The following is a 53,693-nucleotide window of genomic DNA, read 5'->3' as shown; positions in this document are numbered from 1 at the left end:
TAGAATAGATTAAGGAGGGAATATGTTGAAATTGCTTTTGCGTGATGAATACCTAGAGTCACTTGCTGATTATGGATTGACAGAAGAAGTAGATGAGGCATTAACAGATATTATGAATGATCACGATTTTGAAGGTTGGTAATAGTTAGGTTTGTTAGTTGAGGTAAAAATCAAATGTAAACGGGGGACCCATATTGAATAAGTCAGAGGAAATGAATTTAAACAATGCAGAGAAAATGAATTTTAACTATGACCCATTGCAATTAGTTAGATTAGCCCTAAGTCAATATGTGAGCGATTTGAAAGAAAAAGAAATAACTAAAGCAACACAACTTGCTCGAAATGCATATTTAAGAGAAATGACAGATGATGAGTTAGAAGAATTGTTGCATCGGTTAGTAGAGGAACAAAATCTTGAAGCAATTACTCTAAAGGAATGGAAAAAAGATTGCAAATTTCTTTTATCATATATTTACGAAACTGAACGGTACAAAGAACTTGAATTTAAATACAAGAAACAAGGATATGGAACCACCGGACTTGGTGTAGTGGATACTTCAGATAATACGTTCTATGATTGTGAATTTGCCGGACACTGGGAAACTATAATTAAAGTCATCTCGAACAAGTACCCTCAATACATAGAGGCGGTCCAGAAAATGCAGCTTTATAGTGATATAAACGAATATAAAGGAATCACCAGGAATGAAGTAGATCAATTCATCTTAAAAAGATTCGAACTGGTAGGTGGAAGTAAACAACTTGAAGAATATACTAGTTCAAAAAAATCCTAACTTACTTTGGATTTATGCTTGGTTTTTTTCTCAAATCAAAACTAATATTATTAGAATCTTTCTTATATTCTTTAAATCAATGGACTAACTGTTTGATGAAGAAAAGACGTAAACTTCGCAACAAAAGGTGATGTGAAAATGAGTCATTCGAGTGGAACTGTTACATTTAAAAGCGATGATAAAAAATACTGGTTTGAGTATAACGGAACATCAGATGTTTGTATTCCGATGATATACGAAACGCAAGAAGAAATGGAGGAAAATTGGCGCAGTGGCAAGTGGAGAACCTGTTATTGCAGTAACGAGAGCGAGGAAGTGGTCATTGAGGATTCTCATTATGGCGAAGGATTTTCTTGGAAAGGTAAGGCTTGTAGGAAGTGTATGTGCATTACTGAAGGATTGAACTATAATGATGTTGAAGAACACTAATAATCTTTGTTTTATAAATATATAATAACGGCCGTTTTCTCAAACAGTTGTAGACAAAGCTATATGTTAACTTCGAAATAGAAAATAAAAAACTCATCTTGGTTGGTGAGTTTTTTTGTGCTTTTGTGTAAACATTATACAAAACAACTTTTTTCTTTTTTTCATCAATTTTAAAAAATGCGACTTAAAATTTTAGTAGAGAAGTGCTAGAAAAGTATACATTTAGTTGATGAAAAGGAGATTGATATTATGAAACTATTTTTTAATCAAGTTAATGATGATTTAAGTTTATTTAACCAGAACTTTGTTAGCAGAGGAGATACTGTTTTTGCAAACTCTGGTGCTAAGAAGTTTGGTTTCACGGTAGGGAAAGGATATAAGATTGTAGATGTTAATCCATTCGGTTTTTTAAAAGTGAGAAACGATTTAGGAAATGTCGAAGATTACAAGATGGATTTTTTTCAAGCTAATCCGATTAGTTTTAACTAAGAAAGAATAATATGAGTGAGTCATTACTCAGAAATACAGAAATAAGACTGCAATAACGGGAATTTAGGAGTATCAGATTTAATCGGATTTGAAAGAGACTAACTAATACATATAGATTTTGAAGAACTCAACTATTGAGTTCTTTTTTCATTTTAGATTCAAATACTATATATAATGTATATAGAAAAACGAAGGGAGTTTTTAATGAGCTGCAATGAAACCAAAAAGGTATTGAGAGTCGAGATTCCTTGGTTAAGAGGAAAAGGATATAATGAAGCATATAAATATTTCCGTTCAATTTTGGGACCAGCTGACGAAGTAGATCAGGATAAAAATGAAACCTACTATTTTTATTATGAGCCCAATTCTCATTATTATGTACCCGTCAAAGAATACTCGGAAGGAAATACAAACAACTATCGGTGGGGAATAGATATTATTCTATATGAGAAAAACGACTATGGTGAGGTAATAGGAAAAAAAGATTACTCTCCTCAAGAAATACAAATCTCCGCAGCGGAAATGGCGGAGAAGTTCGGAGTTAGCCCCTGTGATTGCAAAATTTACGAATATAGTTGGTATAACGCCACAGATGAACCTATTATTTTCGATTAGAAAAACAGAAGACTTACTTGTCAGGAGTGAACTTTATGATTATCGGAGGAAGCAAGGAACTGATGAAGATTAGTATGAATTCAGGTCAAATTGACCTCGAAAAAATGCAGTCTCACGAAGTCTTTGGAATGTACCTTATTGGGGAAATTAGCGGAAGTGTATTGAAAGATATTCTTAAAATAGATCAAGAAACTTTAGCTAGAATGGTTAAAGAAACTTGTGATGTGGTTTATCAATACTCTAAAAAAGATGAAAGTGAAGTAGAGATAGATTTGTAATATTCCACTACTTCATAATAATAAAGACTGTTGATCAAAAAAGGAAGGAAGATTAGAATGCTAAAAAGGGAAATTGGAGACTATATAACAATACTAAGCCCTATACCTATAGGAGGTCACAAAGGGTACAGTGTTGATAGAGTTATGGAACAATATCAAGGTGAAAAAACAAAAATCATAAGCATAGTTAACGAAAACGTTGCGCCGGCTTATCGCTTAGAAATAGATAACGGAAGATTTTTTTGGATTGACAGTATGTTCGAGGATGATAAATAATTTTTGATTTTTTTTGTTGATAATAGAGTTAGGTGAAATTTAAAGATGAATCGTAACATAATATGCGCGATAGGAATGAATAGAATGGAAATGTGGTTCGGAAGATTCTTGGTAAAAAAAGAAAAGAAAAATTTTGTGGCTATTTATGATAATACAGATTACGAAAAAAAATTCATCACTCATAGAAACAATTGGAGGCAAGCTACTAACTTAGCTGAATTATTAAGCAAATATTACATTAAAGGGCAAGAAGACGCTAGAGATGATTTTTGCTGCTAGGGGCACGCGTATCGAAATGAAGAAAAAATAATAAATAATATCAAGATTTTGAGAAAGGGAGAAAATAATGAAAGAAGATCAAGAATTAATGAAAAATTTAAAAGAAGAAAACGAAAAATTAAAAAGTGGTTTTAAATGGTTATTGGATTGTTACAAGGCCACATTAAGCGGCAAGCCAGTTAAAAACTTGGATGAAGTAATATTGCGCGCGGAAATTCTAACAAAAGAAAATTAATACATATCAAAAAGCCCCATTCTGTGAAGATAGGGCTTTTTACTTTACTTTAATGAAATGTATTTATGCAATATTGCGTTATAATGATTGAAAAGGAGGGGTTTTCATTGGGGAAATATATTGCGCGAATCAATGAAAAGTATACCGCTCATTCTTTTGAAGCTGACGGAACATTCGATTTGAAAATTTTCGAAGAAGAAAAGGAAGTATACTATCATAATCTGTTGCTATATAGTCTTCAAGATGCATCGAAGGTTATTAGAAGAAGGCTTAACATAAGAGGAAAAAGAATAAAGTGGGAAAGCAAATAGAAGCAAAAAGAGCTGACGGTCAATTGTTAATTAACACCCTTTTAAATAGTTTGGATTATATACCCAAAATAATGTATAATATGGAAGATTGATTAAGATCGTATACAGAACAGGGAAATGAGGTTGAATATTATGAAAACATTAATAGAAACAGATGAAGTTAAAGTAGCTAAAAAAATCGAGGAAGTAGTTGATATTTCTAAAGGAAAATTACCTTCTGAATACTTTTATTCCAGTCTTCCTCTTTGTGTGATCGACTCAGTTTTTTCAATTGGCGTCAAATATGAAAGTGTAAGAAACACAGTGAAACGATATAGCTCTTATTTTGGTATTAACCCTTTAAGAGAAAGCGAAGAACATCCCAGTATTAAAGTTCAAATATCAATTGATGAATTTGTTCGTTCGTTTGAAGAATTAGGTGATGAATTTTATACAACAGAGATTTTCAAAAACAAACAGAGAACTTCACCAACAAATGGGATCTTAAAATCACAAGCTGTTTATCAGTTTTGTAAAGTGTTACAGAGATACAAAGTTAATTATTTCCAAGGCCTCAAAAAAGTTATCGGAAATGAAGAGTTTGAAAAAGATATAAGAGATATTCGCGGTCAAAAGAGCGGGATCTCCCTGGTGTATTTTTATATGCTGGCCGGCGATAAAGAACTGATTAAACCTGATAGAATGATCATCGGCTTTCTTGAGGAATGTCTTCAACGAAAAATCTCGTTAGAAGAGGCTCAAGATTTACTTGAAAAAACATCTGCCGTTTTATTCGAAAATTATAAAAACATCAATCCTAGATTATTGGATTATTTAATTTGGAACTATTATAGAAGTTTATAAAAGACAGCTGAAGCTGTCTTTTATTTATGGAAAAATGAATTGGTTTTCTATATATTTTTTTCTGTGAACAGGGCTTTAGCTTGTTATTCAAGGGGGCAGCAACTTTACGTTTGTATTCCTCTTCTTACTTACATTCCAATCATATCTATAGCACAGAAAAAAATCTTTTTCGCAAAAATAACTTTATAGGATTTATTATATGAACAGTAAGGATGCTTTTAACAATTGTCGGCGAGAATTCCCCTTCTATAATCTCTGATTTAGGAGGGGATGAATCGCTTTTTTTATTTTCTTCAAGCTGTCTTGTTGCAATGTTTTAGTAACCTTCTATAAAATGAGAACAGAACATTTGTTTTGAGGAGGTGACGAATATGGTTCAAGTTAAGAAAAATAAAGCTTATAAATTTAGATTGGTTCCAACGGCAGAACAAGCTTCAATGTTCGCTAAAACCTTCGGTTGTGTTCGATTTGTCTATAACAAAATGTTAGCCGAACGAAAAGATACATATAAAACTTATAAAAACGATAAAGAAACGCTTAAAAAAATAAAAGAACCTACACCGGCGAAGTATAAACCCGACTTCCCTTTCCTAAAAGAAGTGGATAGTCTCACTTTAGCAAACGCGCAAATGAACTTAAAAAAAGCTTATCAAGCTTTTTTTAAAGGTAATGCTAAGTTTCCTAAGTTCAAATCTAAAAAACATAAGCAAACATTTACAACTAACGTTGTGAACGGAAATATTTTCTTAGAAAACGGCCATATCAAGTTACCTAAAATCAAAACAATGATTAAATTAAGACAGCACAGACAAATTCCGAAAGATCATACCATTAAGTCTGTGACTGTTTCAAAAACAGCCACAGGTAAATTTTATATTTCTATTTTGACGGAATACATTACAGAGACACCGGAGGTGTCTCTTGAAAATGTTCTTGGCTTAGATTTCTCAATGACAAATTTGTTCGTAACAAGCGAAGGTGAAAAAGCCAATTATCCTCGTTTCTACAGAGCGTCGTTAGAAAAACTAAAAAAAGAACAACGTAAATTATCTCGTCGTAAAAAAGGCAGCTCCCGTTGGGACAAACAACGCCTTAAAGTAAGCAAACTTCAAGAAAAGATTGCAAATCAAAGACGAGATTATTTACACAAAAAATCTAGAGAGTTGGCTAATACATTCGATTGCATTGTGATCGAAGATCTCAATATGCAATCAATGTCTAAAGCCCTTAACTTCGGCAAAAGTGTTGCCGACAACGGATGGGGTATGTTTACTACATTCTTAGCATACAAACTCGAGGACCAAGGAAAACAGCTTATCAAAATCGATAAATGGTTTCCATCATCTAAAAAATGTTCTAAATGCGGCGAGGTTAAAGAAAACCTTCCCCTTTCTGAACGTTTATTTGAATGCGGCTGCGGTAACATTATGGATCGAGATCATAATGCAGCAATCAATATACAAGAAGAAGGAAAAAGACTCCTACAAAACATTGTAGCAGCCTAATTATATATATATCATAAGCCGTCGGAACCCAGGCTATAGCTCGGTCCATTTCGAACCGTTAGGTTCGATTACCCGAGAAGATGCCCCATCTATAATGGGTGCATACCCATTTAGGTGGGGAGGTTCACAACTCATTGTTATATTTAAAGTGAACAAAAAATAGTTGGAGAAGGGGGAAAATGTATGAGAGTTAAAATCAAATCAAAAAAGTATGGGATCCCTGAATTTCAGTTTGGGAAAAAATATTATGTTGCCTACGCAGGGGTGACATATGGTGAGGAATTTACCTTCACTAGAAAAAACGTGTTTGAGTTCTCATCGTATGACTATTTGACGGATAACAAAAAGAAAAGAACCTTTTCCCATCGAACATCTAAGAAGAAGTTTAAAGAGTTGATTAAAATAAATTGCTTTCATTTTATTAGCGAGACAGATGATTAATACATACACAAGGCAGCCATTTAAAAGCTGCTTTTTTTTGCTTTTTTTCCGTTTGAAGTTAAAGTGAGTCTAAAATGGTTGAAGAAAGCAAAAAGGAGGAGAAGGTGTATGAATGAATTGATGAAGCCTTTAGATACCCAGGAAGAAGTTGAGGCATTTGAAAAATGGTTAAAAGAACTAAGCTTGACTAAACTCAATAGCTTAGTGGGTTTTTTCTGGCTGGAAGGTAAGACCAATAAAAAAAATTATCTGGCTTTATCTTTCAAGGGAAACCTAGTAAAAAGTGAAATAAAAAGACGAACTAAGTAGTATTGAGTTATTTTTATAAATCTTACTTAGTAACAAAATGAAAGAAGTGGGTTTTGGATGAATGAAATGGTACCAATGGAATTCACAAGGGACACAATTTTTGTGTTATTTCACTCTGTCTTGGTTAGGGATAAATTTATCTTGAATAGACAAAATGTTCATTTCACGCAAATATTAAATGAATTATGGAAAGAAATTTCCGACAAACATAAAATCGAATATCTTTTCCATCAAAAAATCAGAAACAGATTAGACTATTGGTCCGTTTCTTACGAAGATGATCTAATACGATTAGAAATTCCAAAAAATTTAGAGCAATAATAAACTTGAGAGGGAACTAATATATGAGTTTTGGGATTATTCTAAGCTTTTTGAGTTATATTGTTTTTGCTGTGAGTTGGGTAACCACAATTGTCGCTAATTACTTATATGTAAAAAGAAAAAAAGATTCTAGGTTAACATTTGCCAAAGTAATATATTTGTACTGTTGCTCTGTTGCAAGTTCATTCAGTGCCTTTTTTGTGTTAATATTACAATTCTTGATTGGCTAATTTGCGCAGGGTGTTGATAAAATGGATTTAGAAGAAATCGTGTGAATTGCTGAGGCATACTTTATGAAAGTGGATGAAATAAAATTCTGATTACTAAGTGAAAGTTGATTGATCATACATAATACATACTGAAAAAGGTGATTAACCAGTGAAAACTGAAAAAGAAATTAGGAATGAAATTGAAACTCTAGAAGGCGATAAAACTCGAATTCTTGAGGCATTTAGGAATAAAAATATTCCTCAAGACGTTTTCAAATCAATGACAGAGGAAAAGCAATCAATGATTGCGGCGTTGTATTGGGTATTAGGTGAAAATGATAGATGGGATTAATATTACAACATAACTAGCTAAATACAAGAGTTAAGACAGTATCATAAGTGCTGTCTTTTTAATTTTTTTCAAGCAAAAATAAATGTTCATATATAATAGTAAATAGATGCTACATAAAAGCAGCAAAGGACTGAATAATGATGATAAAATATGAAACTCTTTTAAGTTTAAAAGAAGATCACAACGATCTCGGATTAAAAAGTACTATCTACTTCATTTCCGATCTACCAAGAAATATTGCAACTAAAAAAACAAACTTAATCATTTCTACACCAACATTCAAAGGGTTAGGAGTCGGTTCCGGAATTTGTACTTTTGTGCTTACAAAAGAGCAAGTTGATGAGTTATTCGAAGTGTTGGATAAAACATTTGATGAATATGCAGAAGAACTTCAAAGAGGGTTTTATGAAGAAATGAACTAATATTACAGACAAGATGCAGCTGTTATAAACGGCTGCTATTTTTTTATATCTTTTTTTGTGTTATTATCATTGAGTGTAAAATGGGCAACCGCCAGCTACTCTTTGTTGTAGCGGCTTATAGGAAACTACAAGTCAGTTGTTTAGCCTCAGTGAGAACTACGTTCATCTAGAATATATAGGCACCCAGGAATGCTCCACAAGTTCCTTGCACTGCGGGCAATGGTTAAACATCTCTGATTGGCAGGAGAAGTGCTGTTGCTGAAAACCTATTTGAACATTGGCGATGTGGACCTACCACCTTTATGGTGAGTTAAGTTATCCGAGAGGATTGATTTATTTGGTTTATGTGGTCTCTAAGAATGGGAACCCATTGAATCCTACGAATCCTGCAAAAGCTAGGAAATTATTAAAAAGTGGAAAGGCCAAAGCTATTACAACGAAGCCTTTTACCATACAGTTGCAATATGAAACCCCTGAATATACTCAGCCTTTTACTTTAGGGATTGATTCAGATTATTCGATTGTTGGATTTTCGGTAATATCAAAAGATAAAGAAATTATCTGTGGAGAAGTAAAACTTCTTCAAGGAATCAAAAATCGGTTAGAAGAACGACGCTTATATCGTAGAATGAGACGTAACCATCTTCGTTATAGAAAACCCAGGTTTGAAAATAGAAAGAGAAGAGAAGGATGGTTAGGGCCTTCGCTTCAACACAAATTAGATAGTCATATTCGATTTATTGAAAAAATGAAACGTATCTTACCAATAAAAAATGTGATTGTTGAAATTACAAACTTTAACGTGCAAAAGATTAAAAACTCAACTTTTCAAGAAATTGAGAATCAATTGATAGAACAGTATGGATTTTCAAGCATTACATACGGGTTTAAAACAAAAGCAAAGAGAAACAAATTAGGATTGGATAAAACACCACACAATGATGCTTTTATCGTAGCTGGAGGGTTAAACCAGGAACGTTGCACCCCATTAACCTTTACTCAAGTTCGGCGCAATAATCGTTCTTTAGAAAGGTTTAGGGATGCTAAGTACATTGACATAAGAACGGGGAAGCAAGCTCCGGCAACAGAATTAAGCAATGGTCGTAAAACAAGAAACAAAAACAAAAACACCGAGAATCTTCGATGTTATCGTGGCAAGAAAGTGCTTAAAGGGATGAGAATCATTCGTCATCAACGTTATTTCTATCAACCGAATGATTTGGTCAAGTTCAACGGACACATATGCAAAGTAATCGGAACAATTAACAAAGGAAAGAGTGTTCGTCTGGATATAGGGAAGAACCCTAATCCTGCAAAATTAAATCCTTATCGATTTGCTAAGGGGATTGTGGCAGTTTGAAAAACAGGTTAGATCAATTTTGTCATTTACAGAAACAACTGATAAAAAGAACTCCAAAATTAAATAGAGTTCTTTGCTTTTATTGTATTAACCGCATTTATTACAGAAGCTGCCGTAATGCGGGTTATCATCATAAATAGGCCAAATTTTTCCTCCGCAAACACATTCTTTAGGAAAATGAGCTAATGGGTCTAGAGTTTGTTCAGGAACATATATATCTAATTCTCTATCTGCGTCAAACATATGATTCGCGCTCCTTTTTTTGATTTTCGATATAATACCATTTATTTTTTCTATTAGTGGAAAAAATAAAAAGTTTTACGAAAACAGTTTTATGACAATTGGATATTCGTTCGATAAAGTAATATAATAACTGTGCTTATTCATCTCCTCAGAAAAAGGTGCAAAACAAAAACCTCTTGCGGACTGCTCATCTGCTTAAAGAGGTTTTTTATATTGATTGATTTTGGTGAAGGAAAGTAGAAAAAGACAAATACACTTTCCTTTTTTGTTTTTTTACATTCTGTTTGAATTTAGAATTATGATGTATTTAATAGAAAAAAAGGAGTTGTAAAAAAGAAAAATGGATTCACAAGCGATCAAATTAGAAAACGTGTTGGCCGGTATGACATTTACAATTTATTTTGAGAATGAATTAGAAGAAGAAATTTCTTTACTTGTGGAAAATGCTAAAGACATTGAAAAAAATATGAAACTGTATTTCGAAAAGGCCTGGGAGGAATTGTTCTATAAAGAATGGGATGGAGAACCTATTGAAGGAGTTACATTCGAAGGGATATCATTCTACAACTCTGATAATAGCATTGCTCAGGTATATATGGGTATTGAAGGGCAACACAAAAAGTCTAATGTGATAATTGACACAGCTGCACTTAGTGTTGAAAATGATGAAAAATTAAGAAAAATAAGTGAGATTATTCGTAAATAAATAATTGATAATAAACAAAGAAACCGCTCTGAAACAATTCAGAAGCGGTTTTATATTTGATTTGTTCAGTAGTTTAATTGAGCTGAATTATCTCGTACAGAGCTTATCTTTGCACTCTTCCTTGGGTTCGGCATCTACTGTGTAGGAAAGAATTTCTTTATTGTCCGGATCATATAAGCCTTCAAATTCCTGCTTGCCATCAGTATGGCCTTTAACAGTAACTCCGCCCAGGGGGTCAATAAAATAATCATCAGAAAATCCAATACTGTCAACAACAAAGTTAGTCTTCAGAAAATGCTCCATATGATTTCGGGCTTCTTTGAATAAGGCTAGTTCTTTTTCTTTTTGATCGTGTTCATACTTCATAAACAACCCTCCAACTGCTATAATTATTAAAAAAAGGATAATTATGTACTTGTTGACGTTCTTTTTCTTGCTCAATCAAAACCAGCCCTTTCTTATCCATTTTTTAAAAATAAAAAGGTGATGTGTATGAGTGATAAGATAAAAGTTCCTAAAGTACCAGATAAAACCTATTATACACTTAGTCGGGAATCTTACAACAGAGAGCGGTTAGATAGACTTTTGAAATCCGGTAAACCTATTAAAACGGATCAAAATTCTAGTTGGTTTGTTGAAGAGGTTAAAAGAGACTTTGATACCGGACTAGATGCTGTGGTAGTTTCTCAGGGAATCAAAAATTCAAAAGGGGAGTGGGTAAAAACTAAATCTCCCAAAAACGTTATTATTGCATTTGCCGGGACAGATCCCGTAAATCAACTAAGGCAAGATGTTATTAAAGCTGATGCTGGTAATGTAGTGCTTGGCCTTAATCCCAAGACAGGAATAAATTATATCGTTGAAAAAAACACCAAAGACCCCTCTAAAACTCTCACCAAATACGTTGGAACTCCATCTCAAGAAGCAATGCTTGCTACAGGAAAATATAAATTGATAACCAAGACATCACAGTTTGACCAAGCTGATCAACTTGTGAACAAAATCAAAAAGAAATATCAAGGAACCTCTACAGTTATTTCTGCAACAGGTCACTCGCTTGGAGGTGCTGAAGCGGAATACAGTGCTGTCAATAATGATATATATGCAGTTGCCTTTAATAATCCCTCCATAGTTAAACTTCACAGTAAAGAAAAACAAAAAGAAATCAACAACGGAGTATATGAGCCATATATCCGCTCCTTTATTAATCCAGATGATATGGTAGGGGCCGGCTGGTGGTACGAGTACGAAAGACATAACGGAACGACGATTTTCACAAAAGATCCTTCCATAGCGCGTGCAATGCGGGAGGAAAGAATGAGTGGGAGACCCAGTTCTGTGATTGGGAAAAACACAGCTTATTTTCTGCTCACAACTGTTTTTAGGAATCCTGATACCCATATGATAAGCAAAAAGAACTTTGCCTTTGATAATGACGGGAACATTGCCAGCATAAATGGAGATGATCTGATTTATGTTAAAAATTTGGATGCAATATTGCCGGCAGCAGTTGTGGGTGGGAGCGAAGCAATAAAAGTAACCCCTAGCAGCGCAAGAAAATTGTCTGAAAAGGTTCAACATATGGTAGAAGACCTTCAAAAAATAAAGAAAGAAGCTGAAAATGCATATCAGGAACACGATGAAAAAATATCTGAATTAAAAGGGGATTTATATGGGCAAGTTGGACACGGATTTTATGACTTGCTTAACGAACAGGATGTTAACAATGCATTAGAAGAGATTGCATTATCTTTGGATAAAGGGCCAATTTTCTATGATGTTCAAACAGAACAGACCTACATAGATGCATTGAATAATGCTATTCGAGATCTAGACGATATTGGTTCATTTTTGAATGAAATCGCCAATAAATTCGAAGAAAAGGACAATCTGCTAGCAAACTGGTTAAGAAGATAGGGGAGCTTACTAATGACCTTGGATAAACTTCTTGAACAAAAAGATGATCCGATGAGAAAAAGATTGCAGCAACAAATGCTTAAGGTTGGGGTAAGGGAAAGCGTTAATTCTAAATTGGAATTAATAAAAAACGACCTTAAGACTAAACTGAAAGTAGATGCATTGCAGGGCGAACTAAATGAGGTATACTCATCTCTTTTATACGATTTTTCAGGTAAGAGCCAAAAGGCCATTGCCACTAGAATCAGTGAATCCGTGAAAGTAATTAATGATACTGAAAATCGCGGAGAAGATTTTATAAACAGTTTTAAAACTAGATAAAAAGATTTTGAAGAAATAAAAAAGCAATGGGAATCCCATATGCTTTTTTATTTTTTGCTTAATGTGATTTATAGCTATGTGTTGCTTAGTATAATCAATATTGCTGATAGAATTCTTTTTCGAGTTCGAATCTAGTTCTGTTTAGCTTCTCCGCCAAGTAATCGATAAATGCATTTTGCCTTTCTAATATTTTCTCTTGATACAATTCATAATCGTAATCTGCTTCTGATAATTCTATGGCTAAATCTTTAGGGAGATTCATTGAACCAATAAAACTTTTTAATAACTCTTTTTGATTGCTGTTCATATAGGCCTCCAATGTTTCTGAAGAATCTTAATTTCTTATTAAGCTGAATTTGAACATTACCTTTTTCTTTTGTTTGAGTTTTGTTCGTGTTTTTTTCTCACTTATCGTTTTGTATGTTTTATGATGAATAAAATAAAACATTGGAGAGTGATCAGGTGACTAAAAATCAAGAACTATTGAAGGTGATCGAAGAAAACCCAGGAAGAGAATTAGTACTTATGTATCCCAGCGAGGGATCTGAATACTCTTATACAATGGGGAAGGCTTCTAAAATTATAATTGATGAATATGTAATTGATGATGCCGATGGTCGTGTGTGGTACCGTACTCAAGATGAAGATGAATTAAAAGAAAAACTATGGAATGAAATTGCTGGTATGACACTTGGCTTTGGAGTAAAGCTAACCGATGACCAAGAGAAACATATAAATGAAAAAGTGGATGCAGAAGTAGCCAAAATGAATTGGAAGCCGGCTGTGGTTGTCTATATATCATCTTCGTATTGAGGTTACATAGAAATCAAATGATCAATACAACAAATGACATAATTGTTAACAGTATAAAGGTGAAAAATTAAAGATAGAGGTAAGGTGTATTTCAATTGGATGAAAAATTAATGGAATTAATAACTTTTGCGAGCCAACAAATAGAAGGTTTAAAGTGGACACAAAGAAAACAACCAGAACTAAAAGAAATTATCAAACTTAGAACTGAAGAAACAAAGCAAACAATAGATGATCTCATAAAATATATTAAGGAAAGTTTTTAGTGGTAGGAGTGTTATATGATAACGAGATATGATCACAAGGCATCTGAAGGTCTAATTAAGTGCCTATATATCGATTTCAAGAGGTTTAGGGTGTTAATAGCGCTAAGCGAAACAGTTTGGTATACCAAAGGAAAAAAACAGCTTATCCCTATATCATTTGATGGAAATCAATTGTTTGTTTATAAATTGGCATTAGGCATAAGAAAAAAATAAAGCAGTAAACAATATGAAAATAAAAATAAAAATAAACTAAATAAGGAGCTTTAAAAATGGATTCTAAAATTAACTAACTATTAAAGGAACTTGAAATAGAAGTGAAAAAATCAATCGCAGTAAAAGCAGTAGATGCTGGGAATCTAAAAAACATTAGCCGAATTCAAACCGAAATTAATCGATTAAAGCAAGAAAACAATAACTAATAAGTTTTAATAAGTATATTGTTTGTGCGCAATCTATTACCACGAGAACGCATTATATCAACATTAATAAAAGGAAATCAAGATAGCTGATCTTTTTATTTTATTAGAAAGAAATTTGATCAGGAGATGGTTTTTTGGATAAAGAACAAATATATAACGAATTTGCATTGCTTCCAAAGGATGATGGAACCTTCCAAAGATATAAGCAAATCTTTCTAAAACACCCTCAATCGAATCGAGATAAGCTAATTCGTGCTTGCAAAGAATTTACTGAGTACGTCAATTTTTGTATGGAGACATACATTGGATTTCGTTCTAAGTTGGATGGGCGATACAAACAGTTTCCTAAAGAAGAACTTAATATGAATGATTTCATTATTAAGTTGTATGAAACCAAGCAGGCTGTAAAACTAGATACCGATTTGAGTACAATCAATTACCCGAACATTGCTGGTTTATTGAAGATGGTCGCTTTAGGAGAAGATTATGAAGTGGTGTTTAATAGGCTATTAGATGGGAAGACCTTCTTAAAATAGATCCATTCCAGTGAGTTTTGTTTTTTCTCCCGTTTTTGATTTTTTCGTATTAAAATTTAAAAAATGGGAAGGAAGATTTAAATGACAGAGATGTTTCATTGTACGCCTATTTCGAATATGGAATCAATTCTAAAAGACGGTTTAATACCACAGATAGGACCAAGATCTAAAAAACTTGAAGAAGAAGCGGGTGTTTTCTTGTTTGCATCCTATGAAGCCTGTGAAGATGCGTTAATGGGTTGGCTAGGGAGTGAATTTGAGGAACTAGGTGCTGAACCGGTTGTATTAAAAGTGGTAGTTCCGGATGATTTCTTGCTAGAAGAAACGGTAGAATGGGAACGTGTTTCACGAGTAAAAATTGAACCACAATACATTGAATTTTTTCAATTTGAAGGAAACTTTTAAGAACAAAATTTGTGTTCGCAACTAACATAATAGCAGTGTTAACATTTGAAAAATGAATAAGAAACTCTGAAAATCAAAATAATCCAATCGAGTGGCTTGAGCCGCTCTCTTTTTGGTTTTTGTGTGATCTTTATCGCGAATTTTCAGCAATACTTATTTAGCAGATCTAAAAATATAATATTCGATGAAGGGGAGAGGTTATGGTGAAAATCAAAAACACTCAAATCAAGACAGTCTATAGACGATGGGAAAGTATTTATAACAATCCAGAAATAGAAATGTCTAAACGTATGAAGGCATATTCTATTATGCAAAATATAGGGGCCCTAGCAGAAGTGTACGAAAAGGGAACAGAGTTGGATAATGACGACATTGATGATTTATTCTTAGCCTGGGGAGAAGGAATGTGGCCATTGTTACCCGAGCAAAGAGGCTCGTTGCTAAAAAAGTTAAAGGAACAAAAATGTCTTAATGTTGAGGGAAAAAATGATAAAGGAGTAAAGGAAAATAATTGACCAGAACAAATTTAAAACTGGTGATAATGGAGTGATTAACATTAGTAAAAAGTTACCTTTATTGGTTCCGATGGCTCGAATTAGAGAAAAATTTAGCATTTGATAAACGTGTGGAACAAATGCTTATTTCAGCTTGTCAAAAATCCAAAAACACTACTGTTGAGATGCTTAAAAGTTCATAAAAAAGAGACGGAAAAATCCATCTCCACAAATCTAAAATAGTAATTTTATGTCTTTGATTTTTTGGAATGTCTCTTCAAGAGATTTTTTTTCTGTTGCGAAAGGGAACCAGATGCAAACTTCGTGTCTTGCCATAAATCCTGTTTCCTTACCTAACATCACATTAAAGTCTACTAATTTGTTAATTTCATTCACAACATTTTCTAAATGCTTCCATATTTTCTGAGCAGAAGAATTTTTCCACTCATCTGAGTAATAATGTTTATCATCGTTCCAGTTGTCCCCATCAGGATGCGGAAACTCTTGTAAGGCTAAAATACCAACTTCTCCATTTATTTCAACAAGATACTGAAGCCACTCATTATCAACACAATTATTTTCATACCATTCGTAAATGTTATCTGCAATTTCTTTGTGTCCTATTTCTTCGCCTAAAGTATTTGTTAAATAAATTTCATTTTGTTCATTTAAATTGATAATGCTCATTTCTTTCATCCCTCTCATTGTTAGTTTCTCTTATATTTTAACTGACTTTTAATTTATCTGTGGAAAAATAAAAAACTTTGCGAAAACAACCTAAATAAAAGACCTTTCTAAAAGGTCTTTTTTGTTTTTTCTCTATTTCATTTATTTATGGCTTAATATGTTGGTAAGAACCACAAATAACTAAATCTAAAGGAGACATAAAAATGAAAACTGATAAGCAAAAAATAAAAGACATTAAAAACGCAATTGAAGATGAGATTACTTCTACTAATGTTTTTATTTCCAAGTTGAATGAAATCTGTTCATCACCTAAAAAAATAAAGCTCACAAACGAAGCTCGTGAAGGTCTAATACAGACAACAAATAATTTAAACATAGAGTTAGAAGCACTTCATAATATTAAAAATAAAATCGAAGATATAACAGAATCATTGCATTGAATAAAGATGGAGGAAGAATAATGAAAAAATATAGAGTGGATACATCAAATTGAAGTACAGAAGAATACGCAGATATAGAAAAAGCTCTCGGAAAATATGAATTAATTAAGGATAAATCAATGGGTGAAGGTGTCGATATGGATAGTTATGTTGAGTTGGTGTCCAGTGACAATGATTTTGACGATTACGAGATTTTTAAACGAGCAACAATAGTTTTAGATGAAGAGAAAATTGCACAAAGTAGTCCCGGAGATAAAGGATACGATTTTGACTTTTGGGCAAAATGGAAAGAAACAATTGAAATTAACTAAAAAAATAAATGAGGGATAATAGTGAATTGTTTTTTGACTGGAATGAAAAAATGTTTAGAAGAAGGAATGGAACTTTTGCGAGATGACTCCAAGGGAATTACTTCTTTCGATGATCTTGAGATCCAGGTTTGGAAGCAAACTTGGCCGGATACCACATTAGGATTTGGTGGAATAGGTGGACAAGAAATATCTTCAGTTTATACAGTTGTTGTAATGAATGCTATCTTCACTGAATGTGTTGTTTTCCACGGTATGAGATTGGCTTACAAAACAGACTTAACCAAAGAAATTTCAGAAAGAATTTCTAAAAACAATTTATTGGGGAAATTTGATTTTCATAGAAAAACAAAATAATAAAATTCCAAAGACCGATTTAATACGGTCTTTTTTTTATTTCTGATGTTATTTTAAATGTTTTTTTGATTTTTTTATTTTTCGAAGATTTTATGCGGAGTTTAATGTTATAATCTGAAAAGATAATTGAATTTAAAAAAATATTAACAGGTAAAGCTTATTGATAACAAAATAAAGGTGGTTTTTTTAATGGAAAAACAGATAGCAAAAAAAAATGTAAATAAAAAAGAAAATCACACAATATTAAATGGGCGTTTTGCTGCCTTGGATTTCATCAGTGATTTTATAATCAAGAATCCTAACGCCTCAATGGGTGATATTACAGACCATATTGCAACAGAAATTGTTGAATCGTTAGAGAAGACTTCTGAACTAAGAAAAGAGATTCAAACGGAATATGGAACTGAAAATAAGACTGTGGTTCACTAAGGAAAGAAGGGTATAAAATGAACAATACAAAACAAGCAAAGGTCAATAAATATGGACAATTAATGGGTTATTTTTCTGAACTGGGTTCTATTCACCAATTCTTGAAAGATGAAGAAGGTGGCTTCTCAAAAGACGAATTAATGGTGTTAATCAAACTTAGAATGCAACGTGTTCACGATCAAATGACAGAAATAGAAAACAAACATAGAAGTTGGGAATTAAAGCTTAGCTAACAGAACACGGAGGAATTACATAAGTGAAAATAGGTTTGTTTTTTCTTGTATACATAGGATTATTATTGTTGATAACTTTATTGTGGAGAACATATGAACTTAAAACATTTGGAGAAATACAACCAGATTGGTTTGATACTATAATTGCGGAAGTATTAGCTTGCTCATTAAGTATTAATTTCATTTTATTGTTTAAGAAAATCAGAAAGTGCTGAAGGGATAAAATTGGAATGGAAAAATATCAAGTCATAAAAATAATTAAAGAAGGCGGAAATATCATAGCCAGAGAAGGAGAGATACTTTATGTTTATATGGATTACAGGCGTATCGGGGGACAAAAAGTCTTAATGAAAGAAGACGAGTATATCTGTGATGTAGGAAGCGAACTTGAAAAGGAAAATTGTAAAAAACTTTAAAAAAATGAATAAAAAAGGCAGGGTATTTTATGGAGAATATTGAATTAAACACTATTGCCTTCAATCAATACTATTTGCTTCATCAGTAATAGATAATTTTCAAGTTTATATCTTGTGAATAAAAAAAGTGCTTACAATAAAAAGGAGAATTTGAAAATGACTTCTAGACACGATGAAGCAATGGAACTAGCACAAACTGTAGTAAAATTAATTTATTATATTGATGAGGAAAGTATAGATGGGGCAGAAACTTTGGATTGTACAATCCTGAAATTAAAAGATATTATTAAAACTATGGAAAAATAATAAGTGAAGGGGAATTTCAGATGTACCTTAATTTACTTCCTGGTGATTTAATTGTGAATGAGTGGGATGAAAAGCCGATTGAAACGTTAGCATCTAAACATTACCTCTTAGAAAAATCGGGATATGTTTTTGAATCAAAGGATGAAGATAGGCTAAATGTTTACTTTAATTATCAAAATAAGAAAAATAAAGACATAATAAGAATTACATTTTGTAGAAGAGAAGCAGTTAATCCATATATGAACGAAAAAAATTTAACTCGGCTAACCTAACAGCTGAGTTTTTTGTTTTTTTGTCAAACTATTAATAAAATCATTTATTATATTGTTATAATATGTGATATAGAGATGAGATTAATCATTTCTTATCGATAAAGGAGATAGAAACATATGCATTTGAATATGATACCAGGAGATCTTGTAATCTGTGAATGGGAAAATAATAAACCATATGAGAGGCTATTGAAAATGCAGATGAGTCTAGAAAATATGGGTTACAGATTAGAATCAAAAAAAGAGGATTCTTTGAATATATATTTTGCATATACAAATGAAATTAAAGGAGATAGAAAAAAAATCACTTTTTGTAAAATGTGACTTGATACACGTTAAACTCAGCTGAATGCAGCTGAGTTTTTTTTCATCTGTTTGTATTATATGGATTATTATTTTTGAGGTTCTAATGGGGTTAGGAAGGGCAAGTAAGAACCGAAGATGTTTTTTAAAAACACAAAAATCCCAGAGGTTACAGCCCCTAGGATTTTAAGTGCTTTGATGTGACCAGACTGTTGCAAAATCTGATCATTGTTAATTCTATCCTCATTACGTATTATTGCAAGTTGTATGTGTGTGACATATTTATCGCACTTGATGGTTAGCCGGTTTTTCAACAGCGGAATTAATAAATTCTGGGTTTTTTATCAAAATCGAAGATTATTAATCAGCTTGCTAAACCTTACTCCCGTAAGGAAAATAAAATGATTTTCACAGTGAGGACAAAGGTTAAGAAGGGAAGAAAAATAAGGATTTTGTTAATTATAGATCTAAATGCAGAAAATTTTCTTTAGAGAAGCAATCTAAAACATACAAGACATACGAGACAGTGGTGATTATCGCCACTGTTTTCTTATTTTATAAAAGGATATTACATAAATAATTACTACAGTTGTAAAAAAGGGGTGGAAAATATGAATACAAAAGCGATCGAAAAACTAATTAGAGATTATTTCAGTGGGAATTTTTATAAAATAAAACATATACTAGGTGTGGTCGAAGAAATGAAAGAGTACATTGAAAAACGAAATTTACAAAAAAGTACTAAAGAAAACCTTTTGCAACTGGCATACTTACACGATATAGGTCATTCAAATAAAGTTATAAAAACAGGATTTTATCCACTTGATGGAGCTTTATTTTGCGAAAAGATAGGGTGTGTTAAGGAAGTTGTGGATGCTGTAATGTTCCAATCTGGAGCATTTAAAAATGTTAAAAGAAACTTTCCTGATTTGTTAGAACAATACCATAATCGAAATTATTACCGTAGTGAAACTTCTAATAAATATATTGAACTCATTACATACTGTGAATTGCATCGATCTTTTTTAGGGCAAAAGATTAGCATAGAAGAAAAAATTGAAGAAACAGATCGAGAATATGGAAAACATCATTACATCGCAAGTGAATTAAGAAATAACAAACCATCGATGATGAAATTAATAAATAGAGTCGAAAGTTACGATGAATTCTAATGTTTTTTCTCAAAAAAAACTTAATACAGTATAATAAAGGAAAACAAAAGGATGTGGTGATATGTTAAACGATAAGTTCAGAGTGCAGTTAAAGTCTAGAGAAGACGGAAGTGAACTAATTATTTATCCTTCTTTAACCGATCAACGCGATGGACTAATTGCTCTTCCTATAGAATTGGATAAATGGGAGGTTAAAAAAGTAGATCAAACAACAGGGTTGTTCGATATGAATAAGAAAGAAATTTTCTTTGGACATCAAGTAATAGACAAAAAGGGGAATGAATTTGAAGTTACGATTAACGATTTCACTCAAGCAGCTGTAATAGATGGAGAAACAGGGCAAGAGGAACTGTATAAGTGTTGTAGCCGAGTCGCAGTAATAGAGTGAACCTCCTCACCTAAATGCGTGTGCACCCATTATAGATGGGGCATCTTCTAACGATTTCACTCAAGCAGCTGTAATAGATGGAGAAACAGGGCAAGTGGAACTGTATAAGTATTGTCCAGACGATAGTAAGTATCAGGAAAATGAATGGAAAAGGAGGAGTTATAATGAGCGATCTTTATTATAAAATTCTAGGTGGCTGCACTCGTGAAGACGGTAATGAGTACGTCACAGTCGTAACAATGCAGTGGTTTGACGAGGGTGACTATGATCAGGAAAGGTTTTTTCGGGATGAAGATGGAGACACTTTAGTATTTTATGAAGAAAATGAAGCCATTCAATGGTTATTCGACAATATTAAAGAAGAGTGCATTGATCCAGAGTATCGAAACCTGAGATTTAATCAGTCTAAATATATGAAATAAGGAGCCGAGTCACAGTAATAGAGTGAACCTCCTCACCTAAAATGAGCTCATTATGATGGGCATCTTCTCGGGTGATCGAACCTAACGGATCGAAATGGACCGAGCTATAACCTGGGTTCCGAGGGCTTATGGTTTATATAAAATTAATTAGGCTGCTACAATGTTTTGTAGGAGTCTTTTTCCTTCTTCTCTGATGTTGATGGCTGTGTGTTATAGTCGCGGTCAATAACAGAACCACATACGCATTCAAATAAACGTTCAGAAAGGGGAAGGCTTTATTTAACCTCGCCGCATTTTGAACATTTTTTTGATGACGGAAACCATTTATCAATTTTGATAAGACGTTTTCCTTGATCCTCGAGCTTGTATGCTAAGAATGTGGTAAACATAACCCAACATAATGCAATCGAATATTTTGTTAGCGGGAATTCTTGTGAATAATTTCCGAAAAAATCCAAATCAGAAAATTAAAGAGGTGTAAAGAATGAATAAAGTTTATTATAGTGGAGAAGAGCCAATGATTGGTGATGTTATAGGTAGTGCATATGAAGATCAAGATACAATTTCGAAAGTTATGGAAATTAACTCGGATGGTACCATTAATATTAATTTTGGAAATATGGGGTATATGGATGGGAATAATCCAGATGATTTCATATTACTTAACAGAAAACCGTTGGAATACCATTTATATCTTTGCAAAGGTAATATAACAGGAGGCGAATTCTCTGATGTAGTGGCTGCTACTGACGAAAAAGATGCTGAAAAGAAATTTAAGAAACAGCTCATCGGTGATAATCGTTGTCGCTATCTAAGCGATATTCGTGTAGAGAAGGTTAACATCAATGGATTTAAGATAAAGGTAGAGAAAGAGCTTTAATAGTTTTATAAATGCTTATCGCGAAGCAGTGGAATGGACTCAAGTACATTTAACAATGTGTGGAACGATAGATGTATACCAAGAGGCAGCTGATAGTTTCAGTTGCTTTTTTTATTTGCGCTCCTCCCTAATCGACTGTAAAAGCTTCAAACTGAATGTTAATATAAGGATGATCAGAAAAAGGAGAGTGATTATTATTCCAATTTTCAATTTGGAAACACAGTTAGAAGATGCTTTGCAGTATATGTGTTCTGATTTAGAAGATAGCAAACTATTGAAAGAATTAGACCCAAGTTCTGAGGATTACTATCATCACAGCCAAATTAAATACATACCCGAGATATTAATGCGTAATTATGAAAAAAGTCTTGTTGCGGATTGGATGAAATATGTTTTAGGTGTTGAAGATGAAAATAAATATGGAAAGGTAGAGATAAGTAAAAAGTTTAAGAACATAGATGAGTTAAGTTTTTCGTTCTTCCAATTCATTTCAACAATTATTCATTTTGCTTTAGAGGAAATGGGATTGGATAAAGATTGGCTCTTTGAAAATGTGAAAGGGGTGAATTATTTTTTTGTTGGCCGAAAACATAAACCGGTGTTATTTTTCTTGTTAGATAAAGAAGTTGAGGAAAAATATGATGTATTGGAACATTTCGTCTTCTGTTTCCGTAAATATATTGAAATTGAAATTAAATTTTTTACCGAGGAAGACCGGGTTTTTGAGTCTTTGTTCTATCAAGATATAAGTTTATCTCGAGCAAGGATAGATAAAATTTTAAAAAAACAAAAGAATGCAAAATAAAAAAGAGCTAATTTTTAGCTCTTTTTTGTTGTTGAAGTTTATGAAGAAGGTTACTAATGGATTCGCGTCTTAGTTTTCCTGTTCTTAAATAGGTCGTTTTTAAAACTTCTTTCATTAACCCTTTATCAATTAAATTCTCGTTGTGCATTTTAGGGCCTATTCTACGTGGTTCGACATAAAATGGGTTTATAAAATAATTTTTTTGACATTCAAACACTATTCCTATATCAAGTAGTCTATTGTAGTGTTTTTTGAATAAGTTAGAATTACTGTAGTCGCAAATTTGGAAGAGTTGTTTATTATCAGATAAAACAATTTTGTTGTTTGCATTTAACTTTAAATATAAAAGAAATAAAATTCGAGTTTCTTTCGTGTTAAGATGGTTGAACCAATGATCTGGATTGTACTGCCTTCGATCCAAACACTCCACCCCCATACATTTTTTGTATTATAATTTAAATATTAACACAAAATCCTTGATATGGCTTTTGTCAATAGAAATAAAGGTTGAAAAAATCACTGGTGAAAAAGTAATAAAAAACAGGCTCCTTTTTATAGGGCCTGTTTTTTTTAATGGTTGTTCGACTCAACACTATTTAAATAATCATCTAAGTTATTTTTATTAACGATTCGAAGAATATCTTTGTGTTGTTTTGGTTTTTCCATCGCTTTGATCATTTTGCTTCCAACGGAAGGATAATAGTGAAACCAGTCAAAATAATTATTCATATCAGTTGTAATAGGAGTATGCCCTTGAAAACTATAAACTTCTCCAAATACTTCAATCAACTCTTTTATATATTTTTCGTAAGCTGATCTGTGTTCCTTATTATCAAGGATTAAGTCTAATCTTTTTGCTGGGATTGGATCAGTAAAAACGACAAATTTTGTATCAGGATATGCATTTTTTATCTGAAGAAGTTTCTTTTTAAAATCTTTGTCATAATTGTACTTTTTTGTGCTTGATGATTCAAAAGATTGCTTAAAACGATCCCACAATACATCTAATCTGTCATTAGGATATGTGGTCTGTGCGATGTTATCTCGAGTATAACTCCGTGGACCACTATAATAGTTTGCTTTTGACGCTTTATAGTTATCGATAGAAGATTGTAGCGTACTGAATGAGAAAAGGGAAGTGATCTTATAAAATGGATCCTCTGATTTGTTTATATAAACAGAAGGGACTTGGTTAGGCATTTTAGTTGAAGAATCATAAGAATTCACATACAGTTCCATATAAATCGTTTTAAAATCTCTACCATTTTTCTTTGTTGCATATTTAATATAAGGAAGATATTCATCTATATGAAGTGCGCTTAATGAATAGTTAAAAACTTTTTCTTTTTGGAATTCTTTTTCGCTCATATAGGTAACTCTGCTTGTTCCGATCATTAAACTATCATATTTAAAATCTTTTCTGCTGTTAATATAGTTTGTTTTTTGCTGCCTCTCGTCAAAGCCTATTTGATAGTCATTGTATTTGTTTTTATGTGAAAAATTCCAAAGGGGATCAATATAGTAATTGAACCCCATTAGAGCAGAAACCGGTAATACAATAACAACCAAGGAAGTGAGAAGAAGGCGCTTCATCCATTGTTTTGAATTCAAGGTCATCATCACACCTTATTAAAAATTGAAGTATAGAAAGACGCTGTTCTTTTGCATATAAAAGATGCTGACAAGCACAATAAGCATAAAAACCTGGCAGTAAACCACGGATGCCCAATTAAATTTAAACTTTTCTAAGAGATCAATTGAACTCTTTGAAATCAAAGAAACTAGGATTAATAGGGATAAAGATAAGATAATAAGTTTGGAATTATCGAATGAAACAGTTCCAATTTTGTAAGAAGCAGAAGTGGCAAAGCTCCTAATTGGATGTGAAAAAATGTTTGATAAATCAGTCCAGTCAAAGTGGAACATTTTTGAGATAATCGCATTGGCTTGCGTTACGTTATCCGCTCTAAAGTAAACCCACGCAAGATTGATGAACTGAAAGGTTATAAACCAGGAAAGCCAATAAGGAAGGTTAATCTTCGTTTTCCCCCATAACCTTACGACAACAGAAGCTAAACCGTGTAAAACTCCCCAAATAATAAATGTCCATCCTGCTCCGTGCCAAAATCCGCTAATAAAGAACACGATAAGGATGTTGATATACGTTCTTACAGAACCTTTACGACTACCACCTAAAGGGAAATAGACATACTGTGTTAGAAATCGATTTAGCGTCATATGCCATTTTTTCCAGAACTCTTGAATATTTCTTACTTTATACGGAGAATGGAAGTTGGCCGGCAATTTAATGTTGAAGAGAAGTGCTAAACCAATGGCCATATCACAGTATCCGCTGAAATCGAAATATAATTGGATAGTGTAGGAGAGAGAAGTTAACCAGGATTCTGAGAATGTGAGGGATTGATACTTAGAAAAACCGTCGTTTGCCCAAATAGCAACTGTATCGGCAATGGCAACTTTCTTTACTAGGCCGATTAAAAAGATGAAGATTCCTTTTGAAATGTTATCAAGATTAATCCGCTTGTTTTCTTTTGTTTCGAACTGGGGGATCACTTCTTTGTGATGGACAATAGGTCCTGCGATAAGCTGCGGAAAGAACGTAGCAAATAACGCAAAAGTTGTAAATGTGTAATCCTTTGTTTCTCCTTTGTACGTATCCACTAGGTAAGCGATTTTTTGGAAAGTAATAAAACTCAAACCGAGGGGGAGAACGAGGTGGAGCAAGTTGAAATCAGTTCCTAAAACAAAGTTTGTGTTGGAAATGAAAAAATCTGCATACTTGTAATAACCTAATAGAGAAACGTTAAATAATATTCCTATGGTCAAGAGTATTCTTTTCTTCTTAATATCCTCTGATCTGTTCATTAACGAACCAATCAAGAAATTTAACGAAATCGATATAGCTATAAGGATTAAATACTTTGGATTAAAATAACCGTAAAAGAAAAGTGAGCCGGCTACTAACCAAAGTATTGATAATCGATTAAAGTTAAAGTGATTTAAGAGGTAATACCCAATAAACACTACAGGCAGGAATAAGAAGATAAAAACAAATGAATTAAATAGCATCCTATCACTCTCGCTGTATTAAATTTTCATATAGGTATTCTATTTTATGTTTTTTAAAAAAACTATATCAGATCAGGGGATTTGGGCAGAAGAAATGTGGTAGGTTAATAATTTGATGTTTAACTGTCTAACCTGGATGTGTTATGGGAAGGCGATAGTGACTTGGTATCTATCTTTTCTGGTTAAAGGTTAGAAATACCGTCAACTTATAAAGTGTAATTTCGAGCTTTTTGTATGTTGCTAAGATTTAATCGAAACATAAAAAAGGACCAAAAATTAGGTCCTAGACTAGTGTTGTAAAATTGTTATCTTAACGCGATTATTTGTTTTATTTGGAAACGATCGCTTTAATTTGAAAGTTGTGGTCACATTCTTAACATTTGTATCTATCCCATCCACCGTAATTATCTTCATATGATAATTTTTTATTTTCGCCACATTGGTCACAATACAAATCTTTGTTATATTGTTCTTCTGTCATAAATTACGTCTCCTTCTTGTTACGATTTTTTTGATTATACAACACAAATTTGATTTTTGTTGAAAAAAGCAATTGTAAAAGGTGAAAACCAAAATTGTACATTGTTAGAGGAGGAAGGCACTTCGCCTTCTTTTTTGTGTTCAAACGAAAAAGTAAGAAAAAGCGAGAAATCAGAAGTTTTTCCTATAATCGTCATAGAAACATCATAGGGAAAATGGCTGCATAGCGGATTTAACAAAGACAAATACCTATAATAAACTGCTAATAACAAGTGAAAGGGGAGAAGGATATGAAAAACGAAAAAGCTTTTACAGAGTGGGATCACGAATTGGTTCCGTCATCATATGGAGAATTAACAGGGAAGAAACGGTATTATCGAGTTTCTTATGGAGCAGCATACTGGCATTCAACGGATCCTAACCAAATACATAAAGCTTGCACTGTATTTGTTCAGTTTGGAAACAATCTGGATTTTAAGATAGCGAAATCGAGAAATGAAATTAAAGATAAATATCCCTGTCATATCTTAGATTGCGATTTGAAAGAAGTGCTGAGAGCTATTGAAAAGCTTAAAGTAAGAAACGCTTAATAAATAGGATTGTTAATTTTATCCACTCGAATTAATGACGTTTTTCTTGATGCACTCCTAAAAATACACTAGTATCGAAGTAATTTTTTGGAGGTGAATTTATTATGTTGATAAACAATCATTTATCTAACGTAATCACTAATGATATAAGAATTAGTGAAAATAGCTATAACAAAATAGCCAATACTCTTTCCACTGGATTAAGGATTAATTCAGCTTCAGATGATAGTAGTGGTCTCAGTATCGCAGAAAGGATGACTGCGATCGGAAGAGGGAAGAGCGCCTCAATTAGAAATATCCAGGATGGTTTGTCCTTTTTGCAAATAACAGATGGTGCAATTTCATCGATGGTTGATATGTATCAAAGGATAAGAGAACTTGCAGTTCAAGCGGATAATGGTACATATTCAGCAAAGGATCGGGCAAGTATGCAAAAAGAGGTGAAATCATTATTAAATCAGATTGATAACTTAGCGGATAACACAACATTTAACGGGATTAAGATATTTGAAAGTGATGACAATGATTTGGTTTTACACGTAGATGAAACGAGTAAAGGGACAATGGACATCAGAATGTATGATCTTACAACTGCTGGTGTTGGGATTGACTGGATCAGCGTGGAAACAGGGGCTCAATATGCTATAGACGCTGTTGATTCAGTTATAAGCCAAATTAGTGATATGCGTGCAGATTATGGAGCTTATATGAACAGACTTCAATTCAAACTTGATAATCTAAGTGATTCTTCTATCCAAAATAGTTCGTCGAAAAGCAGGATAGAAGATATTGATATGTCCGCAGCTATGAGTGATTTGACGAAATCTGAATTAAAGTTTAATACTGCGAATACAATTCTGACAAAGAATTTTCAGTATCGAAAAGCAGCAATGCAAATACTAATGCAATAATTGCGTTGTTTTTTATAGATGATAAAAAAGAGAAGTGAATTATATCACTTCTCTTTTGCATTTAATATAATTCGATGGATTTCAGAAAAAGCTTTTTCGTGTCCAGAATCGTTAGGATAATAAAAACGGTTGTTTTTAATTTGGTCGGGTAAATATTGTTGATTAACCCAAGCTCCTACTTTTTGAACTGGATAATCGTGAGGATATTTGTATCCTTTTATTCCAAGAGATTTTGCACCAGCGTAGTGAGCATCTTTAAGGTGATTAGGAGGCTCGTAGGAGTGACCCGATCTAATTAATGATAGGGCTGAATCAAGTGCTTTATAAGCACTGTTTGATTTGGGAGATAAACACATTTCAATAACAATTTTACTTAGTGGTATGCGACATTCAGGTAGACCAAGCTTTTCACTAATTGTTATAGCTGTTAAGGCGTGTGTAGAGACATTTACATTGGCCATACCGATATCCTCATCCGCGATCACTAATAACCTTCTATGAATGCTATTTAGATCTCCTGACTCCAATAACATTCCTAAATAATAAAGGGCTGCATCCGGGTCACTGCCTCTAATTGATTTTTGTAAAGCTGACATCAAATTATATCTAGAGTTTTCACCGTTATAATTAAGATGTTTGCGTTCTGAAAAGCTCTCAATAAGTTCTGTATTAATGGATACTTTATTATCTTTTATATTTGAAATCACTAAAGTCTCTAATAAATTTAGAGCAGAACGCATATCACCATTTGTGGTTTCCGTTAGAAAAGTTAATGAATCGTCTGTATAGTTAATATCATATTGGCCCAATCCATTTTCTTTATCTACTATAGACCGCTTAATACCTTCCAAAATTTCCTTATGTGACAAAGGTTTCAATTCAAATATGCTTGAGCGGCTAATGATGGCAGCTGGTAAAGAGTGAAAAACGCTCTCTGTTGTTGATCCGATAACAATAAGATCTCCAGACTCCATAAAAGGTAGTAAATACTCGATAACATTTTTAGAAAACCTGTGAATTTCATCAATATATAACAGTATAGAAGTGTCCATCTCTTTTGTTTCTTTAGCGATGGACTCTAAATCTTTTTTCCCGGATGTGACTGCGTTAATGCTTCTAAACGGAATTTCAGTGCTTCCGGCGATTGATTGCGCAATAGTTGTTTTGCCTATACCAGGTGGGCCAAATAAAATCATAGAAGCCAGTTGTTTATTCTCGACCATTCGTCTGATCGGTTTGTTTTTTCCTAATAAATGAATCTGGCCGATTACGTCATCTATATTAGAGGGGCGCATTCGGTAAGCTAAAGGGCGCATTTTATTCAAAAAGGTCACTTCCTAAAATAGATCTAAAGATGAAAGCATAACTTTAGAGTTACATCTTCGAAGAATTAATATATATCACAAACTCATTGAGTTTATAGAAAGTAGAAGCTTATATATATGCTTCTACTTTTTTGTCAATCCCTAGAACAACAAAAGAGATCATCCCTTAAAAGTTCGGTAGAATTGCTCGCCCTTATTTTTTAAGTGGTCCTCGATTAGTAAATCGAGTTCTTTTTTTAGAGAACCTAACTTTTCAGGATTGGTAACAAAGTCCACAGAATCTCCATCGATTTCTAATGTACTTGTCCCTGGTAACACTTTTTTGACATTGGCAAAAGAATGTCGATAATCATCAGATAACTGGCGAATATAATTCGGATCTATACCTTTTTCAATGATTCTTCCTCGTTTTTTAATTCGAGACATAATTGTATCTAGCGAGGCATTTGAATATATTACGATATCAGGGTTTGGTAGTCCTTCGAGTAAAGTATGGAATAAGGTGTTGTATTTTGAGAAATCTTTCTCTTTTAACGTTCTTTTCGCAAACAATAAGTTTTTGAAAATATGGTAATCAGAGATAACCATATTACCTTCTGATAATATTGCTTCCACTCTTTCTAATTGCTTATAACGATTGCAAAGGAAAAATACTTCAGTTTGAAATCCCCAGTGATCCGGATCGTTGTAAAACTTCTCTAAGAAAGGATTTTCTTCAACTATTTCTTTTAGTAGGTGAGCTCCGTTATAAGTTTCTGACAAAGCTGTTGAAATTGTTGTCTTTCCTATACCGATTGGTCCTTCGACGGCGATAAATAATGGCTTTTTCATAACGATGAATCCCCCTAAGAAATTTTAATTTTGTAAATTATAAGTTGTAAATTAGACAAAAGGAAAGAGGAGGAGAGGGGAGAAAGATGTTGAAAGAGGTGAAAAGAAAAATGGATTATACAATCGAAAGTCAACTAATAAGAACTTTAATTGCTACTGCGATAGTGGCGTGCTTATATTTATTATTGAACAGAGGGCTAAAAAAGGTTTGTGACAGAATAGATGATCATTATTATGTAACTACGCTAAGAAAAGTAGGCCAAAATTTTATTCAATACAGTTTCTTTTTAATTTACTTGGTTTATATCATTAGTGTGTTTGTAAACGTTGCACAGATTGTTTTTGTTGTTGCAGCATTTATTTTAACGCTTATGTTTATTTTAAAATCAAAAATTGTTTCGATTGTGACGGGGCTATATCGAATTTTATCGGGGATTATATCAGTCAATGATGATGTCATTATTAATGGGACTGTGAAGGGGACGGTGCGAGAAATATCCCTAAATACCATCAAGATTTTTGGAGATGAAAATTCAGTCACGGTATTAGACCACACAGAAATTAAAACAATAGAAAAATTATTCAAAGGGCTAAAAGAAGTTAAAGCAACTGCAATAATAAGTTTCCGAGAAGACCCGGAAAAAGTAGAAGACATACTAATAAAACTGACAACTAAGATAAATGAAAAGTTTTCATCTTACTTAATAAAAGTTGATGAAGAGAAAATGTTGGAGAAGTTCACCTATGAAGGAATAACAAAACTTAATTCAGGATATCAAGGAATTGAATATACAATTAGAGGGACAGTTTACTCTGATGATTATGATGATATCAAACGGAAAATTGATAGGGAATTGGCGATATGTATATATAAAAATAGACTAAAAGTGTTTGAGCAAAATGTGTTCTTTAAGACTAGAGCAGAAAAATAACGGTTAAAACCGTTATTTTTTTAATACTGCTCCGAGTAAATAATTCACTTTGAAAATTTCTATACCAATATCTAATAAAATAAAGAGATGATCTCGTATCTTGCTTGATATTGCTTTACATAAGAAAACAATTCATTCATAAATTGAAGACAGTTATCAACATTCATAATCTCTAAAGATAACGAAAAAGTCATTTTAAAAAAATAATCTTTTTCCACGATCAGAATGCAAAGTCCTGGGTATCTATCTGCGCTAAACAATTCATTTAATTGTGAATAAATTTTAGTAGGAATCATAAATTTAGGTATATCCCATTGGATTGAAAATTGAGTGTTTTTTTCTAAACTTAATACTTTGCCTATTCTTATATGGTTATTATTTTTATTGAGGTCTTTGACGAACGTTTCTAACTCAAAAATTATGTTCATTTATATTGTCCTTTCAGGGTCAATATTTGGAGGAAAACATACTTATAAGTAAGTATTTATTCAAAAGAGAAATTAATGTTGAGGTAATCTCATCCAAACAACTTTCCTTTAGGAGAGCTGGTATAAACCAAAAACCATCGTCTAAGACAACTAGCTTTGTGCCTGATTTAGAATTGAAATAATCATCTATTTTTATGATCTTTGAATATCTATCGAAATAAATATTCACTTTATTTTTAAAGTGAGAAGAAAAGTGAGAACGCAAATAATGAATAATATGCTCCTGTAATTCAATTCCTTTCAACTTAATATCTAATCGGCCGCAAGGAAAGTTATATTTAGACGTGATAAATTCAAGGTTAAATGAAGTGAGAGTGTTTGGTGTTTTTATATTTATGGAAGGGCAAGAGTTCTGATTAATATTATAAGGATGTAAGATCCAACTCTCGATAAAGTAATCTTCGTTGGCGGAAAAGGAAAGTTTAACAAAAAAGTCATTTTCAACAGCATTTAATTCAAAAGGGAATTTATTTTTTTGAAACTGAAGATAGGAAGTTTCTTCGGAACAGGAGTGTCTATATCTAATCAAATTGTTATATGGAAACATTCCTAAATCTTCGAATAGTAAATTCAATTTTAAGCCTCCAAACCATTTTTCGAAACATTTTATTCCCTAATCGTCTGAAAAACAAGAAAAGAAAAAGGAAGCTTTTTCGAAACAATTAATTTTAGTAGTAGATAAATATATCCGAGGAGGAATGAAAGTTGTTTAAGAAGAGATATCTGCTACTAGGTGCAGCAGTTCCTTTTGTTATGTTGAATGGGTGTGCTATTGGGGAAAATGCTGAAGACAAAAGTGTACCAATTGAAAAAGTTGATATGTCTAGATATGAGAAAAAAGCGGAAGAAGGGCTATATAAAGGGAATCTAAACGAAAAATTTGTAGACATTAACGTTAACGGAAAGCTAAAAACATATTATGTACAAAAGGATATGCTGAGCTACCTTAAAAATCTAAGAGATGGTGATAACGTTAAATTCATTGCAGGTATCAATGAAAAAACGGGACAAAATGAACTTTACTCTATTTCTCAAATCAATGGGAAAGACATATCCATTAGTAAACCAGTGAAAAACAAATTAGAAACGAATTCAAAAAAACATATAGATAATAAAAAAGAAAATAAAGAAAAAACTAATATGGAAGTGGTATATCCAAAAACCACTAAGATAATGAACGCGGTTAAGGAAAATTTCTTTTCAGGAAAGTTTAATGTTTTGGAAACATACAATTGGGATGGAGAAATATTATCAAATGGCGACATAGAAATCCGATTCGCTCAAATAAAAGATACACCTGAAGATGATGTACAAAAAGAAAGATGGCGTGCAGCTGATACTTTAAAAGAAACTGGTGATTTGAAAGAGCAAGATGAAACTAATAGAAAAGGCGTTAAATTTATTTTCTATGCAAGAAGTGATAGTGAGTATAAAGAGATAATGGTGATTAAAAATAAATACGGTTATTTCAGGGTTGAAACCGATACTCCAAAAAAAGAGAAAGACAATGTTATTGCAGAATTAACGGCGATGCTTAATTCAATTAAATAATACAAAGAAGAGGAGGGGAAATGAAAAAAATATCTTGGATCTTGATAATACTAGTTATATTAATAATATCCGCGATTGCATACACAATAAGTAATACCCACGAAATGACTCCTGGTGACAAGATAAAATTTGTTTATACACAAAAAAACGAAAAATAAAAAAGCCTTTTAGGGCTTTTTGTTTGTGAAATGGTTGAATTAACTCTTCCTGAAATTAAGCAACATTTTGAGTTAAAAGCAATGGGAAGCGTGTTCCGAAGGTTCGTATTGCTGTCGTTTCTCCTGTGTCAGTATTTTTAACTACAATCGAAAAGCTATGATTTTTGATGAGCGAATAAAATTCGTCAGAAAACCACTTTGCTCGGATAATATGTAAATAGGTTTCATTAGGTAGTTCGTATACTGGCAGAGAAAGAACTTCTTCGTATTCAACTTCTTCGTTATCCCAATTAATCGTAAAAGTTTGCACTATCATAGTCGGATACCTCCTTTGAAACTAAATAAGTTCTTTCAAGAACATTTTAGAATAAAAATGATCGAAATTAAAAAAAAACATAAAAAAGGTAATCCTTTTTAAAAAGGATTACCTTTGATTTTTATTTCTCGTTTGCATATTTACTGTCTATATAATCACAAAAATGAACTAACCATTCGTTAGAAGTGGTAGGAACTTTGGTGCTGTTCCAATCGATCCTTCCGTGATGACTTTGAATGCAACCTATTACATCCAACCAAAAAGTATGATGTATTTCTTTATAAATTCCTGAAAGCCAGTATTTATAAACAAACATAACCCCTAAAGTGATATGACCAATAGAAGAACCAAGCGGATCCATAGAGACGCCAAATTGTTTTGTGGCCATAGGGATTTCAGATGTTGGGAACCAGAGTTTATATTTTAATTCGCTATCGCCGTGATGAGTATATTCCAATAATTTTCCTATGTCGTGAAATAGAATCGAAAAAATGACTACATCACGATCATATGGATCTTTACAACGAAGTAAAGAATCGATAAGTTTCGTAAGATGATCTTCTTTTTCATAGAATGCGGTAAAAGCTTGAATTTCTTCTTTGCGTTGTTTTTTCTTTTCGTTCCATAAGGCCTTGTTCGTTAAGTTATAAACATAAAAAAGTAAATTTTCTCGTTTATCGTAATCATCTATATTTAAGTATGTATGTGCGATTCGCATTAATTCTACTTTATGCTGTAAAAGGCCTCCGAGTTGAAAATGGTGATGTCCTTTGGCAGCTGGTCGAATTGAAAAGAATTCCCAAACATCTTTTAAAATATCTAATGCAAGTTTTTTGACCTCTTCAGATAAAGTTGAGATGTAATATAATAATTCATTTCTTAGATCAGTTCGTGACTCAGTTATAAGTGGTAATAAATCTTCAGGTTTTGCGTCGTGTATAGGAACATAACGATCAATTACAATAGAAAATTTACCACTTCCTTTTGGCCATTCGTTCCATTTGCCAGATACTTTGTAGATTTTATGTTCTTCGAAATCTGAAATAACCTCATTAAAATTAACTTTATTAGAAGACCACATTTTAGCTTGGATGGTTCCGGAGCTATCTGTAACTTCGCACTTCAAATAGTTATTTATAACTTCTGCGTTATCAATTCCAAAAATCAAATCATTGAATTGATCATTATCACTAATTGTTGTTGGATCATATGATATGCCGCTGTTTTTCCAATCTTCTATAGGAAAATCTGATAAAGGAAGGTTAGTGGTTTCAAAAACTGGTTTTTCAAATGATTTTTCATTAAATAAATGTTGTTTATAAATACTCATTTATTACATCCTTTCTCCTTATTGATTTTAATTTTATCATAACAACTGTTTATTTATATTTTTTTATTAAAAAATTAATATTTCCAATAAAATATAAAAAACAAAATTGATAAGGATGAATAAAAATGATAAAGACTCAGCAGAAAGAGCAAGATATATTGTTTGAGTCAGTACTCGAACAATACAAAGATATGATTTGGGATATAAGCAGAAAATACAGATATAAAACAAAAACGCTAAATATTGATGAATTATTTCAGTTTGGAATGTTCGGTCTGTGGAAAGCTATTATTAATTTTGATCCAACAAAAAAGTACAAGTTCTCCACATATGCTTCTCATAACATTTCTGGTCATATTTTAAATGGCATAAATAAAGAAAAACAAAATGATCTCCCGAGGAATAAACAATCAATAAAAGAGAGGGTATTGTATTTTATTGATCTAAAAGAAATTGAAGGGTGGACGTGGAAAGAAACGCAGAGACAGAGCGGATTTACTGAAAAAGAATGGAGAGATTTCACTACTTGGAATCAAGAAAAGGTTTATCTTCATAGTAAGCAAAGGATTTCAGATAATGATGATGTTGAACTTATTCATCTAATACCTGGAGATCTAGGAATAGAAGAAAAAGTTATTGAGAAAGAAACTGTTAATGAAATTTATTCAGCTCTCGATGAACAAGAAAAGATAATCTTCAAAATTAGATATATAGAAGGCTATAACAAATCTGAAAGTGCAAAAATTCTAAATATCCCAAAGACTACATTCAGTAGGAAAGAAGAGAAAATCTTAAATAAAATTGTAAATCAAAAAGACCTCACATATATGTAAGGTCTTCTTTTTTACAATTCTTTTGTCGAAAAAACATTAGAATCTATGGAAAAATTATATCTCTTTTTATTTTTGTGATTTTCATAAGCTAAATCAATCAATTTAGTGATTAAATCAGTGTAGGGGATGCCGATTTCATTGAATAACATTGGATACATACTGTGTTTTGTGAATCCAGGTAGTGTGTTTATTTCATTGCACATAACTTTTTGATTATTTTCATCATAGAAAAAGTCGATTCGAGATAATCCCTTTACATTAATAACTTTTGCCACCTTAGAGGCCAGTTCTTTAACCCTAACCACAACATCTTCAGATAGTTCTGCTGGTATCATTAACTTGTTTTGATTGGTAGAGTGATACTTTGCATCATAGTCATAAAAATCCGCACTAGTAGCAATCTCACCGACTACAGATAAAGTGTAAGGACCGTTGCCAAGAACGCCGATTTCGATTTCTCTAGCCTTGATAAACTCTTCGATAACTATTTTATTGTCGTGATTAAAAGCGACTGATACTGCATTATAAAGTTCTCTACGATTATTTGCTTTGCTAATTCCAACACTCGAGCCTAAGTTTGCAGGTTTAACAAAACAAGGATAACCGAAATTTTGTTCGATTTCGTTCAGAATGCCTTCTTTTGAATTGTAATATTCTGTTTCGTAATAACAAGAGTATTTCCCTTGAGGAATGTTGTTAGCAGCGAACAAGTCTTTCATAACGCCTTTGTCCATACCTACAGCTGAGGATAGTACATCACAACCAACATAAGGTATATTAGCAATTTCAAGTAACGCTTGAAAATGGCCATCTTCTCCGAATGGTCCGTGTGTAATTGGGAAGACAACATCTACTTTGGATTTCAATTCAAAAGGATTGAATGTTGTAGAATGGATAACAATAATTTGAGTATCTACCTTGGGAGGAGCATATAAAGTGCTTTGCTCGTACCAATTATTATTCTTATCAATATAAAACGGTTTGGCCTCAAAAAGATCGTAATTTATATTAGTCAAAATACTAAATGCACTTTTAATGGAAACCTCGTGTTCCCCAGATGCCCCGCCAAAAATAACTGCTAGTTTACGTTTCAAAAAAGACACTCCTTATTTATTCATTTGTTGAAAATTTAAATGATGTTACCTGGTTTCTATATGCATCCCTTAGTTGGAAGTCCAACTCGCGAGGATAAATATACTGGATATGGCCGCATTCATCGCATATTAACACAGGAACGCCCTTAATCTCAATTTCTTTCCCAAACATTGAATGGGTTACATCTTTATTTTGAAGATGTAAATTGCCAACACTGTTACATCCTTTGCAAACGCTCATTACATATTCGCTCCTAACTACAAAACTCTTTTTTATAAAATACAGTTTTTAATTCTTTTCTAATCAAAGGAGAGTATGAATTCAAAAACATATTAATATTTTTTTGTTCTAGCCATTTATAATTTCGTTTAGTAGAGTTAATAAACCAATAAATGAGCAATGAATCAATTAAATCATCTTCGTTTTCATATATTTCCAAAGACATACCTTTGTTCTTTTTAATAAAAGAACTTGTTTGAATGTTAATTGTTTTCTTTAGACTGATTTTTATGTTTTTTGGTATATTCTTATCCAATATCAAATAATTCACCTATTTTATGATTAAAAAGGAGTGATAAACACTCCTTCGAATCCGCTACTCTCGTGGCGTGCTATAAAGCTTCCGACATAAGCCGGCAATGACCCTTCGCCCAAGGGTTATGTTTTATGTAGATTAGCTAAGTATAAGTGTTTTGCTCTTTGTTCGATATTAAGAGATGCATTAAAGTCCCGATCAATTTTGCTTCCGCATTTTGTGCAGCAATATGTTCTAATATGGACTGGCATCATTTTTCTATTTCCACAAGCAGAACACAACTGACTGGAAGGATAAAATCTCTCAACCTGAATGAGATGTTTTCCTTTTTCTTCACACTTATACTGTAACATCTCGATAAATTCTCCCCAGCTTACATCAGATAAACTGTTCCGGAGATGTTTCTTTTGTTGAAGCTCTTTTATATTTATACTTTCAATACCTATTACGTCATAGTGACTAGTAAGGTAGCTGGTTAGTTTATGTAAAAAATCTATTCTTTGATTATGGAGCTTCGTATACAATTTATTAATCTTTTCTTTCTGTTCGAACCAATTTTTAGAATTCCTTTGTTTTATGGACAATTTTCTTTGCTCTTCGGATATTTTTTCTTTTAATTCGTCATAAAACCTTGGATTTTCTATAACTTTTCCATTGGATAAGAAAGCAAAGCTTTTCAATCCAACATCAATACCTAGCGGTTTTAAGTTTTCTTTTATTTTTAGTGGTGGTTCTTTTGATATTAAAAAATTAATGTACCAATTTTTCTTTTTAAAATACAGTTCTATTTTGAATATTTTGCTTGGCATTTCTCTTCGGTGAGATAATTTTATATTTTGGCAGAAGGGGAGTGAAACTGTATTCGTTTTTATGTCGTATGCGAATTGCTTAAAACTAATGGGGTAGGAACATTCAAAATGTGAAGATTTTTTTTGCAAGTTGGTTAAGACTTGGGGGAAAATGATTTCAGTAAACATTGGGGTAAATGAGTATTTTTCGAATAATATTGATGTTTGATTACGAAGTTGAGCCAAAGATAATGTAGGATTCTCTGAAAGGATAGGAGAGAGGTGTTTAAAGGTGAAATATACATATTTATTTAAATGGTTGAACGTTACTTGCTGTTTTTTTGTTAATTTTAATAAAAATTTATAACTTCTAAAAAGCATTTGAACACACCTTATTCTGTTATGTGAAAAATAGCCTACCGATAAAGGTAGACTATTATTTATTATTCAAAGTATTCTTGAATTCCTTCTGCAATAGCTTTTGCAAATTTATCTTGGTATTGAGAACTTCCGAGTTTGGAAGCATCGCTTTTATTTGTGACAAATCCAGTTTCAACTAATGTTGAAGGTACTGTGCTTCCTCTTAGGACAGCAAAGTTAGCGTATGAAACTTGACGAACCTTCATACCTACATCTTCTCTGAATTCATTTGCAATGTTACTAGCAAGTTGTTTGTCTCCACGACTGCTATTGTAATAATATGCTTCTGATCCGCTTGCTGAAGATGAACCGGAGTTAGCGTGAATACTAATAAACGCGTCAGCACCCATTCTTGTTGCCAGTGCAGGGCGGCAAGATAAATCTTGTCTATATCCAGCTGTAGAACAAGCTGTATCACTTGTACGAGTCATAATAACGTGAGCACCTAAAGATTGCAGTTTGTCTCTTGTCTTTAATGCGATTTGTAAGTTAACGTCTTCTTCGTCAACAATACCTTGAGCTCCGGCATATGGACCACCGTGACCAGGATCAAGTGCAATCAATTTTCCTTTTAAACTTCCGCTGGATTTTGCAGGAGTTGAACTGGAAGATGGTTTAACAAAAGACAGATAATTTACGTTCGCATATCCTGTATGACCACCATATTGCACTTTTCCCCATCCGTTTGACACATCAGATACTTTAACACTAACTCCGTATGGCATATTTACAACGATTTTATTCGAAATGCCTCTTCCGGATCTTAAATTCAAACCATCAGGTGAGATAACATATTTAGTTTGAGATTGCCCAGATGTCGTTGTTGAATTTGACAAGTTGGAAGGAGAAGTGCTGCTCGTTTTTGAAAGGTACTTGGAATTCACATAACCGTTTTTTCCTGAAGCTGTTACGTAAGCCCAATCTCCTTTATAAGAATGAACAACAACATCTGTTCCTTTCTTCAGGTAATCAACAGCTTTGTAGTTTGCACTTGGACCATTTCTCATCGTTAACCAATAAGCTGAAACTTCTTTTATTTCGGATGAAGTTGAAGAAGTTGTTGAATTACTTGAGGAGGAGTTTACTGTTTTTGTTAAGTATTTTGAGTTTACGTAACCGGTTTTTCCATTTACAGAAACTTTACTCCAACCTCCTGATGTAGAAAGAACATTTACTTTCGTATCTTTTTTCAACCAATCAATAGCTTCGTTGTTTGCATTCGGTCCAGTACGAAGCGTTAGAGAATATGCGTTTACTTTATATGAGTTTGAAGAATTGGAAGTTGTCCTAACAGTAGTTGAAGATGAAACAGAAGTTGATGATAAGTACTTGCCGTTTACATAACCCGTTTTGCCATTAGATGATACTTTAACCCAATCTCCACTGGCTGATGATAAAACGGTCACTTTTGTACCTTTTTTTAACCAATCAATAGCTTTATTGTTTGAGCTAGGACCAGAACGCAAAGTCAATGAATAGGCTGTGACAGTGCTAGTATCTGAACTAGAAATATGTTTTAGATACTTGTCATATACATAACCTGTTTTGCCATTATTAAATTGTACATAATCCCATTGACTGCCGTCTTTTATAACATTGACAATCTGTCCTTTCTTCAGCCAATCAACTATTTTATAGTTTGAACCAGGTCCAGATCTTACATTTAACGAATACGAAGTAACCTCGCTTTGTGTTTGAGCGCTTACTTGATCTGCCGATTGAATTAGTGCTGCTGACGGAATCACTAGAGACAAAGCCATAACACCTTGTGTGATTTTATTCAAAAAAATTCGCCTCCTTGGTCCTAAATGGACATCCTACTTTGTGCTTTTTAGTGAGACGAAATTGACTTCCTTTAAAAAAACAGAAAAATAAATTTTGTTTTGTTTATTTTTTTAATCAGAATAAATGTTGTAAAATAAATAAAAAATAAGGAGGAAACGGATGAATACTACAGATAAAATGGATTTATGGGGTAAAATAAAAAAACTGAATTTTAATAGCCCTGTAAAAAAAGAATTGTTTTATATGATTGATGAATATATTGATAGGATAGAATTTGTGAAGGATCATATTGGTCTTAGAGATTTTATGTTTATAGCTGAAGAGGGGACGGAACATATTTTTGTAAGTAATTTCTTTGTTGCAATTGATGTAGAATGTGAAAAGTCGTTTTCATATGAACAAAACTTAAATTTATTTTTAGAGAAATGTATATACAATAGAACAATTAAAGCCTTACATACTCTTTTAAATTTTTTCGAAAATACGGACCGTATTTTATATGTTGGTGTGGGTTTTAAGGGTGTAAGTGAAATTGATAAAAGTCAACTGATAGAGAGCTATGTTGGAGGAAACTTTGATACAAGAGAAGAAGCTGAATACAAAATGAGAAAATTCCCTGATTGGTATGATCGTTTCGCAAAACATCCAAAAGACTGTCATTTCCTAACTGTTAAAGCAGAAAGATATATAAATAATGTGCTTAAACCTATGGAAAATGTTAAGCTACAAAAAATTATAAACAATATATTAATGAAAACTAATCTTACGACTGAAGATAAAAATGCGCTTCAGGCAATGGCTGTTCGAATTAAAAAATAATAAAAAAAGACGTGGGGGATATTCACACGTCTTTTTTGCATTGATTTTTTTTTGCCCTATCCATTAAAACTTTAGGAGAAGTAGCAATTTTCTCTTTCTTATTGGCCAAGTATTCATCTATGTCGTAATGTGTTTGCACAGCGTATTCATCCAGTCCTAACGATTTTTTTATTTGAGAAATGAAATCTTGGTATGTTTCTACGGAAAAGCCAAAATAAACATATTTCAATTTAGATACTTTTAAAATTTTGTTTTTTGTATCTACTATCATTTCAAATCGATGCTCCCAGTGGTTCTGACTCCCCAATAAAATTATTATTGATAGCTTCGAGTGATTGATTAAATCCCATAAGTCTTGGCGTTCAAGAGAAAGAGTTAATTTAAACTCTTTTGATCGCGCAATAAGTGGTAATCGAGAAAGAGCATAGTTATAATCCACCAAATTATACTCCTCTTGCCCGTGTTTGAACGAATCGAGTACCAACTTTTTCATAATCTCAATAGTTTGGGTTGTTAGATATTCATATTCGAAGTCATTTTCTCTAAAAATAGATTTTATCCATTCTTGATCAGTCCAAGATAACCAACCATTTATATTTGTTTTATATCGAAAATCATTTTCAAAAATGCGGTCATCAAGCCAATTATCAGGTCTTTTGTATTTGAAGGTATTATCAATGTAAGACTTTAAGAACGTTTCAACTCTTGGGTAAATTAAAGAACCGAAATAACTTAGCATTTGACTAGCAATAGGATAAAGTTTTTTATTTCTTTTATTATATGCTCGGAAATCATCTAGAATAAACTGTTTGAGTATTACATCTTCATTGATTTCTTCCCCAGTATTCATATTGTAGGTTTTATTATTCATAATTGTATCCTTGGTGGGTAAATCGTTAATCATTTCTAAAACTTCTGGTGTGGCCTTATGGTGTTTTTTTATCATTGAATAAAAATCTGTCTGATTGTAGTAATAAAAATCGCGGTGTGCTGCATTGATCGATGATAATAGTAAGATCAAAGATAATTCGTCAATTTCATAGCCATAGCGGATTTTAAAATGAAAAAGCCGTAGCAATGTACTTACTGGTGAAACAGAATGAAAAACTCTTAATACTTTATTTCGTATATCATTTAATCCTGTTTCGTTTACATAGATGATGCCTTGATTATAATAGGCACACCTAAAGCTTAAATCAAAATTGATAATTCTGTTTGGGTTGGCTACAACGAGTTCTATATTTGAACCTTTATGAGTGAATCTATAAACAACATCGATCATATCATTGGGGTATCCAGAGTCGCTGTTATCTTTCCAAGTACAATCTGGAAAGTGATTTTTCAGAACTTTCCCCAACCTGTCATAAGTGGAGCCATAAAAAACATCGTCCAAATCATCATCATATGAATCTAAATTCGAAACAATATCACTACAGATTTTATTACTAACAAAGAAATCGATGTCCCTAGGAGTAAAGGGGGTGTTATGTATGTTGGATATTATTAAATCTGAAATATAACCACCAGCAACAAAAAAATTATCTTTAAAAGTTTCTTTAAAAGCAGATTTATCCTTAAAAATACTTTTTTCTCTTCGATCACCTAGAAAAGCGCATTTTTTAGCTTTCAATTTTTCAAACGCAGAAAGATAAAGATTCTCGAAGAAATTTTCTAAAAATAAGTATGTTTCTTCTAAAAAACGTGGCACTTCCACCTCATAATTAACCCATTTGGTTTGAGGAGTATCCTCAACTAATTCCAAGGCCTCTCTTAGATGCATTGTAATCACTCCTTTTGGCGATGTTTACTAAATTATAAAAGAAGCAATAATCAGATCGTAAAAAAAATGATGGTTTAGACGAGCATTTAAAATATGGGGGGCAAGATTTGGCTTTCTAAGGCATACATTTTTTTATGAAAAAAAGATAGCAAGAAATATATTTTCTCACTATCGAATGAAAAACTGTTATTGAAAGAGATCTAAGATATTCTCGACTTTTTTGATAGGGAAATCATACAGATAATGTTCTACTAATAAATCCATATACATTCTGTGAGAAGGCCTATCTTCACCTAGGTTATGTGCTTTTTTGAGAATGCGCTTGTGAATTGAAACAAAACATTCTATAAGCTCTGGGTCATAACTTATTCCAAGATATTGGCTTAAGTCATTTAATGCTTCTCTTGCAGGTCCGCCTTCTTTATAGCATCGTTTAGACAAATAAGCATCTAAACTGTCCGAGATGCGCGTAATACGGGCATAAAGAGGAATCTCTTTACCATATAAACCCCCAGGATATCCGCTACCATCGACATTGCAGTGGTGGTATCTGGCTGCCTCCACAATTTGAATTTCAGCATTTATTTTCTCGAGTATTTCACTGCCGCCTTGAGCGTGTTTCTTCATTTCGTTGTACATTAACAGGGTATAGGATCCAGGATAATTGATGAAGTCAGAAGACATACCTAATTTTCCTGTGTCGTGAAACAGACCCGCTTCAAATAACAATCTAAGGTCCATTGTATCCTGTATACCAAATTCTTTGCCGATCGAATAATTTATTGCAGCAGTATGAAAAGAAAAAACAAATTGATCCTTATCGTGTTTTTTCAGTAGTTTAATTAAATCTTTTTTGGAGGTGGTTTTTGAAAAATCAATATGGTCATAGTCGTATTTAAACTTCTTGTCGTTATACAGTTGGAATCACCACCTTATAAAAACATATAAACAGTATAATGCCCTTTCTAATTTTTTGAAGTAATTAAACAAAAAAATAAGAAAGTATATAGGAGGGAGTGATAATGTGAAACTAACAGACACTAGAGATTTATACATACAAAATTTATGGAATATTAATTTATCTGAGAGAACAATATCAAACTACAATAAAGAGTTAGGGTATTTTTTCGACTTTCTTTCAACAATCTCTATTGAGACTATAACGGATATAAAAAGCGTTCATATAAATATGTATATCGCCCACTTGGTTAAGAAGGGAAATAAGGCGGCTACGCGAACAAGAAAAAAATCAGTGTTAAAAAAATTCTTTGAATACTGTATTCAGATGGAACTAATAGAAAAAGATCCAAGTGCCGTGATAGGAAAAATAAAAGTTACAGATGCTGATAAAAAGAAAAAGGAGATACTTACATTAAAAGAACAAGAAAAAGTGCTAAAAGCGATTGATAAGAAAAGCACTAATAAACTTAAAAATATTTGCATTTTTAATTTATTTATCTATTGCGGAATCCGAGTAAGCGAACTTTGTGGTTTGCTATGGGAGGATATTGATTTCAAGAGTAAGCTGATTACTATAAGGGGAAAGGGCCGAAAAACAAGAAAAGTTCCACTTGTCAAAGAAGTTGAATCAGATCTGAAACAATTAAAAAAAGAACAAACACCTCGATCTGAATATATATTCACAGCTAAGAAAACAGGGTTACCAATGTCAGATAGAAATGTTAGATCAATTATAAGCAGATATTGTGAGTCGGCCAAAATCTCAAAAAATATAAGCCCACATAGACTAAGAGCAACTGCTGCAACCTCATACCTTCGTGAAGGAGTAAATATGAGATACATTCAAATGCTATTGGGACATAGCACGATGAGTACGACTGCTATTTATTTGAACCCAGAAGAACAGGAAATGAATGACGCAGTTCAAAGTGCAGCTAGAAAAATCAGAAAAAAAGGGAATAAGAAATAAATTCACAAAGAATAAGTTAGAACATTTTATAGAGGTGACCACTTTGGCCAAATCAATAGAGGAACTTTTAACTTACGTAAACGAACTTGAACAAGAAATGAGAGACACTGTAGAAGAATTAAAATTAGTTGCAAAAGAAAATGCAATGTCTCAAATACAAGATCTATTAACAAGAGGTAATAGTGGGGAAGCGAAACAGTTAATCGATGATATAGAAAATCTAGGTTCTCTTTCATTAAATGTGAATATTGGATCCATTAATGAATACATTTTAACTATGCTTAATATGGATTCAGAAAAAAACCGATTCACTAATAATAAAAGCGGAAATCAATTCAATTTTAAAAAAAGTTCAGAAAAAGAAGATGTTAAAGAAGTAATGAAAAGAAAAGGATTTAAGTTTTGTGAATATAAAGAAGGAACTCTAAAATTCGAGAAAGACAGTGATTATTTTTTTACTATTGAAATAGACAATGCGATGAATGATGAGTACATAGAGAATACACTTGATGACACAAATCAATTAACCAATTTAATTTTCATTACCGAAACAGAATATGACAAAAAAGCATTGAAAAATAAAGTTAACAATTGGATAAACAAAAGAGCTGATGGTGAAACTTTGAAAAAATACTTACAAGTACAAGTTGGTTCCTTTGAACATTTAAAACAAAAAGGTACTGTTTTAGAAAAAATGAATTTAGCTTAAGAATTACCAGTGCACAGCTGGTAGTTTTTTTGAATTGTTTTTTATTTGAAAGTAAGGTGATGTTTTTGTTAAGAAAAGGCGTAAAAATATATAAGTTTATTAACAAGATGTCTGCGTTAGATGTGACACATAATCTAGAGTATTACAAGGACAAACAAGAAAAAGATGAGAAAGAATACAAAGGAAATATTGTGATATCGATAACTTCTAGTAACAAATATTTAAAGGCTTACATATCAAAAGCAAAGGCAAAGTCTCTTTTCAGAAGTTTTGTTGATGGAAGTTTTTCGAAGTTATATCCAAATGGGTTTCAAGACTATGGAGGAAGCGTTAGAGACAATCAAGTAATAGCAAGAATATTAAAAATAGAAATGTTAGTAAACGATGATAATAGGAATCCTGGTAAAAAGAAGGTTCAAATTAGATTTACGATTTCAGAAGGACCTGGTGAAAGAACTAAAACCGGTGCGTTTAAATTAAAAGGGAATCCAACAAATTTTGTTCAATCTTATTTAGATCCTATATCTATGAGGGAATGTGCACTAGAAGTGGTTGACTATATTAATTCTGCTGAAATTGCATCGCAATTAATAGGTAGGCCTCTTCATACTCTGACTAGTATCAGTCACGAATCAAGAAATGAATCAGGGATACAACAATTTATCACAGGAATGAAAAATGGAGGGAGTGGAGGAAGAGGGGTTCAAGGAATCATTAATGAAATAAGTGAATTTCGGGATGATGAATTAATTGAATTATACAAAGCAGTACACCAAGAATATAAAAAAAGGGACGCTGAACGGAATAAAGATTAAGCCGGTTTTTGAAACTGGCTTTTTTTTATCAAAAACTAGGATTTAGAAATATAATAGGGAAAATTACTAATTAAGGAGAGTGAATTTTAGCTTTATGGATGATCCATTGCAAATTTTAGCTTTATTTGTGTTAATTTTCATTACTGCATATTTTGTTGCAGCGGAGTTTGCTTTTGTAAAAGTAAGATCAAGCCGAATCGATCAGTTGGTTGCTGAAGGGAATAAGAAAGCGGTTAAGGTGCAAAAAATTCTAAATAGCCTCGATGGATATCTTTCTGCTACTCAACTCGGCATAACCATTGCTTCATTAGCTTTGGGATGGATAGGTGAGTCGGCAGTTCATAGTGTTCTTTCGCCTGTTTTTGATTACATTAAGTTAAGCGAAAACATTACACACCCTTTGAGTGTTGCTGTATCATTTTTATTAGTGACTTTTCTTCACGTTGTTTTGGGTGAGTTATCTCCAAAAACAGTGGCAATCAACAAAGCTGAATGGATTTGTTTAAAGTTTTCCTCGAGCATTATTCTTTTTTATAACGTTATGTATCCTTTTATTTGGTTGCTGAATTCTTCTTCGAATTTGATTGTAAAATCATTCGGGCTAAGAGCTGCTAGCGAACATAGCGAAGAGCACTCTGAAGAGGAAATTAAACTAATTGTATCTTCTAGTAATGATATTAATAGTGATGAAAAAACAATGGTTGAAAAAATATTTGATTTTGACGAAACAATTGCTAGAGAAATAATGGTTCATAGAAAAGATATGAACTGTATATATTTAAATGACTCTTTGGAAGAGATACTTGAATTTATTGAAGATAAAACTTTTTCAAGATTTCCTGTTGTTGGAGTGGATAAGGATGATGTGAAGGGTTACATAAACATAAGAGATTTATATTCCATAAAAAATAAAAAGGTATCCAATCTGGAATCAATCGTTAGGAAAATTCCTAAAGTATATGAATCAACACCGATTAAGAAAGTATTGTCTAAATTAAAAAAAGAAAAGTCGCAAATCGCCGTTGTTCTAGATGAGTATGGTGGAGTGAGCGGTTTGGTGACAATGGAAGATATACTTGAAGAGATTGTAGGGGACATTCAAGATGAGTTTGACAATGAAATTTTCCCAATCGTTAAAGGAAAAAACAGATGGATAATTGAAGGAGATACGCACATTGAAGATGTGGAAAAAGCAATTGGTTTCACATTTGTTGAAAAAAAAGATGTAGTAACAATGGGCGGATTCGTTATGTCTAATTTAGAATCTGAACAAGTTAAGGTCGGTCATAAAATTGAGATCCAAGGAAAGCAAATCGAATTGTTAAAAGTGGAAGAAGACCGGATACTTTCATTAGCAATTCTAAAATAAAAAATTTTTATAAAAAGCGGAGATATTGATCTCTGCTTTTTTATTGTTCATTTTGTTTTAAAGAAACTAATAGAATGGATAATATTCGCTCAACAAATGTATCTAGGAATCGCAAACATACCTTTAAATGATCTGTTATTTCTTTTTCAGAAACACCTATTTTCAAATAAAGAAAATACTGATCTAACACGGGCTTAAAGTACATAGGCAATGCTTGAAAAATGCTTTTTTCGTGAACAACTTCGTTTCTAAACAAATAGATAAAGCTCCAAGTGGGATTGTTGTAAGGAGAGGTGTAACGGTTAAAGATATCCTTCATAGGCTTATTCAACTTGCCGCTATGAAAAATAGAGGAAACTGAAACTTGGGTGTTTTCAATTTCATATTCTAAACAATAGTTTAAGATATGCATTAACATATCGACTGAAGAGCGTGTTGAAACTAAGAAACTTTCTAATTCAAAATAGATAGGCATTAAAGCGAAAAAATCATTTTTTCCGCTTGCCTTTTTTACGGAAAAGCTTATATTGTTCAAATGATAAAGATTCTTTTCTAATTTAAAGATGAGATTTTGAAACAATTCAAGGATTTTTTCCTGGCTGCTTTGTTCTGGAAACCTAGATAATATTTCACGTTGATAAAAATGAATATCGGTTTTATACAAGCAAACACCTCCTTTTGGGGATTTTATTTAATTTTATAAAGAATTAGCCGATTATGTATGAAGATGGTTTGAGGAATTATAGTGGCTTTACATTTAATTCGTCAATGAAATGGTTCTTTTTTTTCGGGAGGTGCGAATATGACGAAGGTGGCACCTAGTGAGAGTAATGAAAATATAAGAAATTTAATTTTAAAAGGTAAGAAAAATGGTCTTCTGAAAGTATCAGATATAAGAATTCAATTAGCAGAATATGATTGGGATAAAGACAAAGCTGGCGAAATTTATAATGTCTTGAACGAAAAAATGGGTATTAAAATTATTGATGATGAAACAGATACAAGCGAATTAAAAAAAGAAGAAAAATTTATTACGATTAAAGATTTGCTTATAGAAGAACCTGAAACAGAAGTTGATATTGATGTAGATGACACAGTCAGAATGTATTTAAAAAAGATTGGAAGATATCGTATTTTAGATGCTGAAGAAGAAAGAATGTTAGCGAAACAAATCTTAGCAGGTAGTGAAGACTCTCGTAAGCAGTTGGCTCAGTGCAATTTAAGATTAGTTGTTTCTATTGCAAAGAAATACATAAACAGAGGTTTGGATTTTATGGACTTAATTGCTGAGGGGAATACTGGTTTGATGAAAGCAATAGATAAGTTCGATCACACAAAAGGGTTTAAATTTAGCACTTATGCTACCTGGTGGATAAGACAATCTATAACAAGGGCCATACCAGATCAATCGAGATTAATACGAATTCCAATTCATATGTACGATACAATCAATCGTCTTAGAAAATACAATAAAGAATTAACTCAAGAATTCGGACGGGAGCCTAACATCAAAGAACTTGCTGTTAAGATGGAAATGACCGAAGAAAAGGTTTCTGATATATATAAAATTGCAATGGATCCTATTTCAATGGAGACTTCAATAGGGGATGATGATGACAGTACTTTGAACGAATTTATTTCAGATGATAGGCCTGATCCAGATGTATACACGAAAGAAACAATGTTAAAAGAAACAATTGATGATGTTTTAGAATCTTTGACTCCTCAGGAATCTCTTGTAATCCGATTGCGTATGGGGTTAGATGATGGAGAAACTAAGACATTAGATCAAATAGGTAAAATCTTTGATCTAACTAGAGAAAGAATACGCCAGATAGAGGAGAGGGCATTGAGAAAACTAAGACATCCTAGCAGATCACAAAAATTAAGAGACTTTCTAAAATAAGAAAGTCTCTTTTTTATATAGAAAGAGAGTAAATTGGGTGTGTTCAAAAAGTATTAATATAATTTAAATATAATGTAATGCAGTTTACATATAAATCTTATTGTGATAAATTAAAGTCAATTGGAAAGGGAGGTAAGTTTTATGGAAATAAACTTAAAAGGCGTAGTTGATGCAGGAAATAGTGAACACGGAAGTATGATTGACGGAAAATTAGAATTACAACCTAGTACAATCGCAAAAACTTCTAATAACCCATTTTATGAAGATATGAATGTAGAATATGCAGTGGAAAATATTTTCAAACACTTGGTAGTAAACATCGATTCCACTACAGTGAAATCCGGAACTTACTTTATTGGGGCTTATGCACTTGATAGTAACGAAGCGCACCAAAACACAATGCTTGGTGTAGAGAAAAAATATGAAAGTGATGTTCCAGTTATTATGACATTGGGAACTTACGCAGCAAAAGCTGTTCAACAGTCATTCGAACAAAACAAAACTTTACCAGAAAAAATTAAAGTTAAAGCGGATATGATTACAGGTTTACCTGTTAGAGAATACGACCAAGAAACTGGAAAAAAATTCGCGGACCGATTTATGAATTGCCTTCATAATGTGAGAGTTTATTTAGGGAAAAGCAAAACTGTAAGTGTTGAATTGGAGTTTGAATTCGTAAAAGTATTCCCAGAAGCAGCTCCAGTTGTTTGGTCTTTATGGAAAGATGATAAAGATGAACCTAGAAATGATGACATATTTAAAGGTTTCCTAACTTACAAAAAACCTACTGGGGCAGAAGAAACAGAGTCAGAAGAAAAAGAGTCTAATGAAATGTTCTCGAAAGAAGTTACAGGTGATTACTTCTCTGACAAAAGAATTTTACATATTGATATCGGAGAAGGAACCACTGAATTTCCGATAACTGAGGGTTTAATTCCCAATCAAAAACTTGTTAAAGGGTCTCAGAATGGTATAGGGCACGCAATAGAAGTTATTCAACAGGAATATGCTGATTTAATCAACGTGCCTTCAGTTCAACGTCATACCATTTCTCAAGCTTTAAAAAACAAATCAAATAAATATTATCTACGCGCTTTGGATATGATTCAAGAACCGCTTAATAAGCAAGCACAAGAAATTATTCGTTACGCCGTTTCACAAGTCAATAAAGTTCATAATGAATTAGATATAATTGTTGTTTACGGCGGTGGGAGTGTGCTAATGAAACCTCATTTGTACCCTAAATTAGTTGAGCTCTGCTCGGATCGTGAAATTGAGCTTTTGTATATCCCTGAAAAATTCGCTACGACATTATATATCGAAGGCTTAAACAATATGCTTACAAATGGTGTTTTTGAAAAAATAAAAAAAGAAGCTTTAAGTCAAGTCGGCTAAGGACTGATTGTTGATGGGTTACAACCAAAATAAACAAAAGGGACCAGGAGACAATGTAATCTTACGATTCAAAAAAGATGAAAAAAGTACTGTAATAGATTGGGTGAATGGACAGTCGCAAATATCTGAATCTCTTAGATTTCTGATTGAAGCGGATGTGCAAAGGAACGGCGGGATAGTTGACTATGGGAAGATAATTCCTCCTCATCGAGATAAAGAGTTTCTGGTGAATTTCTTAAAACAAGAGCTGTTGAAACAAGAAATGATCGGAAATGTTGATAACAACATTGAAACTCAGATGAATAGCAATAACCGCTTTCAAGAAAATAGCGATGTTGTATCGCTTACCAATACATTGAATGAAATTGAACCTAAGAATAATGGTATTTCTGAAAAGGAACCCAGTTTTTATGAAGTGCCGGCTGATTCGCTGAAAGAAATAGCAGTCACTAATGAAAATTCCGTTGATAAAAATACAGAAGCTAAACAAAAACCAGATACCCTTGAAATGACAATTTCCAATGAGGAGATTTCTACTTCCCAAGAATATGCGGAAAAAGAGTCACAAAATATAGAAGATGAGCCAAATTTTGTTGTTCAAAACATAGACGATCAAATTTTATCTTATGATAAAGAGAATAGTGCAAGTGCATCAACTGAATCTGAACCTGTTGAAGAGTCAGATGAAAGAAAAGTTAAGGATGACGAATTAAAATCAAAAGCCGCAAGTTTTTGGAGTTCGTTGTAACAAAAAAGATCGAGGTTTAAATGACCTCGATCTTTTTTATATGTCGCTTTGGTTTAGTTTTTCCTCAAGTTCTTTCAAATCATTTATTCCAAAATACTTCAAGAATTCTTCGGTTGTAATGAATCCTTGTTCGGTTTCTTTTATCAAATTCAATTCCAGCGCTGAATCAATCCCGCTATCGGGATTTTTAACACCTCTAAATTGAGCAATTTTCGATTTTTTTACGGGCTGCATTGATGCCACAATGGTGACAGTATCTAATGTAGGTTTTGATAAAAACTGATATTCTTTCGGAACAATAGGTTCAATCACCTCATAATATTGCTGTGACGTTACCATTTCAAACCCGCCGGCAACACGCCGAATTCTTATTCCTCTTCCCTCATAGTCTCTTTCTAGTTCAGAGATCCACCTATTAACTGTGGTTTGGGACTCATTAATCATTTTTGAAATCTTTTCAGACGAATAAGGTTCTTTCGCAACAAATAAAATTGATTCAATAGCGTACTTATCCATTAATAAATCACTCCGAATTTAAAACTATTTTGCTCAGAAAAACTTTTTCATTTTCACTCTCAACCTTAAAGAATTGAATTTTAACAAGTTCTAATAATGCAGAAAAGGTTACGACCATTTCCTCTAATTCATTTAAACTGTCAAATAACTGAGATACATCTATTTTGTTTGAAGGGTAGGACTTCAAAAAATCCATTTGTTGTTCTATAGTAAACTTCGATTCTGCTAATTTTTTGGATAGCTCTTCTAACTTCATATTTCTTTCTTGTAATTTCTTTTTTTTCATTATGGCGTTAAAACTATTTAATACATCAGCTATGCTTCCTTTTTTAGGTTTCTTGACTACATCTCTTTTTGTTCTCTTGAAATATTTCTGTTCAATGAATTGAAGGTCTTTCATTTTTTCTAAGTCGCTCTTATATTTTTCGTATTTCTCAATTTCTAATGCAAGTGCCTTTCTAGGATCTTCTTTTGTAGAAGGGAGCAACATCTTAGTTTTTATTTCTAACAGTAGAGAAGCCATATCAGTGAAAACAGAAGTTATTTCAATGTTTTTTTGTTTCATTTGCTCAATGCTATTTATGAAGTCTCTTGTAATGATACTCATTGGCAAATTGTGAATATCTAGTTCTCTTTTTTTTATAAGATCAATTAGCAAGTCCATAGGACCTTCAAATTCCTCAAATTTAATGATGATAGGATCCATTAAGACACTTCTTTCGTATTGTTATCATCTAATATATTATCTGTGTGCTCTAAATGGTAAGGGAAAACAGTGGTTATCCCTTGTTCTTCTTGAGTTACTCCAAATAAAGAATCAGCTGACATCATTGTTCCTTTTCTGTGACTGATTACAATAAACTGTGTGTCTTCTCCGAATTTTTTTAAATAATATGCAAATCTTGAAACGTTAGCATCATCTAGTGGGGCGTCTATTTCATCTAAGTAAATAAAAGGACTAGGTTTTGTCTTTATAATAGCGAAAACCAACGCACAAGAGGTTAGGTTCTTTTCTCCACCGGATAAAGACTCCATCCGTTTAGGCTTTTTGCCTGGGGGTTGAGCTTTAATTAAAATATGAGAAGACAAAGGATTTTTAGGGTCTTCTAATTTTAAACTTGCTTCTCCTCCGCCAAATAATTCAACAAAAGTAGTTTCAAAATGTTTTGAGATTTCCTTGAAGGTAGTAGTAAACCTTTGAGTCATCTCCTTAGAGATATCTTTTAAAAGTGTTTCCAAATCTTT

The 53,693-nt window shown here is 32.5% G+C and carries 73 protein-coding genes and 2 pseudogenes (1 of these 75 only partly in view); 52 read left to right on the top strand and 23 right to left on the bottom strand.

Translation table 11 applies throughout. From position 1 onward, the window contains the following. Positions 1-194: 194 nt before the first annotated feature. The 16 genes from AAGG74_RS15135 (at position 195) to iscB (ending at position 9,468) form a co-directional block, all read left to right on the top strand. Positions 195-794 (top strand): hypothetical protein, encoded by a 600-nt coding sequence (locus tag AAGG74_RS15135; RefSeq protein WP_429676048.1) that lies wholly within the window; start codon positions 195-197, stop codon positions 792-794. Positions 795-932: 138 nt separating this feature from the next. Continuing rightward, the gene (locus AAGG74_RS15130; protein ID WP_429676047.1) at positions 933-1,223 is read left to right on the top strand and encodes a hypothetical protein; all 291 of its coding nucleotides are present in this window, start codon (positions 933-935) and stop codon (positions 1,221-1,223) included. Between the two features lie 249 nt (positions 1,224-1,472). After that, on the top strand, positions 1,473-1,712 hold the full coding sequence (locus tag AAGG74_RS15125; RefSeq protein ID WP_429676046.1) for a hypothetical protein: 240 nt from the start codon (positions 1,473-1,475) through the stop codon (positions 1,710-1,712). Between the two features lie 204 nt (positions 1,713-1,916). Continuing rightward, the gene (locus tag AAGG74_RS15120) at positions 1,917-2,327 is read left to right on the top strand and encodes a hypothetical protein (protein ID WP_429676045.1); all 411 of its coding nucleotides are present in this window, start codon (positions 1,917-1,919) and stop codon (positions 2,325-2,327) included. A gap of 35 nt (positions 2,328-2,362) precedes the next feature. Further along, positions 2,363-2,605 carry a hypothetical protein gene (locus AAGG74_RS15115; protein ID WP_429676044.1) on the top strand — a complete coding sequence of 81 codons (243 nt, stop codon included), beginning with the start codon at positions 2,363-2,365 and terminating at the stop codon, positions 2,603-2,605. Between the two features lie 57 nt (positions 2,606-2,662). Continuing rightward, the gene (locus AAGG74_RS15110) at positions 2,663-2,881 is read left to right on the top strand and encodes a hypothetical protein (RefSeq protein ID WP_429676043.1); all 219 of its coding nucleotides are present in this window, start codon (positions 2,663-2,665) and stop codon (positions 2,879-2,881) included. Positions 2,882-2,926: 45 nt separating this feature from the next. Then, a complete protein-coding gene (locus AAGG74_RS15105) occupies positions 2,927-3,160 on the top strand; it encodes a hypothetical protein (protein ID WP_429676042.1) in 234 nt (77 codons plus the stop codon). Positions 3,161-3,227: 67 nt separating this feature from the next. Further along, positions 3,228-3,395 carry a hypothetical protein gene (locus tag AAGG74_RS15100; RefSeq protein ID WP_429676041.1) on the top strand — a complete coding sequence of 56 codons (168 nt, stop codon included), beginning with the start codon at positions 3,228-3,230 and terminating at the stop codon, positions 3,393-3,395. A gap of 107 nt (positions 3,396-3,502) precedes the next feature. Next, a complete protein-coding gene (locus AAGG74_RS15095) occupies positions 3,503-3,706 on the top strand; it encodes a hypothetical protein (protein ID WP_429676040.1) in 204 nt (67 codons plus the stop codon). A 132-nt stretch (positions 3,707-3,838) separates the two neighbouring features. Continuing rightward, the gene (locus AAGG74_RS15090; RefSeq protein WP_429676039.1) at positions 3,839-4,549 is read left to right on the top strand and encodes a hypothetical protein; all 711 of its coding nucleotides are present in this window, start codon (positions 3,839-3,841) and stop codon (positions 4,547-4,549) included. 371 nt (positions 4,550-4,920) lie between these two features. Continuing rightward, entirely contained in the window at positions 4,921-6,054 is a 1,134-nt protein-coding gene (locus AAGG74_RS15085) for an RNA-guided endonuclease InsQ/TnpB family protein (protein ID WP_429676038.1), read from the top strand. A gap of 183 nt (positions 6,055-6,237) precedes the next feature. Further along, positions 6,238-6,495 carry a hypothetical protein gene (locus AAGG74_RS15080; protein WP_429676037.1) on the top strand — a complete coding sequence of 86 codons (258 nt, stop codon included), beginning with the start codon at positions 6,238-6,240 and terminating at the stop codon, positions 6,493-6,495. 108 nt (positions 6,496-6,603) lie between these two features. Then, entirely contained in the window at positions 6,604-6,804 is a 201-nt protein-coding gene (locus AAGG74_RS15075; protein ID WP_429676036.1) for a hypothetical protein, read from the top strand. A gap of 699 nt (positions 6,805-7,503) precedes the next feature. Then, positions 7,504-7,686, top strand: a complete 183-nt coding sequence (locus AAGG74_RS15070; RefSeq protein ID WP_429676035.1) for a hypothetical protein — start codon at positions 7,504-7,506, stop codon at positions 7,684-7,686. Positions 7,687-7,826: 140 nt separating this feature from the next. Continuing rightward, a complete protein-coding gene (locus AAGG74_RS15065; protein WP_429676034.1) occupies positions 7,827-8,108 on the top strand; it encodes a hypothetical protein in 282 nt (93 codons plus the stop codon). Between the two features lie 283 nt (positions 8,109-8,391). Next, the gene (iscB, locus tag AAGG74_RS15060; protein ID WP_429676033.1) at positions 8,392-9,468 is read left to right on the top strand and encodes an RNA-guided endonuclease IscB; all 1,077 of its coding nucleotides are present in this window, start codon (positions 8,392-8,394) and stop codon (positions 9,466-9,468) included. An 87-nt stretch (positions 9,469-9,555) separates the two neighbouring features. Here iscB and AAGG74_RS15055 read toward each other — a convergent pair whose 3' ends face one another. After that, positions 9,556-9,711 (bottom strand): hypothetical protein, encoded by a 156-nt coding sequence (locus tag AAGG74_RS15055; RefSeq protein WP_429676032.1) that lies wholly within the window; start codon positions 9,709-9,711, stop codon positions 9,556-9,558. Positions 9,712-10,051: 340 nt separating this feature from the next. Between AAGG74_RS15055 and AAGG74_RS15050 the strand changes: the two genes are divergently transcribed. Then, positions 10,052-10,417, top strand: a complete 366-nt coding sequence (locus AAGG74_RS15050) for a hypothetical protein (protein WP_429676031.1) — start codon at positions 10,052-10,054, stop codon at positions 10,415-10,417. Positions 10,418-10,504: 87 nt separating this feature from the next. Here AAGG74_RS15050 and AAGG74_RS15045 read toward each other — a convergent pair whose 3' ends face one another. Then, positions 10,505-10,783, bottom strand: a complete 279-nt coding sequence (locus tag AAGG74_RS15045) for a DUF1433 domain-containing protein (protein WP_429676030.1) — start codon at positions 10,781-10,783, stop codon at positions 10,505-10,507. A 126-nt stretch (positions 10,784-10,909) separates the two neighbouring features. Here AAGG74_RS15045 and AAGG74_RS15040 point away from each other — a divergent pair, with 126 nt between their 5' ends. Together AAGG74_RS15040 and AAGG74_RS15035 are read left to right on the top strand one after the other, a co-directional pair. Beyond that, positions 10,910-12,334 carry a lipase gene (locus AAGG74_RS15040; protein WP_429676029.1) on the top strand — a complete coding sequence of 475 codons (1,425 nt, stop codon included), beginning with the start codon at positions 10,910-10,912 and terminating at the stop codon, positions 12,332-12,334. 12 nt (positions 12,335-12,346) lie between these two features. Then, entirely contained in the window at positions 12,347-12,655 is a 309-nt protein-coding gene (locus AAGG74_RS15035) for a hypothetical protein (RefSeq protein ID WP_429676028.1), read from the top strand. 94 nt (positions 12,656-12,749) lie between these two features. Here the strand turns inward: AAGG74_RS15035 and AAGG74_RS15030 are convergent, their stop codons facing one another. Further along, on the bottom strand, positions 12,750-12,962 hold the full coding sequence (locus AAGG74_RS15030) for a hypothetical protein (RefSeq protein ID WP_429676027.1): 213 nt from the start codon (positions 12,960-12,962) through the stop codon (positions 12,750-12,752). Positions 12,963-13,117: 155 nt separating this feature from the next. Between AAGG74_RS15030 and AAGG74_RS15025 the strand changes: the two genes are divergently transcribed. From AAGG74_RS15025 to AAGG74_RS15000, 6 genes and pseudogenes are all read left to right on the top strand, one after another. Further along, positions 13,118-13,468, top strand: a complete 351-nt coding sequence (locus AAGG74_RS15025) for a hypothetical protein (RefSeq protein WP_429676026.1) — start codon at positions 13,118-13,120, stop codon at positions 13,466-13,468. A 95-nt stretch (positions 13,469-13,563) separates the two neighbouring features. Next, positions 13,564-13,731, top strand: a complete 168-nt coding sequence (locus AAGG74_RS15020) for a hypothetical protein (RefSeq protein WP_429676025.1) — start codon at positions 13,564-13,566, stop codon at positions 13,729-13,731. A 553-nt stretch (positions 13,732-14,284) separates the two neighbouring features. Then, positions 14,285-14,686, top strand: a complete 402-nt coding sequence (locus tag AAGG74_RS15015; RefSeq protein ID WP_429676024.1) for a hypothetical protein — start codon at positions 14,285-14,287, stop codon at positions 14,684-14,686. Positions 14,687-14,767: 81 nt separating this feature from the next. After that, complete coding sequence (locus tag AAGG74_RS15010) at positions 14,768-15,091, top strand: hypothetical protein (RefSeq protein ID WP_429676023.1); 324 nt, start codon at positions 14,768-14,770, stop codon at positions 15,089-15,091. Positions 15,092-15,291: 200 nt separating this feature from the next. Beyond that, entirely contained in the window at positions 15,292-15,606 is a 315-nt protein-coding gene (locus tag AAGG74_RS15005; protein ID WP_429676022.1) for a hypothetical protein, read from the top strand. Positions 15,607-15,656: 50 nt separating this feature from the next. Continuing rightward, positions 15,657-15,788 (top strand): annotated as a pseudogene (locus AAGG74_RS15000) (IS1595 family transposase); the annotation flags it as partial. 31 nt (positions 15,789-15,819) lie between these two features. Here the strand turns inward: AAGG74_RS15000 and AAGG74_RS14995 are convergent. Next, the gene (locus tag AAGG74_RS14995) at positions 15,820-16,290 is read right to left on the bottom strand and encodes a hypothetical protein (RefSeq protein WP_429676021.1); all 471 of its coding nucleotides are present in this window, start codon (positions 16,288-16,290) and stop codon (positions 15,820-15,822) included. Positions 16,291-16,475: 185 nt separating this feature from the next. On the opposite strand from AAGG74_RS14995, the gene AAGG74_RS14990 reads away from it, so the two are divergent. The 12 genes from AAGG74_RS14990 (at position 16,476) to AAGG74_RS14935 (ending at position 21,318) form a co-directional block, all read left to right on the top strand. Further along, positions 16,476-16,712 carry a hypothetical protein gene (locus AAGG74_RS14990; protein ID WP_429676020.1) on the top strand — a complete coding sequence of 79 codons (237 nt, stop codon included), beginning with the start codon at positions 16,476-16,478 and terminating at the stop codon, positions 16,710-16,712. A 119-nt stretch (positions 16,713-16,831) separates the two neighbouring features. Beyond that, positions 16,832-17,023, top strand: coding sequence for a hypothetical protein (locus tag AAGG74_RS14985; protein WP_429676019.1), 192 nt, complete (start codon positions 16,832-16,834; stop codon positions 17,021-17,023). A 21-nt stretch (positions 17,024-17,044) separates the two neighbouring features. After that, on the top strand, positions 17,045-17,377 hold the full coding sequence (locus AAGG74_RS14980; protein WP_429676018.1) for a hypothetical protein: 333 nt from the start codon (positions 17,045-17,047) through the stop codon (positions 17,375-17,377). Between the two features lie 189 nt (positions 17,378-17,566). Next, positions 17,567-17,806 carry a hypothetical protein gene (locus AAGG74_RS14975; RefSeq protein WP_429676017.1) on the top strand — a complete coding sequence of 80 codons (240 nt, stop codon included), beginning with the start codon at positions 17,567-17,569 and terminating at the stop codon, positions 17,804-17,806. Positions 17,807-17,823: 17 nt separating this feature from the next. Continuing rightward, positions 17,824-18,039, top strand: a complete 216-nt coding sequence (locus tag AAGG74_RS14970; protein WP_429676016.1) for a hypothetical protein — start codon at positions 17,824-17,826, stop codon at positions 18,037-18,039. Between the two features lie 230 nt (positions 18,040-18,269). Then, on the top strand, positions 18,270-18,455 hold the full coding sequence (locus tag AAGG74_RS14965) for a hypothetical protein (RefSeq protein ID WP_429676015.1): 186 nt from the start codon (positions 18,270-18,272) through the stop codon (positions 18,453-18,455). A 156-nt stretch (positions 18,456-18,611) separates the two neighbouring features. Further along, positions 18,612-18,761 carry a hypothetical protein gene (locus AAGG74_RS14960; protein ID WP_429676014.1) on the top strand — a complete coding sequence of 50 codons (150 nt, stop codon included), beginning with the start codon at positions 18,612-18,614 and terminating at the stop codon, positions 18,759-18,761. Positions 18,762-18,781: 20 nt separating this feature from the next. After that, entirely contained in the window at positions 18,782-19,033 is a 252-nt protein-coding gene (locus AAGG74_RS14955; protein ID WP_429676013.1) for a hypothetical protein, read from the top strand. 117 nt (positions 19,034-19,150) lie between these two features. Then, a complete protein-coding gene (locus tag AAGG74_RS14950) occupies positions 19,151-19,357 on the top strand; it encodes a hypothetical protein (protein WP_429676012.1) in 207 nt (68 codons plus the stop codon). A 590-nt stretch (positions 19,358-19,947) separates the two neighbouring features. After that, positions 19,948-20,508, top strand: coding sequence for a hypothetical protein (locus AAGG74_RS14945; protein WP_429676011.1), 561 nt, complete (start codon positions 19,948-19,950; stop codon positions 20,506-20,508). 61 nt (positions 20,509-20,569) lie between these two features. Beyond that, the gene (locus AAGG74_RS14940; protein WP_429676010.1) at positions 20,570-20,896 is read left to right on the top strand and encodes a hypothetical protein; all 327 of its coding nucleotides are present in this window, start codon (positions 20,570-20,572) and stop codon (positions 20,894-20,896) included. A 164-nt stretch (positions 20,897-21,060) separates the two neighbouring features. Next, positions 21,061-21,318, top strand: a complete 258-nt coding sequence (locus AAGG74_RS14935) for a hypothetical protein (RefSeq protein ID WP_429676009.1) — start codon at positions 21,061-21,063, stop codon at positions 21,316-21,318. 147 nt (positions 21,319-21,465) lie between these two features. Here the strand turns inward: AAGG74_RS14935 and AAGG74_RS14930 are convergent. Further along, positions 21,466-21,713: pseudogene (locus tag AAGG74_RS14930) on the bottom strand (zinc ribbon domain-containing protein); the annotation flags it as partial. 89 nt (positions 21,714-21,802) lie between these two features. Here AAGG74_RS14930 and AAGG74_RS14925 point away from each other — a divergent pair. Both AAGG74_RS14925 and AAGG74_RS14920 read left to right on the top strand, forming a co-directional pair. Next, the gene (locus AAGG74_RS14925) at positions 21,803-22,198 is read left to right on the top strand and encodes a hypothetical protein (protein ID WP_429676008.1); all 396 of its coding nucleotides are present in this window, start codon (positions 21,803-21,805) and stop codon (positions 22,196-22,198) included. A gap of 187 nt (positions 22,199-22,385) precedes the next feature. Next, positions 22,386-23,003 (top strand): hypothetical protein, encoded by a 618-nt coding sequence (locus AAGG74_RS14920; RefSeq protein WP_429676007.1) that lies wholly within the window; start codon positions 22,386-22,388, stop codon positions 23,001-23,003. A gap of 7 nt (positions 23,004-23,010) precedes the next feature. Here AAGG74_RS14920 and AAGG74_RS14915 read toward each other — a convergent pair whose 3' ends face one another. The 3 genes from AAGG74_RS14915 to AAGG74_RS14905 form a co-directional block, all read right to left on the bottom strand. After that, complete coding sequence (locus AAGG74_RS14915; RefSeq protein WP_429676006.1) at positions 23,011-23,424, bottom strand: hypothetical protein; 414 nt, start codon at positions 23,422-23,424, stop codon at positions 23,011-23,013. A gap of 149 nt (positions 23,425-23,573) precedes the next feature. Continuing rightward, on the bottom strand, positions 23,574-24,614 hold the full coding sequence (locus AAGG74_RS14910; protein WP_429676005.1) for a hypothetical protein: 1,041 nt from the start codon (positions 24,612-24,614) through the stop codon (positions 23,574-23,576). Positions 24,615-24,632: 18 nt separating this feature from the next. Next, positions 24,633-26,093: an MBOAT family O-acyltransferase gene (locus tag AAGG74_RS14905; protein WP_429676004.1), complete on the bottom strand. Its 1,461-nt coding sequence runs from the start codon at positions 26,091-26,093 to the stop codon at positions 24,633-24,635. Positions 26,094-26,863: 770 nt separating this feature from the next. Between AAGG74_RS14905 and AAGG74_RS14900 the strand changes: the two genes are divergently transcribed. Continuing rightward, positions 26,864-27,163 (top strand): hypothetical protein, encoded by a 300-nt coding sequence (locus AAGG74_RS14900; protein ID WP_429676003.1) that lies wholly within the window; start codon positions 26,864-26,866, stop codon positions 27,161-27,163. Positions 27,164-27,267: 104 nt separating this feature from the next. Beyond that, positions 27,268-28,074 carry a flagellin gene (locus AAGG74_RS14895; RefSeq protein ID WP_429676001.1) on the top strand — a complete coding sequence of 269 codons (807 nt, stop codon included), beginning with the start codon at positions 27,268-27,270 and terminating at the stop codon, positions 28,072-28,074. A gap of 44 nt (positions 28,075-28,118) precedes the next feature. On the opposite strand, the gene AAGG74_RS14890 is transcribed toward AAGG74_RS14895, so the two are convergent. Together AAGG74_RS14890 and AAGG74_RS14885 are read right to left on the bottom strand one after the other, a co-directional pair. After that, complete coding sequence (locus tag AAGG74_RS14890) at positions 28,119-29,390, bottom strand: replication-associated recombination protein A (protein ID WP_429676850.1); 1,272 nt, start codon at positions 29,388-29,390, stop codon at positions 28,119-28,121. Between the two features lie 168 nt (positions 29,391-29,558). After that, a complete protein-coding gene (locus AAGG74_RS14885) occupies positions 29,559-30,230 on the bottom strand; it encodes a deoxynucleoside kinase (RefSeq protein WP_429676000.1) in 672 nt (223 codons plus the stop codon). Positions 30,231-30,319: 89 nt separating this feature from the next. Here AAGG74_RS14885 and AAGG74_RS14880 point away from each other — a divergent pair, with 89 nt between their 5' ends. Further along, positions 30,320-31,162, top strand: coding sequence for a hypothetical protein (locus tag AAGG74_RS14880; RefSeq protein ID WP_429675999.1), 843 nt, complete (start codon positions 30,320-30,322; stop codon positions 31,160-31,162). A 447-nt stretch (positions 31,163-31,609) separates the two neighbouring features. Here AAGG74_RS14880 and AAGG74_RS14875 read toward each other — a convergent pair whose 3' ends face one another. Continuing rightward, the gene (locus AAGG74_RS14875) at positions 31,610-32,224 is read right to left on the bottom strand and encodes a hypothetical protein (protein WP_429675998.1); all 615 of its coding nucleotides are present in this window, start codon (positions 32,222-32,224) and stop codon (positions 31,610-31,612) included. Positions 32,225-32,355: 131 nt separating this feature from the next. Between AAGG74_RS14875 and AAGG74_RS14870 the strand changes: the two genes are divergently transcribed. Beyond that, entirely contained in the window at positions 32,356-33,201 is an 846-nt protein-coding gene (locus AAGG74_RS14870) for a hypothetical protein (protein ID WP_429675997.1), read from the top strand. A 213-nt stretch (positions 33,202-33,414) separates the two neighbouring features. Here AAGG74_RS14870 and AAGG74_RS14865 read toward each other — a convergent pair whose 3' ends face one another. Then, positions 33,415-33,675 carry a hypothetical protein gene (locus AAGG74_RS14865; protein WP_429675996.1) on the bottom strand — a complete coding sequence of 87 codons (261 nt, stop codon included), beginning with the start codon at positions 33,673-33,675 and terminating at the stop codon, positions 33,415-33,417. A 121-nt stretch (positions 33,676-33,796) separates the two neighbouring features. After that, entirely contained in the window at positions 33,797-35,005 is a 1,209-nt protein-coding gene (locus AAGG74_RS14860; RefSeq protein WP_429675995.1) for an OB-fold nucleic acid binding domain-containing protein, read from the bottom strand. A gap of 125 nt (positions 35,006-35,130) precedes the next feature. Between AAGG74_RS14860 and AAGG74_RS14855 the strand changes: the two genes are divergently transcribed. Then, positions 35,131-35,838 (top strand): sigma-70 family RNA polymerase sigma factor, encoded by a 708-nt coding sequence (locus AAGG74_RS14855; RefSeq protein WP_429675994.1) that lies wholly within the window; start codon positions 35,131-35,133, stop codon positions 35,836-35,838. A gap of 11 nt (positions 35,839-35,849) precedes the next feature. Here the strand turns inward: AAGG74_RS14855 and AAGG74_RS14850 are convergent, their stop codons facing one another. The 4 genes from AAGG74_RS14850 to AAGG74_RS14835 form a co-directional block, all read right to left on the bottom strand. Next, a complete protein-coding gene (locus AAGG74_RS14850; RefSeq protein WP_429675993.1) occupies positions 35,850-36,932 on the bottom strand; it encodes a D-alanine--D-alanine ligase family protein in 1,083 nt (360 codons plus the stop codon). 254 nt (positions 36,933-37,186) lie between these two features. Beyond that, a complete protein-coding gene (locus tag AAGG74_RS14845; protein ID WP_429675992.1) occupies positions 37,187-37,468 on the bottom strand; it encodes a hypothetical protein in 282 nt (93 codons plus the stop codon). Between the two features lie 122 nt (positions 37,469-37,590). Beyond that, positions 37,591-38,637, bottom strand: a complete 1,047-nt coding sequence (locus AAGG74_RS14840) for an RNA-guided endonuclease InsQ/TnpB family protein (RefSeq protein ID WP_429675991.1) — start codon at positions 38,635-38,637, stop codon at positions 37,591-37,593. Positions 38,638-38,699: 62 nt separating this feature from the next. Next, entirely contained in the window at positions 38,700-40,460 is a 1,761-nt protein-coding gene (locus AAGG74_RS14835; protein WP_429675990.1) for an N-acetylmuramoyl-L-alanine amidase family protein, read from the bottom strand. 160 nt (positions 40,461-40,620) lie between these two features. Here AAGG74_RS14835 and AAGG74_RS14830 point away from each other — a divergent pair, with 160 nt between their 5' ends. Beyond that, complete coding sequence (locus AAGG74_RS14830; RefSeq protein ID WP_429675989.1) at positions 40,621-41,280, top strand: hypothetical protein; 660 nt, start codon at positions 40,621-40,623, stop codon at positions 41,278-41,280. 22 nt (positions 41,281-41,302) lie between these two features. On the opposite strand, the gene AAGG74_RS14825 is transcribed toward AAGG74_RS14830, so the two are convergent. Both AAGG74_RS14825 and AAGG74_RS14820 read right to left on the bottom strand, forming a co-directional pair. After that, entirely contained in the window at positions 41,303-43,060 is a 1,758-nt protein-coding gene (locus AAGG74_RS14825) for a hypothetical protein (protein WP_429675988.1), read from the bottom strand. Between the two features lie 186 nt (positions 43,061-43,246). Beyond that, the gene (locus AAGG74_RS14820) at positions 43,247-43,894 is read right to left on the bottom strand and encodes an HD-GYP domain-containing protein (protein ID WP_429676849.1); all 648 of its coding nucleotides are present in this window, start codon (positions 43,892-43,894) and stop codon (positions 43,247-43,249) included. A gap of 190 nt (positions 43,895-44,084) precedes the next feature. On the opposite strand from AAGG74_RS14820, the gene AAGG74_RS14815 reads away from it, so the two are divergent. The 4 genes from AAGG74_RS14815 to AAGG74_RS14800 all read left to right on the top strand — a co-directional run bounded on the left by AAGG74_RS14815 (position 44,085) and on the right by AAGG74_RS14800 (position 47,883). Beyond that, positions 44,085-44,990: a tyrosine-type recombinase/integrase gene (locus AAGG74_RS14815; RefSeq protein ID WP_429675987.1), complete on the top strand. Its 906-nt coding sequence runs from the start codon at positions 44,085-44,087 to the stop codon at positions 44,988-44,990. Beyond that, the gene (locus tag AAGG74_RS14810) at positions 44,935-45,699 is read left to right on the top strand and encodes a hypothetical protein (RefSeq protein ID WP_429675986.1); all 765 of its coding nucleotides are present in this window, start codon (positions 44,935-44,937) and stop codon (positions 45,697-45,699) included. The genes AAGG74_RS14815 and AAGG74_RS14810 overlap by 56 nt, the downstream gene beginning before the upstream one ends. Positions 45,700-45,764: 65 nt before the next feature. Continuing rightward, positions 45,765-46,514 carry a hypothetical protein gene (locus AAGG74_RS14805; protein ID WP_429675985.1) on the top strand — a complete coding sequence of 250 codons (750 nt, stop codon included), beginning with the start codon at positions 45,765-45,767 and terminating at the stop codon, positions 46,512-46,514. A gap of 79 nt (positions 46,515-46,593) precedes the next feature. After that, complete coding sequence (locus AAGG74_RS14800) at positions 46,594-47,883, top strand: hemolysin family protein (RefSeq protein WP_429675984.1); 1,290 nt, start codon at positions 46,594-46,596, stop codon at positions 47,881-47,883. Positions 47,884-47,923: 40 nt separating this feature from the next. Here AAGG74_RS14800 and AAGG74_RS14795 read toward each other — a convergent pair whose 3' ends face one another. Further along, a complete protein-coding gene (locus AAGG74_RS14795) occupies positions 47,924-48,547 on the bottom strand; it encodes a hypothetical protein (protein WP_429675983.1) in 624 nt (207 codons plus the stop codon). Positions 48,548-48,685: 138 nt separating this feature from the next. On the opposite strand from AAGG74_RS14795, the gene rpoD reads away from it, so the two are divergent. The 3 genes from rpoD (at position 48,686) to AAGG74_RS14780 (ending at position 51,932) form a co-directional block, all read left to right on the top strand. After that, positions 48,686-49,789, top strand: a complete 1,104-nt coding sequence (gene rpoD / locus AAGG74_RS14790; protein WP_429675982.1) for an RNA polymerase sigma factor RpoD — start codon at positions 48,686-48,688, stop codon at positions 49,787-49,789. A gap of 141 nt (positions 49,790-49,930) precedes the next feature. Then, a complete protein-coding gene (locus AAGG74_RS14785) occupies positions 49,931-51,184 on the top strand; it encodes a ParM/StbA family protein (protein ID WP_429675981.1) in 1,254 nt (417 codons plus the stop codon). A 13-nt stretch (positions 51,185-51,197) separates the two neighbouring features. Further along, positions 51,198-51,932: a hypothetical protein gene (locus AAGG74_RS14780; protein WP_429675980.1), complete on the top strand. Its 735-nt coding sequence runs from the start codon at positions 51,198-51,200 to the stop codon at positions 51,930-51,932. 36 nt (positions 51,933-51,968) lie between these two features. Here the strand turns inward: AAGG74_RS14780 and scpB are convergent, their stop codons facing one another. The 3 genes in view from scpB to smc are tightly spaced (at most 7 nt apart) and all read right to left on the bottom strand, a layout consistent with a single transcriptional unit that may run on beyond the window. Next, the gene (gene scpB / locus AAGG74_RS14775; protein WP_429675979.1) at positions 51,969-52,448 is read right to left on the bottom strand and encodes an SMC-Scp complex subunit ScpB; all 480 of its coding nucleotides are present in this window, start codon (positions 52,446-52,448) and stop codon (positions 51,969-51,971) included. Positions 52,449-52,455: 7 nt separating this feature from the next. Continuing rightward, on the bottom strand, positions 52,456-53,154 hold the full coding sequence (locus tag AAGG74_RS14770) for a segregation and condensation protein A (protein WP_429675978.1): 699 nt from the start codon (positions 53,152-53,154) through the stop codon (positions 52,456-52,458). After that, positions 53,154-53,693 carry the 3' end of a chromosome segregation protein SMC gene (smc, locus tag AAGG74_RS14765; RefSeq protein ID WP_429676848.1) on the bottom strand. Its footprint extends 3,042 nt past the window's final position, so 540 of the gene's 3,582 nt are visible here — the last part of the coding sequence; its start codon lies beyond the right edge, outside the window; it ends in the stop codon at positions 53,154-53,156. Before smc ends, AAGG74_RS14770 begins: the two co-directional genes overlap by 1 nt.

It is taken from the genome of Bacillus mexicanus, from assembly GCF_050445615.1.
Taxonomy (GTDB): Bacteria; Bacillota; Bacilli; order Bacillales; family Bacillaceae; genus Bacillus; species Bacillus mexicanus.
This window is presented reverse-complemented; position numbering and strand designations above follow the sequence as displayed.

Excerpts from the sequence above, each read along its gene's own strand:
- AAGG74_RS15130 (WP_429676047.1), top strand. The coding sequence starts at position 933 with ATGAGTCATTCGAGTGGAACTGTTACATTTAAAAGCGATGATAAAAAA.
- AAGG74_RS15125 (WP_429676046.1), top strand. The coding sequence starts at position 1,473 with ATGAAACTATTTTTTAATCAAGTTAATGATGATTTAAGTTTATTTAAC.
- AAGG74_RS15120 (WP_429676045.1), top strand. The coding sequence starts at position 1,917 with ATGAGCTGCAATGAAACCAAAAAGGTATTGAGAGTCGAGATTCCTTGG.
- AAGG74_RS15115 (WP_429676044.1), top strand. The coding sequence starts at position 2,363 with ATGATTATCGGAGGAAGCAAGGAACTGATGAAGATTAGTATGAATTCA.
- AAGG74_RS15110 (WP_429676043.1), top strand. The coding sequence starts at position 2,663 with ATGCTAAAAAGGGAAATTGGAGACTATATAACAATACTAAGCCCTATA.
- AAGG74_RS15105 (WP_429676042.1), top strand. The coding sequence starts at position 2,927 with ATGAATCGTAACATAATATGCGCGATAGGAATGAATAGAATGGAAATG.
- AAGG74_RS15100 (WP_429676041.1), top strand. The coding sequence starts at position 3,228 with ATGAAAGAAGATCAAGAATTAATGAAAAATTTAAAAGAAGAAAACGAA.
- AAGG74_RS15090 (WP_429676039.1), top strand. The coding sequence starts at position 3,839 with ATGAAAACATTAATAGAAACAGATGAAGTTAAAGTAGCTAAAAAAATC.
- AAGG74_RS15085 (WP_429676038.1), top strand. The coding sequence starts at position 4,921 with ATGGTTCAAGTTAAGAAAAATAAAGCTTATAAATTTAGATTGGTTCCA.
- AAGG74_RS15080 (WP_429676037.1), top strand. The coding sequence starts at position 6,238 with ATGAGAGTTAAAATCAAATCAAAAAAGTATGGGATCCCTGAATTTCAG.
- AAGG74_RS15075 (WP_429676036.1), top strand. The coding sequence starts at position 6,604 with ATGAATGAATTGATGAAGCCTTTAGATACCCAGGAAGAAGTTGAGGCA.
- AAGG74_RS15065 (WP_429676034.1), top strand. The coding sequence starts at position 7,827 with ATGATAAAATATGAAACTCTTTTAAGTTTAAAAGAAGATCACAACGAT.
- iscB (WP_429676033.1), top strand. The coding sequence starts at position 8,392 with ATGTGGACCTACCACCTTTATGGTGAGTTAAGTTATCCGAGAGGATTG.
- AAGG74_RS15055 (WP_429676032.1), bottom strand. The coding sequence starts at position 9,711 with ATGTTTGACGCAGATAGAGAATTAGATATATATGTTCCTGAACAAACT.
- AAGG74_RS15050 (WP_429676031.1), top strand. The coding sequence starts at position 10,052 with ATGGATTCACAAGCGATCAAATTAGAAAACGTGTTGGCCGGTATGACA.
- AAGG74_RS15045 (WP_429676030.1), bottom strand. The coding sequence starts at position 10,783 with ATGAAGTATGAACACGATCAAAAAGAAAAAGAACTAGCCTTATTCAAA.
- AAGG74_RS15040 (WP_429676029.1), top strand. The coding sequence starts at position 10,910 with ATGAGTGATAAGATAAAAGTTCCTAAAGTACCAGATAAAACCTATTAT.
- AAGG74_RS15035 (WP_429676028.1), top strand. The coding sequence starts at position 12,347 with ATGACCTTGGATAAACTTCTTGAACAAAAAGATGATCCGATGAGAAAA.
- AAGG74_RS15030 (WP_429676027.1), bottom strand. The coding sequence starts at position 12,962 with ATGAACAGCAATCAAAAAGAGTTATTAAAAAGTTTTATTGGTTCAATG.
- AAGG74_RS15010 (WP_429676023.1), top strand. The coding sequence starts at position 14,768 with ATGACAGAGATGTTTCATTGTACGCCTATTTCGAATATGGAATCAATT.
- AAGG74_RS15005 (WP_429676022.1), top strand. The coding sequence starts at position 15,292 with ATGGTGAAAATCAAAAACACTCAAATCAAGACAGTCTATAGACGATGG.
- AAGG74_RS14995 (WP_429676021.1), bottom strand. The coding sequence starts at position 16,290 with ATGAGAGGGATGAAAGAAATGAGCATTATCAATTTAAATGAACAAAAT.
- AAGG74_RS14990 (WP_429676020.1), top strand. The coding sequence starts at position 16,476 with ATGAAAACTGATAAGCAAAAAATAAAAGACATTAAAAACGCAATTGAA.
- AAGG74_RS14985 (WP_429676019.1), top strand. The coding sequence starts at position 16,832 with ATGGGTGAAGGTGTCGATATGGATAGTTATGTTGAGTTGGTGTCCAGT.
- AAGG74_RS14975 (WP_429676017.1), top strand. The coding sequence starts at position 17,567 with ATGGAAAAACAGATAGCAAAAAAAAATGTAAATAAAAAAGAAAATCAC.
- AAGG74_RS14970 (WP_429676016.1), top strand. The coding sequence starts at position 17,824 with ATGAACAATACAAAACAAGCAAAGGTCAATAAATATGGACAATTAATG.
- AAGG74_RS14965 (WP_429676015.1), top strand. The coding sequence starts at position 18,270 with ATGGAAAAATATCAAGTCATAAAAATAATTAAAGAAGGCGGAAATATC.
- AAGG74_RS14960 (WP_429676014.1), top strand. The coding sequence starts at position 18,612 with ATGACTTCTAGACACGATGAAGCAATGGAACTAGCACAAACTGTAGTA.
- AAGG74_RS14955 (WP_429676013.1), top strand. The coding sequence starts at position 18,782 with ATGTACCTTAATTTACTTCCTGGTGATTTAATTGTGAATGAGTGGGAT.
- AAGG74_RS14950 (WP_429676012.1), top strand. The coding sequence starts at position 19,151 with ATGCATTTGAATATGATACCAGGAGATCTTGTAATCTGTGAATGGGAA.
- AAGG74_RS14945 (WP_429676011.1), top strand. The coding sequence starts at position 19,948 with ATGAATACAAAAGCGATCGAAAAACTAATTAGAGATTATTTCAGTGGG.
- AAGG74_RS14940 (WP_429676010.1), top strand. The coding sequence starts at position 20,570 with ATGTTAAACGATAAGTTCAGAGTGCAGTTAAAGTCTAGAGAAGACGGA.
- AAGG74_RS14935 (WP_429676009.1), top strand. The coding sequence starts at position 21,061 with ATGAGCGATCTTTATTATAAAATTCTAGGTGGCTGCACTCGTGAAGAC.
- AAGG74_RS14925 (WP_429676008.1), top strand. The coding sequence starts at position 21,803 with ATGAATAAAGTTTATTATAGTGGAGAAGAGCCAATGATTGGTGATGTT.
- AAGG74_RS14905 (WP_429676004.1), bottom strand. The coding sequence starts at position 26,093 with ATGCTATTTAATTCATTTGTTTTTATCTTCTTATTCCTGCCTGTAGTG.
- AAGG74_RS14900 (WP_429676003.1), top strand. The coding sequence starts at position 26,864 with ATGAAAAACGAAAAAGCTTTTACAGAGTGGGATCACGAATTGGTTCCG.
- AAGG74_RS14895 (WP_429676001.1), top strand. The coding sequence starts at position 27,268 with ATGTTGATAAACAATCATTTATCTAACGTAATCACTAATGATATAAGA.
- AAGG74_RS14890 (WP_429676850.1), bottom strand. The coding sequence starts at position 29,390 with ATGCGCCCTTTAGCTTACCGAATGCGCCCCTCTAATATAGATGACGTA.
- AAGG74_RS14885 (WP_429676000.1), bottom strand. The coding sequence starts at position 30,230 with ATGAAAAAGCCATTATTTATCGCCGTCGAAGGACCAATCGGTATAGGA.
- AAGG74_RS14865 (WP_429675996.1), bottom strand. The coding sequence starts at position 33,675 with ATGATAGTGCAAACTTTTACGATTAATTGGGATAACGAAGAAGTTGAA.
- AAGG74_RS14860 (WP_429675995.1), bottom strand. The coding sequence starts at position 35,005 with ATGAGTATTTATAAACAACATTTATTTAATGAAAAATCATTTGAAAAA.
- AAGG74_RS14855 (WP_429675994.1), top strand. The coding sequence starts at position 35,131 with ATGATAAAGACTCAGCAGAAAGAGCAAGATATATTGTTTGAGTCAGTA.
- AAGG74_RS14840 (WP_429675991.1), bottom strand. The coding sequence starts at position 38,637 with ATGCTTTTTAGAAGTTATAAATTTTTATTAAAATTAACAAAAAAACAG.
- AAGG74_RS14830 (WP_429675989.1), top strand. The coding sequence starts at position 40,621 with ATGAATACTACAGATAAAATGGATTTATGGGGTAAAATAAAAAAACTG.
- AAGG74_RS14825 (WP_429675988.1), bottom strand. The coding sequence starts at position 43,060 with ATGCATCTAAGAGAGGCCTTGGAATTAGTTGAGGATACTCCTCAAACC.
- AAGG74_RS14810 (WP_429675986.1), top strand. The coding sequence starts at position 44,935 with ATGACGCAGTTCAAAGTGCAGCTAGAAAAATCAGAAAAAAAGGGAATA.
- rpoD (WP_429675982.1), top strand. The coding sequence starts at position 48,686 with ATGACGAAGGTGGCACCTAGTGAGAGTAATGAAAATATAAGAAATTTA.
- AAGG74_RS14785 (WP_429675981.1), top strand. The coding sequence starts at position 49,931 with ATGGAAATAAACTTAAAAGGCGTAGTTGATGCAGGAAATAGTGAACAC.
- AAGG74_RS14780 (WP_429675980.1), top strand. The coding sequence starts at position 51,198 with ATGGGTTACAACCAAAATAAACAAAAGGGACCAGGAGACAATGTAATC.
- scpB (WP_429675979.1), bottom strand. The coding sequence starts at position 52,448 with ATGGATAAGTACGCTATTGAATCAATTTTATTTGTTGCGAAAGAACCT.
- AAGG74_RS14770 (WP_429675978.1), bottom strand. The coding sequence starts at position 53,154 with ATGGATCCTATCATCATTAAATTTGAGGAATTTGAAGGTCCTATGGAC.